Below are 56,042 nucleotides of genomic sequence, written 5' to 3'. Positions count from 1 at the left end.
CGGCCGCGTTCGACGGCGACAACGGCACCCGCTGGTCGAGCGCCGCGTCCGATCCGCAGTGGGTCCAGGTCGACCTCGGCTCGTCGCAGAGCATCTGCAAGGTCGACCTCAACTGGGAGGCCGCGTACGCCAAGGCCTTCAAGATCCAGGCGTCCGCGGACGGCCAGAGCTGGACGACCCTGAAGGACGTCACCAACGGCACCGGCGGCCAGGCCTCGTACGACGTGAGCGGCACCGGCCGCTATCTGCGCGTCCAGGGCACGACCCGCGCCACCGCCTACGGCTACTCCCTGTGGGAGGTGGCGGTGCACACCGGCTCCGGCGGCGGTACCCCGCCCGTGGAGGGCGGCGGCGACCTCGGTCCCAACGTCATCGTCGTGGACCCGGGCACGCAGGGTCTGCAGGCCAAGTTCGACCAGGTCTTCGCCCAGCAGGAGTCGAACCAGTTCGGCTCGCAGCGCTACCAGTTCCTGCTCAAGCCGGGCACGTACAACAACATCAACGCCCAGCTCGGCTTCTACACCTCGGTCTCCGGTCTCGGTCTCAACCCCGACGACACGAAGATCAACGGTGATGTCACGGTCGACGCGGGCTGGTTCAACGGCAACGCCACGCAGAACTTCTGGCGCTCCGCCGAGAACCTCTCCCTCAACCCGGTGAACGGCACCGACCGCTGGGCCGTCGCCCAGGCCGCGCCGTTCCGCCGTATGCACGTCACCGGCGGCCTCAACCTGGCGCCGAACGGCTACGGGTGGGCCTCGGGCGGTTACATAGCCGACTCCAAGATCGACGGCACGGTCGGCCCGTACTCGCAGCAGCAGTGGTACACCCGTGACAGCTCGGTGGGCGGCTGGACCAACGGCGTGTGGAACATGACGTTCTCCGGTGTGCAGGGCGCCCCGGCGACCGACTTCGACACCGGCCCGTACACCACCCTCGATACGACGCCCGTCTCACGCGAGAAGCCGTTCCTCTACCTGGACGGCAACGAGTACAAGGTGTTCGTCCCCGCCAAGCGCACCAACGCGCGCGGCGTGTCCTGGCCCGCCAACGCGGGGACCTCGCTCCCGCTGAGCCAGTTCTACGTCGTCAAGCCCGGCGCGACCGCGGCCACCATCAACCAGGCGCTCTCGCAGGGCCTGAACCTCCTGTTCACGCCCGGCGTGTACCACCTCGACCGGACCATCGACGTCAACCGCGCCAACACGGTCGTCCTCGGTCTGGGGCTCGCCACGATCGTCCCCGACAACGGCGTCGACGCCATGCACGTCGCCGATGTCGACGGCGTGAAGCTGGCCGGCTTCCTGATCGACGCCGGTACCAAGAAGTCCGACACGCTGCTTCAGATCGGCGGGACCGGCGCGAGCGCCGACCACGCCGTGAACCCGACCTCCATGCAGGACGTGTTCGTCCGGATCGGCGGCGCGGGCCCCGGCCTCGCCACCAACTCCGTGGTCGTCAACAGCGATGACGTGATCGTCGACCACACCTGGATCTGGCGCGCCGACCACGGTGAAGGCGTCGGCTGGGAGACCAACCGCGCCGACTACGGACTCGTCGTCAACGGCGACGACGTCCTGACCACCGGTCTGTTCGTGGAGCACTTCAACAAGTACGACGTGCTCTGGAACGGCGAGCGCGGCCGCACGATCTTCTTCCAGAACGAGAAGGCGTACGACGTGCCCAACGCCGCCGCCGTCACCCACGACGGCATCGTCGGCTACGCGGCCTACAAGGTCGCCGACAGCGTCAACACGCATGAGGCGTGGGGCCTGGGCAGCTACTGCAACTTCACGTCCGACCCGAGCATCGTGCAGCAGCACGGTTTCCAGGTCCCGGTGAAGTCGGGCATCAAGTTGCACAGCATCCAGGTCATCTCGCTCGGCGGCAAGGGTCAGTACGCCCACGTCGTCAACAACACCGGCGCCCCGACCTCGGGCACCAGTACCGTCCCGTCCAAGATCACGTCCTTCCCGTGATCCCGACTGTGACTCCTGTGCGCTGACACGCGCGTCGCGTGCGGGGCGGTCCTTCTACGGGCTGCCCCGCACGTTCATTCGCGTCTGGGGAAGAGGCGCGCCAGTTCGGCCTCCAGAGCGAGCAACTGTCCCCGGTCGGGCTGCCCGGTGACGGCGGAGAGTTGGAGCAGCGACACCGAGTTCCGTACGGTCAGCAGCTCGGCGTCGGTGAGACCGGGGACGAAACGGCGCACCGCCTCCACGGCCACTGGGTCGGACAACAGCACGGCCAGCGGCGTACGCAGGCCGAGCCGCCCCTCGGGGTACTCGTCCGCCCGCGGGGCCGGGCCGAGCGCCGCCTCCTGCTCCGGCCGCGCGCGATGGGCGGCGACCTGAAGGTGGGCGCTCGTCACCTCCTCCGGTGCCCGGGGCAGGCCGAGGCGCTCGTACTGGTCCGGTGGCGCGTCGGTGTCCCGGAGCCGGCGCACCAGCAGGCGGATCATGCGCAGCTCCACCTCGTCGTCGACGACCGGCCGCTCCTGCCGGGGGTCGTCGGCCAGGTCGTACAGCAGCGAGCCGAAGCGGTAGGGGTCGAAGCCCGGGGCGGTTCTGGCCGGGGCGCGCAGGGTCCGGAGGCCCTTGGTGAAGTCGAAGGGGTCTGCGAGTTCGGCGTCGACGAGTTCGTGCGGGGCGAAGCGGCCTCGTCCGTGGACGGGCATCAGTGTGTGCTCGTAGAGCGGCTGGTTGGTCGCGTCGTGGCAGGAGCGCAGGTAGGTCCAGCGGCCGTCGGTGATGTTGACGTGGCCGCCGAACATGCCGTAGAGCGCGGATTCGCGCAGCGGCACCTCCCCCAGGGTGTCGTCGAACGCCTCGCTCAGGGGGCGGCCCTGCATGTCGGGGGTGCGGTCGACGCCGAAGAACTCCGGGAGCGTCGGTGCGAGGTCGATCGTCTGCACCAGGCCCGCATGGCGGCGGCCCGCTCCCTGCGGGTGACGCGGGTCGGAGACGAACAGCGGGGTGTGCGCCAGCTCGTTGAACCAGGGCTGGACGAGCTACGAGGCGACCGGTCTCCCCGTCCTCCTCGACAAGGACGTCACCGCCGCCGCGACGGCGGAACTCCGCTGCTCCCAGGAGGCATCGAACACGTTCGTCTTCCTCTACCTGGGCTCCGGCGTGGGAGCCTCCGTCGTCCTGGACAACCAGGTCGTCCGCGGCGCCAGGAACAACATGGGTGAGGTCGGTGACCTGCTCGTCGACCCGGACGCCGAGCAGTTGGAGTGGGGCGGGCGCCGCGGTGGTCTGGCCGCCGCCTGCGTCCCCGAGGCCCTCGTGCTCCAGGCCGCCCGCGTGGGCCTGATGCTGCTCCCGAACCTGAACGACCACGTGGCCGTCGACGACGCCTGCTCCGCGCTGTGCGACCTCGCGGCCACGGGGGACGCCGTCGCCGCCCGCCTCCTGCATCGCGCCGCACGCAGGGTCGCCGTAGGTCTCGGCGTGCTGGTCAACCTGCTCGACACGCCACGGGTGGTGCTCGGTGGACCGCTCTGGGACCGGCTCAGCCCGGCGTTCCTCCCCGTCCTCCAGGACCTCGTCGCCGCCGAACTCGTGGCGGCGCGCGAGGAGGTCCGGGTCGAGGGATCCGCCGTGGGCGACCGCGTGGCCGCGCAGGGGGCCGCCGTTCTCGTGATGGACCACTTCCTCGCACCCCGGGCGTCGGCGCTGATGGTGGGGTGACGCCGCGTAGTCCGCTTCACCCGTTCGCCGCCCGCCCGCGGGCTGTGCCCGGCGCTCCCCCGTTGCATGAGGGTATGCAGGCACAGCTGTGGCGCTCGAGCGGGAGGTAGGACTGTGGAGCCGACCGGCACACCTGACGACGACAGCGCCGCGTACCGCCCGGACGGTCAGGCGGTGGACTTCCTGGCCCGGCTGACGCGCCTCTTGCTGTCCTGCTCCGGTGAGGGAACGCACCTGATCGAGCAGACCGTGGGCCGGGCCGGTGACGCCTTCGGCCACCCGACGACGCTCCTGATGGTGCCGGAGGGCGCGGTGCTCAGCGTTCGCCCGCCCGCACCCGCGCCGACGACCGTCACGGTGACGGTGCGCGCGGTGCCGGAGGTGTTCCGGCTCGACCGGGTCGTGGCCCTCAAGGACCTGGTGCGCGCCATCGACGACGGCCGCTGTCCGCTGCCGCGGGCGCGGGCCGAACTGGCGCGGATCGAGGAGCTCCCGGCCCCCTACGGACCGTGGTGGAAACTGGCGGGCATCACCCTGTTCGCCCTGGGGTTCGCGCCGTTGATGCAGCCGACCTGGTGGGAGATCGGCGCCACGGCGGTCCTCGGACTGTGGTCGGCCGCGCTGGCCGTGGCCGCCGACCGCCTGCCGCGCCTGGCGCTGCTGCTGCCGCTGCTCGCCGCGTTCACGGTGGCGGTGCTCACGCTGGAGATCTTCGCCCGCACCCCGGTCCATGGCGGTCCGGTGCTCATCATGCTGCCCGCGCTGTTCTTCTTCGTGCCCGGCGACTATCTCAGCGCGGCCGCCGCCGAACTGAGCGCGGGACTGATGACGACCGGTGCGATCCGCCTGGTGTACGCGGTGTTCCTGCTGGTCCAGTTGTACGTCGGCGTGCTCCTCGGGGTCGCGGTCACCGGCTCCTCCACGCGGCGCCTGTTCGACGTGGCGGCCGCGGCCGACCTTCCGCGCTGGGCGCTGTTCTGCGGCTGGATCATCTTCACCGTCGGCACCGTGCTGGCGTTCGCGATCCCCTACCGGTTGGCCCCGCTCCTGCTGTTGCTGGTGTACGTGACCGTAGGGGTGCAGTCCCTGGTGACGAAGGCGGCGGGTGAGGTGGCGGGCACGTTCGCCGCCGCGGTCGTCCTCGCAGCGCTGGCCAACCTGTTGAGCCGGCGCCCGTCGATGCCGCCCCGCCCGGTGCTGCTGCTCCCGGGCTTCTTCACGCTCACGGTCGGCTCGCTGGGCATGCGCGGGCTGACCACCCTGGCGGGCGGCCATGTCATCGCCGGATTCACCGATCTGCTCAAGCTCGTCTCGATCGTCACCGCCATCGCCCTGGGCCTCGTGGCCGGCGCCGTCCTCAGCACTCCTCGGCGGCAACTGGCCCGGCACTGACGGCTGCTGCGCACCCCAGCCGCGTCCGCACGGGTCGACCGGCATCACCCGTTCGGCCCTCACCACGCGCCGCTCCCCCGCCTTGACCGGAGGCTGTCACCGTGAGGGCGTCGTTGGTCCGAAGGGCGCGCCCGGTCCGTAACGGGAGGGTGCTCGTGAGCTCCATGGACATGCCGGCTCAGGCCCCCGGGCCTCGTGCCACCAGCACGGGTCGGCCGACGGCGGCGAAACCGGCCGCGCCGCTGATGACCTGGATGACGCTGGCGCTGATGACGACGTCGTCGGTGGCCAGCCTGCGCGCCGCGCCGACCATGGCCGTCTACGGCCTGGCCTGTGTGTTCCTGTACCTGATCCCGGCGATCGTCTTCCTGCTGCCGACCGCGCTCGTCTCCGCCGAACTCGCCTCGGGCTGGCCCGGCGGCGTGTACCGGTGGGTGAGCGAGGGGCTGACCAAACCGCTCGGCTTCCTCGCGGTGTGGTGCCAGTTCGCGATGACGATCTTCTACTATCCGAGCCTGCTCGCGTTCGTGGCGAGCACGATCTCCTACGTCATCGACCCGGCCCTGGCCTCCAACGGCCTCTACACCGCCATCGTGATCATGGTGCTGTACTGGACCGGCGTCTGGGTGTCCTCGCGCGGCACCAAGGCCCTTGCGGGGCTGTCCAGTTGGGGACTGATCATCGGCACGCTGGTCCCCGGTACGATCCTCGTCGTGCTCGGCCTGGTCTTCCTCGGGCAGGGCAACCCGTCGGCGGCGCCGATGACCGCGAGCCACCTGCTGCCCCAATGGGCGGGCCTGGCGAGCCTCGTACTGATCGTGAACAACTTCCTGTCCTACTCGGGCATGGAGATGAACGCCGTCCATGTCTCCTCCCTGAAGGACCCCGCCCGCGAGTACCCGCGCTCGATGTTCCTCGCGATGGGCCTGGTCCTGCTGATCTTCATCCTGCCCGCCCTGGCCATCAGCTGGGTCGTCCCGGGCAACCAGCTGAGCCTGACGGCAGGCGTGATGCAGGCCTTCGACGCGTTCTTCAGCCACTTCCACGTCGGCTGGCTCACGCCCATCGCCGCCGTGATGCTGGTCGCCGCCGCCCTCGGCGGCATGCTGACCTGGCTGGCCGGCCCCTCCAAGGGACTGCTGGAGATCTCCCGCAGCGAGGGCTACCTGCCGCCCTACCTGCAGAAGCTGAACAAGCGCGGGATCCAGCAGAATATCCTGGTCACCCAAGGCGTCGTCACCACCGTCATCGCCCTGCTGTACGCCCTGATCCCCAACGTGTCCAACGTGTACTGGATCTTCTCCACGATCACCACGCAGGTGTATCTCATCGTCTACCTGCTGATGTTCGTGGCGGCGCTGCGCCTGCGCAGGACCCAGCCCGACCACCCCCGCGGCTACCGGGCACCGGCCCTCGGCGTGCTGTGCACCGTCGGATTCGCCGCCTCGGTCGCCGCGCTCGTCATCGGCTTCGTACCGCCCTCCCAGTTCGGCGGCGGCAACGTGCTCTCGTACATCGGCATCATCGGTGGCGGCCTGGTCATTCTCGGACTGCTCATCCCCCTCGCTTTCCTGAAGCTGCGCAGACCGTCCTGGCGCCGACCCGAGCCCGCCACCGGCGCGGCCGCCGAGGAAGGGGGCGCGGCATGAGTCCCACCCGGTTCGCCTCGGAACACAGGTGGCTCTACCTTGGAGCCATCCTCCTCCTGGTCGTCCTCGCCGTCGTCGGCGTCATCCAGTACCAGAGTGTCAAGGCCACCGACGAGGCCGCCGAGAAGGCCGGCCGGCTCGCGGACGCCGCCGAAGCGGCCGGCTACCGCCGCCCCGACACCGGCACCATCAGCCGCTCGCTCGGCACCGACGGCGGCGCCGTGTGCGAGGACCCGGCCGGCGCCCTGAAGTCGGCGCTGTGGAAGGTCAACCTGTCCAACGGGGCCGGGTTCGTGGGCCAGCGGCCCGTCATCGCCGACAGCCAGGCGGTACGGGCCGAGGCCAAGGTCCTGGAGATCTACTGCCCGGACAGGCTCCACAAGATCCAGGACAGGATCGACGACCTCAAGACCGACGACACGGTGAGGCGGTGACCATGACCGAGCACACCGGCCGCGGCGATTTCGGAGCCCGTATCGCGGCTCTCATGCCCCGCGCCCACAGTGACCTGGCCGAACTCGTCGCCATCCCCTCGGTCGCCGACGAACGCCAGTACCTGAAGGAGGAGTGCCTCAAGGCCGCGCGGTGGGTCGCCGACGCCTTCACCGAGGTGGGCCTGCAGGACGTGCACCTCGCCGAGACCCCCGACGGATCGCACGCCGTACTCGGCCACCGACCCGCCCCGGCCGGGGCGCCTACCGTGCTGCTCTACTGCCACTACGACGTCCAGCCGCCGCTGGACGACGCCGCCTGGACGAGCGAGCCCTTCGCCCTCACCGAACGCGACGGCCGCTGGTACGGGCGCGGCGCCGCCGACTGCAAGGGCAACATCGTCATGCATCTCACCGCCCTGCGCGCGCTCGGCGACGAGGTGCCCGTGGGCATCAAGTTCGTGGCGGAGGGCTCCGAGGAGCAGGGCACCGGCGGGCTCGAACAGTACGTCGCCCGGCACAAGGACGAGTTCCTCGCCGACGCGCTGCTCGTGTGCGACACCGGCAACGCCAAGGTCGGCACCGGCACCGCCACCACCACGCTGCGCGGCCTGGCCGACGTGCACGTCACCCTGCGGACCCTGCGGGGGGAGATCCACTCCGGCATGTTCGGCGGCCCCGCTCCCGACGCACTCGCGGCCCTGATCCAGACGCTGTCCACGCTGCGCGACCCCGCCACGGGCGCCACCCGCATCGACGGCCTCGACTGCGACGGCACCTGGGACGGCATCGGCTACGACGAACAGCAGTTCCGCGAGGACGCCGGTGTCCTCGACGGCGTCCGGCTCACCGGCACGGGCAGTGTCGCCGACCGGCTGTGGGCCCGGCCCGCCGTCGCCGTCCTCGGCATCGACTGCCCACCCGTCGTCGGGTCCGCCGCCGCCGTGCCTCCCGCCGCGCGGGCCCGCGTGAGCCTGCGCATCCCGCCCGGCACCGACCCGGACACCGCGCTGCGCGCCCTCACCGACCACCTCACCGCTGCCGCCCCCTGGGGCGCTCAGCTCACCGTCGAGACCGAAGGCACCGGCGCCCCGTTCCGGGCCTCGACCACCGGCCCCGCCTACGCCGCTCTCGACGACGCCATGCGCGAGGTCTACGGAAAGCCACTGGCCTACCTCGGCCAGGGCGGCTCCATCCCGCTCTGCAACGTCCTGGCCGACACCTACCCCCGGGCCGAGATCATCCTGATGGGGGTCGAGGAACCCCGCTGCCTCATCCACGCCCCCAACGAGAGTGTCGACCCGACCGAGATCCAGCACATGGCCCACGTCGAGGCCGCGTTCCTCACCGCCTACGCCACCGGCCACGCCCGCCCCAGCTGAACCGGACACGCAGTACCGGCACCCTCCGCTCCTCGTGACAACACCGGGCAACTGCCGTAAGCCTGAACGAGGAACGCGGGGCCCGGCCGATCCGCCGCGCCCCGCGCGACTCGGACGCTCTGCGCACCACTTAAAACGCTATGCGTGCATTCAGGTGAATCGTGGAGAGAGGGTGCTTTTCCTGTGCATAAGCTCCGCTCCGTGACAGAAAGTCAACACAGGCCCGCCGCCGCCGAGTCGGCCGACGTGGTCGTTCTCGGCGCCGGACCGGCCGGGCTCGTCCTCGCCAATCTGCTCCAGGCGCACGGCATCGACTGCCTCGTGGTGGAGCGGGCCACCCGCGACCACATCCGGACCCGGGCACGGGCCGGATTCCTGGCCGCCAACACCGTACGGATCCTGGACCGGCACGGCCTTTCGGACGGGCTGCACCGGCACGGCCAGACCCACAGCACCTGCGAGTTCCGTACGGACGACGGCCGGTTCCGGCTCGACTACAGCACGCTCGGACTCGGCGAGCGGCACACCGTCTATCCCCAACAAGCCCTCGTCACCGACCTGTTGCACCACTTCCTGGAGTCCGGGGGCGCCATCCGCTACGAGACCGAGGCGATCGCCGTGCACGACGCCGACAGCGGCGCACCGACGGTGAGCGTCCGCACGGCGGACGGGCAGCGGTCCCGGCTGCGGGCACGCTACGTCGCCGGGTGCGACGGCCGGCACGGCGCGGCGCGGCGCTCCCTGCCCGAGGGAGCGGTCCGCCGCTACCGGCGCGACCACCGGGTGACCTGGCTGGGGCTGCTCGCCGAGGCGCCGCCCAGCATGGACGCCGTCGGCTACGCCGTGCACGAGCGCGGGTTCGCCGGACACATGGCCCGCACCGCCGACATCACCCGCTACTACCTGCAGTGCGAGCCCGGCACCCCGCCGGGCGCCTGGTCCGAGGACCGGATCTGGGACGAGCTGGACCTGCGGATGCGCGCCAAGGAGTACGGGCCGCTGCGCCGCGGCCGCATCGTGCAGCGCGACACCGTCGACTTCGAGTCGGACGTACTCGAACCGCTGCGCCACGGCGCCCTGTTCCTGGCGGGCGACGCCGCCGGCCTGATCAGCCCGTCCGCCGCCAAGGGCGCCAACCTCGCCGTCCTGGAGGCCGAACTCCTCGCCCTGGCCCTGATCGACGACCTCACCCGCGGGGATGCCACCGGGCTCGAGACCTACTCGGCCCGCTGCCTCTCCCATATCTGGCCCGCGCAGGAGTTCTCGTACTGGCTGATCGGGCTGCTGCACGGCGCGTCCGGCGCGGACCACGAGTCACCGTTCCACGACCGGCTGCGGCGCGCCCGCATGACCGCCCTGCGCACCTCGCGCAGCCAGCAGGACTGGTTCGCCGAACGCTACGTCGGCGTATGACCCCGCCCTCCGCGCTCCCTTCACCCCATCACCGGAATGAGGACTCCCCCGTAATGATCACGGCGTTGTCGGACGACACGTCGCGCCTGCGCGCGACGGTCGACTTCGTCTCCCAGCAGGACAGCGAGACCCTGCTGCCACTCCTGCTGCCCGGGCTCGACGGTCCGGAACTGCGCGCGCTGGTGGAGCGATGCCGCTTCGCGCACGCCGCGCTGCTCCTCTTCCCCCCGCATCCGCGGGCGCTGGACGCCGCGTTGACCGAGTGCGGTCTGCTCCCCGGCGCGGCGCCGCAGCCGAGCGTGGTCGTACGTGACCGCCTCGCGCAGCGCCACCATCGCGCCGCGGCCGACCTCGACGTGGGCATCCTGCGCCCGGCCGTGCACGGCCGCGACGGCCGGCCCCGCATGGTCGAGGTGTTCACCCTGACCGTGCCGCCGGGCTCCGGACTCGAGGCCATCGCCGAGCGGGAACGCGCCCACCACGACGAGGCGCACGTCGCCTTCGAGGTCGCGGCGCCTGACCCGCTCGTCCTACGCGGCCTGCGCGCCTCGTTCGCCCGCTACGGAGCGGCGCCCGACGGCGGCGGCTACAACCCGCACGAGAACGGCACGGTGTTCTACTTCGCCGCGCCCGCAACGTCCAAGGCCGACTACCGGCGCATCGAGCTGTACGCACCCGGCGACCACCGCGACCAACTCGCCGCCCACTTGGCGGAGTTCCGCGCCGGCCAGCCCGCAGAAACCATGCTGCGCCTGCTCACGGGCGCCTGGACCACACAGGCCCTGACCACGTTCGCGCACCTGCGTGTCCCCGACGCGATGGACACCGACCGGGCCGTCGACATCGGGACGCTGGCATCCGCCGTGGACGCCGACGCGGACAGCCTGAGCGTGCTGCTGCGCCACCTCGCCGGCTTCGGCGTCGTCACCGAAGAGGCACCCGGAAGCTTCCGCCTCACCCCCGCCGGCGCACTGCTGCGCGCGGGCGATCCGGGCTCCATGCGAGCGCTGGCCCTGATGTACGGCGGCCCGTTCTACCAGTCCTTCGCCGCGCTCACCCACACCGTGCGCACCGGCCAGGTCGCCTTCGAGCACGTCTTCGGCACGAACCACTTCGACCACTTCGCGCGCGACCCCCGGCTCGCCGAACTCTTCGACCGGTCGATGGCCGCGAGCCGGCGCATGTTCGAGCCGCTTCCCGCCCACCCCGTACTCGCCGCCGCGGCCCGCAAGCCGCGAGGCGCCACGGTCGTCGACATCGCCGGCGGCAACGGCGAACTCCTCACCCACATCCTCGCCACCCACCCGGGCCTCGACTCCGTCCTCCTGGAACGCCCCCACGTCATCGAAGCCGCGCGCCCCCGGCTCGACGCCCGCCGCTGCACCTTCCTGGCCGGCGACTTCGCGGACGTACCGCCCGGCGCGGACGTCTATCTGCTCTCCCGGATCCTGCACGACTGGGACGACGCACGCTGCCTCGACATCCTGCGCCACATCGCCGGCGCCATGCCCGCCGACGCCGACCTCCTCATCGTCGAACGCCTGCTGCCCACCGACGGCTCCCCTTCCCTGGCCGCCGCCTGGGACCTGCACATGCGCTGCAACGTCGGCGGCCGTGAACGCACCGCCCAGCACTACGCCCGGCTCCTCACCGACGCGGGCCTCACCCTCGTCGGCCACACACCGCTCCCCCTGGAGGGCCGCGTCCTGCACGCCCGCAGGACCTCGCCGGCGGTCACCCCTTGACCGGTTCGCTGCCTCTCTCCTTGACGATGCGGTCGCCGACCGCGACCGACTTCCAGAGCCGGCGGTCGACACGCACCTTCGTCGACTCGCCGTCAGCGGTGCGGACCTTGACGAAGTGGTACATGTTCGCGCCGTCGAGCATGCCCCGCGACTTGTCCTCGACGATGCCCTCCCAGGCGTCGTCCCCTGCTGGTTTGTGCGTCTTGAACATGCTGCGAGCCTACAAAGGACGACGGTCGCCGGGGCAGAGTCACGTGTCCTGTCCCAGAGGGGACAGGTGTCGGCCGAAGGGCCGTACAAATGTCCCGGGCAGGCCGTCTTCCAGGTCTCACTTCTTGCGCCGTGTGAAGTAGAAGGCGCAGATGATGACGAGCGCCACCAGAAAGGTTCCTGTGATCAATTCTGTGGGCGCGGCCACAGAAGGAACGATGATCCCGGCTACTGTCCGCATGAGTCACCTCCACGTCGGTGCCGCGACCAGGGCCGGGTGGCAGCGGCGGCGGTGAGTCGGCGCGAGGGCCGGGGCGCCGGCCGTATCGCGGCCCGCTCCTCGGCCGTGAACCCTTCGTGCGTGCCCGCGGCGCTGCCCACGGTCACTCCCCCTGGTGCGTCGTCTCGGGTCGGGTGGTGCGGTGGTCACAGTTTTCCGGGCCGTGGGACGAGCCGCTTCGGTACGTCGACCGTTTCGGAGTCTTCGCGGCGCAGCCGCTCCTGGCCCCACACGCCGAGCGGGCCGAGCGCGCGGTTGAGCGTACGTCCGTGCTCGGTCAGGGAGTACTCGACCTTCGGCGGCACCTCGGCGTAGACCTCGCGGTGCACGAGACCGTCCTCCTCCATCTCGCGCAGGTGCTGTGTCAGCATCTTCTCGCTCACTCCCGGCAGACCCCGGCGCAACTCGGCGAAGCGGCGTACGCGATGGGCCTCGAGTTCCCAGAGGATCAGGCCCTTCCACTTGCCGCTCACCACGTCGAGCGCGGCGTCGATGCCGCAGATGTAAGGCCCGCGTCTCGGCGACCTGACCATCGTCGACCCCCCTTACGAAAAGGTAAGTACCGCAGAAATTAGTGCGTACTTCCGAGAGTAGTGGCGCTCTCCGACGATGAAGGGGTGAACGATCAACAGAACCACCGCAACCGGCAGAACAGCGCTGTCACCGTGATCGGGCTCGGCCCGATGGGACGTGCGATGACCCGCGCCCTCCTGGCCGCCGACCACCCGGTCACCGTCTGGAACCGCACCGCAGGCCGGGCCGACGGCGTCGTCGCCGACGGAGCGACGCTCGCGGCGTCACCGCGCGAGGCGGTCGAAGCCAGCGACCTCGCGATCCTCAGCCTCACCGACTATCCGGCGATGTACGACGTCCTCGACAGCGCCACCCCCTCACTCGCGGGCCGGACCCTGGTCAACCTCAGCTCCGACACCCCCGACCGCACACGCGAGGCCGCGGCATGGGCGGCGGGCCACGGCGCCGCCTTCCTCACCGGAGGTGTCATGGTCCCGGCGCCGATGGTCGGCACGCAGGCCGCGCACGTCTACTACAGCGGCCCCCGGCAGGTGATGGACAGCCACCTGGCAGCCTTGGCGTCGCTCGGAACACCGAAGTACCTCGGCGGGGATCCAGGGCTCGCCCAGATGATGTACCAGGCCCAACTCGCGGTGTTCCTCACCACTTTGTCCGCGCTGATGCACGCCACCGCGATGCTGGGCAGCGCGGGGATGAAGGCCGGGGAGGCGCTGCCCGAGCTGCTCTCCTCCGCCGACTCGATCGGCGCCATTCTGCGGGCCGGCGAGGAGAACCCCGGTACCGCGCTCGACGCGGGAGAGCATCCCGGTGACCTCAGTACCGTCACGATGATGGGCGCGACGTCCGACCACATCGTCGAGACCAGTACGTCGATCGGTCTCGACCTGGCTCTCCCGCTGGCCGTGCAGGCCCACTACCGGCGCGCGATCGAGGACGGGCACGGCGGTGACAACTGGACGCGCATCATCGACGGCATCCGGGAACCCCGCTGACGGGGCGGCTACTCGGTCGCCATCAGTCCGTCGCGGAGCTTGTTCACGACGCGGCTGATCAGGCGGGAGACGTGCATCTGCGAGCAGCCGATCTCCTCGCCGATCTCGGACTGGGTGCGCTCCTCGACGAAGCGCAGGTGGATCAGGCGCCGGTCACGCTCGTCCAGGTCGGCGATGAGCGGGGCCAGGGAGTGGAAGTTCTCCACGAGTTCGAAGCGGTCTTCGTCGATACCGATGAAGTCGGCCAGCAGCGTGTCGGACTCGTCCTCGGAGCCGCTGACGGCCGCGTCGAGGGAGACGCTGTTGTAGCCGTTGGACGCCTTCTGTGCCTCGGCGACCTCCGCCACGTCCAGCTGCATCAGCTCGGCGAGCTCGGCCGTCGACGGGGAGCGACCGAGACGGGTACGCAACTCCTCGGTGGCCTTGGACAGTTCGATACGGGCTTCCTGGAGCCGGCGCGGCACGTGCACGGCCCACGACGTGTCGCGGAAGAACCGCTTGATCTCGCCCGTGATGTACGGCACGGCGAAGGAGGTGAACTCGACCTCACGGGACAGTTCGAACCGGTCGATCGCCTTGATCAGGCCGATCGTGCCGACCTGGACGATGTCCTCCATCTCCTGCGGGCCACGGTGCTTGAAGCGGGAAGCGGCGTACTGCACCAGGGAGAGGTTCATCTCGATCAGCACGTTGCGCACGTAGCTGTACTCGTGCGTGCCCTCTTCCAGCTGGGTCAACCGGTCGAAGAAGTGCCGGCCGACCTCGCGGGCGTCCTTGGGCGCGATCGCGGAGGGGTCCTCGTACGCGCGCTCGATCAGCCGTTGCGCGGGCTGCGCGGTGAGGTCCCGAGCCTGCTGCTGCGTAGCCACCGTGATCATGCTCTGTCCCTTCACGCTCTGCTCGTATATGAGCCTCTGCCGGGCCCACTACCCCGACATCGGTCCCACATACCTATCACTTTGCACGGCGTCACAGAGAACCCCCCGTGCGATGTTTGCGGGGCGATCGAGGGGCCAGGCGGAGGGTGAGCACATGTTGTCGATGCCAAGGAGCGTGAGCGGACATGAGCGCCGGCGAGAAGGCCAAGGCCAAGTTCGAACAGGCCACCGGGGCTGCCGCAGCAGCAGCCGGACGCGCCACGGGCAATGAGAGCCTGACCGCGAAGGGCCATGCCCAGCAGGCGAAGGGCGATGCCCGGCAGGCCAAGGAGAAGACCAAGGACATCGGCAAGCACTGAGTTCGTTCGGATGCGATGCGCGCAGGGCGGCCCCCGGTCGGAGGCCGCCCTGCGCGTGTGCCGGACCCCGACTGCTCCGCGCTCCGCACGAACGCACCGGTCAGCTACGCAAAGGGAGCCGCGACCACATGCACATCCGCAGCCGTACGGCCCTGCTGGCCGCGTCAGGTGTCAGCTCGGTGCTGCTCGTCATCATGGGCCTCATCGTGGTCCTGGGCCTGACCGCCGTCTTCGTGGGCGGCAAGTCATGGAGCGACGAGAAGCGTTCGCGTCAGCCGGCCCGCCGGGTCTCCACGACGGCGTGAACCGACGGCTCGGCCCCGGCGGCGGTCAGCCCTTCTCCAGGATCGTCTTCAGGTGCGACATCATCATGGTCCAGCCGCCGCCGACGCCCTCGAGCATCTTGGAGTCGGCCGAGGCGAAGCCGTCGTGGGTGATGGTCAGCTTCAGGCCCAGCTCCGGCTCCTCGGCGGCCTCGATGTCGAAGGCGACCTTCGAGCGCTCCTTAACCGCCTCGGCGAACTCCGCGTCGCTCATGCCGAACATCTCCTGATGCATCGGCTGCAGCGTGTGCCAGGTGTAGGCGAGCCGCTTGCCGGGCTCCGACTCGGTGACGACCTGGCCGAGGTCCTGCGGCTCGCCGCCGTCCTCGACCGGCCACAGCACCTTGGAACCGACCTTCCAGTCGGAGGAGGGCGCCCAGCCGCCGTGGTACTGCTTCAGGAACTCGGGGCTGGTCAGCCCGGCCCAGAGCTTCTCGGGCGTGGTGCGGATGTAGATCGTGTAGACGTACTCGGGCTTGCTCATCGCCGTTCCTTCCAGAGCGTGCTGCAGAGTGCTGAGCGCGGCCAGCCGGCCCCGCTCGTACTGGCCGATCCAACGGTCAGCGATCTCGTGGACGGGCACCGGATTGAGGTAGTGCAGCCGCTCCCGGCCGTGCCGGACCACGGTGACCAGGCCCGCGCCCTCCAGCACCGCCAAGTGCTTGGACACCGCCTGCCTGGTCATCTCCAGGCCCGCGCACAGCTCGCGCAGGCTCTGCCCGTTCCGCTCGTTCAGCCGGTCGAGCAGCAGCCTCCGGCTCGCGTCCGCGAGCGCCTTGAACACCTCGTCCATGCCATCCGACCCCCTCCCCAGCAGATTGGCAACCATTTGGTTGCATGTCAAACGCCGGGGGCGTCCTGGGTGTAGCGCTGGTTGGCGTGGTCGATCTCCACCATGTGCTCCTCGGCCCATTCCCGCAGCGCGGCGAGCGGCTCGTCCAGCGAGAGCCCGAGCGGCGTCAGCCGGTAGAACACCCGCGGAGGCACGACCGGTTCGACGCGCCTGCCGACCAGACCGTCCTTGACCATCCCCTGCAACGTCACCGACAGCATCTTCTGCGAGACCCCCGGCATCCGGCGCCGCAGCTCCGAGAAGCGCAGCTCCCCCGCCTCCTCGGCCAGCACCTTGACCGCCATGGACATCCATTTCGTGCCGATGCGGTCGAGGAGCTTGCGGGTCGGACACTCCGGGGAGAAAAGATCACCCCGCACCCCGGCCGAGCTTTGCGCCGATGGACCGGTCCCCCGCGTCGCCGAGTCGGTCACCCGTACCTCACCACCTGTCGTCGAAGTGCCGTCTTCCCGAGCCCGACGCAGTTACTTAACGTTGGGTGGTCACCAAAGGTAACCGCTAGCCAGGAGCACCACCATGGCCGACCGCACTTCCGACGTACGCGCGACCCCGCTCTCCCCCTCCCCCTCTCCCCCTCCCCGTGTCGAACTGCGGCGCGTCCGAGCCAACGGAGTGGAACTGAACGTCGCTCTCTGCGGACAGGGCCCCGCTCTCCTCCTGCTCCACGGGTTTCCGCACACTTGGCAGGTCTGGAGCGAGGTGCTCGGCCCGCTGGCCGCCCGCCATCGGGTGATCGCGCCCGACCTGCGCGGGTTCGGCGCGAGCGAGCGGGCCGCCGAGGGCTACGACGCCCACACGCTCGCCGATGACGTACGCGCCCTGCTGGGCTCGCTCGGAGTCTCGTCCGCCGCGGTGGTGGCCATCGACGCGGGCGTGACTCCGGCGCTCTCCCTCGCCCTGCGCCACCCCGGCCTCGTACGCCGGCTGGTTGTCATGGAGTCGCTGGCGGGCACCTTGCCGGGCGCGGAGGAGTTCCTGGCCGGCGGTCCCCCGTGGTGGTTCGGTTTCCATGCGGTTCCCGGCCTCGCCGAGTCGGTGCTGCAAGGCAACGAGGGAGCGTATGTGGACTTCTTCCTCGACAGCGGCACGCTCGGAGACGGCGTACCGCCCGCGATACGGGATGCCTTCGTCGCCGCCTACACCGGCCGCTCCGCGCTGCGCTGCGCCTTCTCGTACTACCGCGCCCTGCCGGAGAGCGGCCGCCAGCTCCGGCAGGCCGTCGCGCAGGCCCGGCTCACGATGCCCGTGATGACGATCGGAGCCCACCCCGTGGGCCGGGCACTGGAGCGACAACTACGCCCGATAGCAGACGACTTGACTGCGCACACCATCGACGACTGCGGCCACATCGTGCCCCTGCACCGGCCCGCCGCACTCCTGCACCTGCTGGAACCCTTCCTCGGGCAATAGACGCGGAGGGCAATGGACGCAGAGGCGGTGGACCCGGCGTCATCGAGTGAGGCGCGTTCGCAATATGGCGGAAACACGCTCATCGGAGGCGCCATGCCCGGTGACAGCTCAGCGTGGGACCGGAACATCGCGCGAGCACGGCTGCGGTTCCTCGACAGCGCGGAGCCGCCTGCGACGATCGTGCCCGAGGGCATCCGCAACTCCTGGCAGCGTTCGAAGTATCTGAGGATCGGCACGGACGAGGTGGTCGTCCCCTACCAGCCGGACTACGACCGGCAGAGCCGTCTGGTACGCGCCGCGACGCCGGTCCTGGACCGGCTGGAACAGGCACTGGCCGGTTCGGACGCCTGTGTGATCGTGACGGACCGGAAGGGCGCGGGCCGTCACGGCAGGTGCAGGACGGCCCGAACCGCGATGTGTACGTGGGGAGACACGGGGCACCCGGTTGTCACGCGGGCCCGAGCCACGCCCCCCGTCCCCGGGCCTGCGAGTGGCCCGGGCGGGCGGTACCCGGTCGGTGGTCCAGTGGCCGCCCGCCCCGCCACACCTTCACGTAGACATCTCCCGCTGCGGAGGCGCCGCCCCGCACCTTGCTCGGCTCAGCTGCGTTCCCGCTCCACCGGAAGCCACAGCTCCGCGTCGGCCTCGGTCCCGTCCGGGGACAGCCGGGTGCGCAGAATCTCCGGGCCGGGGCGGCTGCGGTACGGATTCGACGGGAACCACTCCGTGAACACGTCCCGCCACAGCTCCTGGATGGCCTGCGGGACCGGCCCGGAGGTGGTGAAGACCGCCCAGGTGCCGGCCGCGACAGGAAGAACCGCGGTGCCGTCGGGTGCGGCGGCCGACGTGAGCACCCCGTGGTAGTAGTCGAGTTCGGTGCCTTCGGCGCGGCTCGGGTCCAGGTCGTCGCAGACCGCGACGATGCCCTGCGGCTCCTGGTCCGACAGCTTCTCCAGCCGCTCCAGGACCTGCGGATCGACCCCGCGGACGAGATCGATGATCGCCTGGTTCGGTCCGCTGTGCACCAACGGCACCCTGGCCTTGATGCCGACCACGCTGAAATCCGGCCTGTCCATCACGCGATAACGCATGCTGCTGCTCCCTTCGACGGTGAGGCGGAAGGCCAACCGGGGCTGTGACACGAGAGCGACGCCGCCGCGCCGGGCCTCGCCCGGACCGACGCCGTGCATGGCACGGAACGCCCGGGCGAACGCCTCGCCCGAGCCGTAGCCGTAGCGCACCGCGATCTCCAGCAGCGACTCATGGCCCGCAAGCACTTCGGCGCCCGCCACGGTGAGCCGCCGGCGCCGGACGTACTCCGACAGCGGCATGCCCGCCAGCGCGGAGAACATCCGGCGCAGGTGGTACTCCGAGGTCGCCGCGATGCGTGCCAGCTCGGCCACGTCGACCTGTCCGTCCAGGCGGCGCTCGATGTACTCAAGGGCCTGGTTGAGACGCTCCAGCACTCCGGCTTGCTCCTTCACTCCCGGTCTCCTTCATCTTCGACGACCACCACGCTAGGCAGCGCGCACCCTGCCGGACCCGACATCCTGTGCCCGATCAGGTCGGGTACACGGAGCCGCCCACACCGGGGCGTTGACATGTCCATCACCCTTCGGGAGTCTGTGGGAGGCGTTATTCCAACGATGTAATCGGGGCACTTCCCCTCCCGCGCAGTGGTTCACAAAGGAAAGAGCGAGCATATGAGGATCTTCAGACGCTCCTTCGGTCTCGGCGCCGTCGCTCTGGCGGGCGCACTCGCCGTTCCGCTGTCTCTGTCCCTGCCCGACACCGCGCGGGGAGCCGCTCCCGCCCAGGCGGAGGCGGCGCAGGGCGCGATCGGGCTCAAGGGCGCCGATCCCAGCGTGCTGCGGGTCGGCAGCACCTACATCGCCGTCAAGTCGGCCGACGGAGGCATCGTCGTACGGCAGGCGTCGTCGCTGGACGGGCTCGCCTCCGCGCCCGCGAAGAAGGTCTGGTCGGACACCGGAGACCTGGGCGAGGTCTGGGCCCCGGAGATCGTCCGGGACGGCGGCCGGTACTACATCTACTTCTCGGCCGGCCGCAGCGCCGCCCACCGGATGTACGTCATCAGCTCCGCCGCCTCCGACAGCGGTTACACAGCGGCGAAGAAGCTGGCGTTGCCGGACGACAAGTGGGCCATCGACGGCATGCTGTTCACTTTTCAGGGGCAGCGCTGGTTCGTCTGGTCGGGCTGGGCCGGGGACACGAACGTCGAGCAGAACCTCTACGTCGCCCGCATGAGCGATCCGCTCACCCCCACCGGCAAGCGGTCCGTCATCTCGCAGCCGCGCGAGAGCTGGGAGCGCGTGGTCGGCAATCCCTACATCAACGAGGCTCCGGAAGCCATCAAGGATCCCAACGGGCAGCTGCACATCGTCTACTCCGCCAACGGCAGTTGGAGCAGCCAGTACTGCCTGGCCGATCTGCGGCTGCGGGCCGGCGGGGACCCCACGTACGTGTGGGACTGGTACAAGTCCAACGGCTGCCTCTTCGGTTCCCACCGCGAGACGATGATGAGCGGCTGGGACCCGACGCTGTACGTCGACGGTCCGGGCCATCACAGCTTCGTCCTGCTCGACGGCGACATCAACACGAGCCCGCCCGCCGGGAACAAGTTCCCCTCCATGTTCCACGCGGTCGCGAAGGGAACCCCGTACTCCTGGGAGAACCGCCAGTGGTACAGCGGTTCGTTCGTCTGGTGGGGCAACACCACCTACAAGCGGGCCAACGTCCCCGGGGCCGAGACGAACACCGGATGGAGCCTCAAGTTCTTCGAGTGATGCCCGGCAGCGGGCGGCGGACCCTGCTCATATGACTCGCGCAGGTATGCGTGATGGTCGGTCGCAGAGGTGAATTCATGCCGAGGTTTTCGAGGTTCGGCGGTCAGTCCCGGCGGCCGCCGGGGCTGGATCACCAACGAGGAAGCCGACACCGTTTCCGTCATCGACCCGACGGTCCCGAAGGTGCGGACGACTTTGCGTACCGGACACGAACCCGAGGGCATCGCCATCAGCCCCCGGTGAGAGCGGCCCCGTCCGTTCAGCGGGATCTACGTATCCTCAGTTGGCGCCCGCTGCCACTTCTGCCGCCTCGGCCAAGTAGGCGGCCACCAGGGGCCGATCGTCGTCCCGGCGGGCGGCCACCGCCAGGCGGGACGGGGAGATGCCCCGGACCGGCACGGCGATCACCTCGTCCCGGACGACCAGCGAGGCGTTCCCGGCGGCCAGCAGGGCCACGCCCTGGCCGTTGGCGACCCCCTCGTGCGTCTCCTCGGCGCTGCCCACCACCCCGCCGATGCGCGGCGCGCGACCGCCCCGGGCGTCGAGGGCCAGCCAGTAGTCCCGCGTCGGACCCTCCTCGGCAGGCAGGGCGAGGAACGGCTCGTCGAGAAGATCGGCGAAGTCCACCGCCCCCTCGCTGTCCGCGGCGGCCCGCGCCTCCAGGGGGTGCCCGTGCGGCAGCGCCACGAGGCGTGGCTCCTCGGCCACCACCACGGACCGGTAGCGGTCGCCGTCCGGCAAAGGCAGCCAGACGAAGGCGACATCGCTGGAGCCGTCCGCCAACCCGGCGGTCGAATCGGCCCAGTTGACCTGCCGCAGAACGGGCCGCGCGTGCGGGTACCGGGAGACCAGCCGGGCGCGCAGGGCGGGCAGCAGTCCGCGGCCCGGGCTGGTGGACATCCCGACCACCAGGGAGTTCAGCTCGGCGGCCTTCGCCTCCTCCACCGCCGTCCCGGCGGCCTCCCACGCGGCCAGCAGTCCCAGGGCGTGCGGCAGCAGGGCCTGCCCCACCGCGGTCAACCGCACCGCCCGTCGGTCCCGGTGGAACAGTCGCGCACCGACCTGCGTCTCCAGCATCCGTATCTGCTTGCTGAGCGCCGGCTGGGAGACGAACAGCCGCTCGGCGGCCCGGGTGAAGTTCAACTCCTCGGCGACAGCGGCGAAGTAGCGCAGATCGCGTCCATGGACATCCATAACTCTTGGCTATCACGGAAGGTCTTGGACATACCCGCGATCACGACGAAGGCTGGCGCATGTCAACGGGCTGGCCCCGGCGGGTAGTTGAGATTGAGCAGGGAGACGAAGAGATGGCCGAGAACGGAAAGGTCTGGTTGATCACCGGCGCGAGCAGCGGTTTCGGGCGGGCCCTCGCCGAGGCGGCGGTGGCGGCCGGTGACACGGTGATCGGCACGGCACGGCGGCCCGAGGCACTGGCCGACCTGGTCGCCGCGCACCCCGACCGGGTGGAGGCGATCGGCCTGGACGTCACCGACGGCGGGCGCATCGACGAGGTGGCCGCCGACCTCGTGGCGCGGTACGGCCGGGTGGACGTGCTGGTGAACAACGCCGGACGCACGCAGGTCGGGGCGTTCGAGGAGACCACCGACCAGGAGCTGCGCGACCTGTTCGAGGTGCACGTCTTCGGACCGGCGCGACTGACCCGCGCGCTGCTGCCGCAGATGCGAAAGCGGGGCAGCGGATCGATCGTGAACATGAGCAGCGTCGGCGGGCAGTTGTCCTTCGCCGGGTTCTCCGCGTACAGCGCGACGAAGGCCGCACTGGAGCAGCTGTCGGAGGGGCTGGCCGACGAGGTGGCCCAGTTCGGGGTCAAGGTGCTGATCGTGGAGCCCGGCGCGTTCCGCACCAACCTGTTCGCGAAGGACGCGGCCCATCTCTCGCAGGAGCACCCCGCGTACGCGGAGAAGGTGGGCGCCACCCGGAACATGGTGCAAGGCGGCGACGGCACTCAGCCCGGCGACCCGGCGAAGGCCGCGGCGGCGATCCGGCTGGCCCTCGACGCGGAGAGGACGCCGCTGCGGCTCCCCCTCGGCGGTGACGCGGTGGACGCCCTCATCGGGCACCTGGACTCGGTGCGCGGCGAGCTCGCCGCGTGGGAGAAGGTCTCGCGCGGCACGGACTTCGACAGCCGGTGACGCGCCGGGGCGACGTGCCCCCGCCCCGAACCTCAGGCCCGGCGCGTCGTCTCAGATGACGCGTCGTCCTCGGCGTCCCAGCCGGCCAGGAGCGCCTGATGGCTGCGGCGGACGTGTTCGCGCATCATGCGTTCGGCCCCGTTGCCGTCCTTGGCCAGGATGAGGTCGAGGACTTGGTGGTGCTCCCGGTCCGATTCGCTCAGGCGGCCGGGCTGGGCGAGCGCGGTGCGGACGAGACGGGCGTAGGCGAGCTGGTTCATCAGGGTCCGGTAGTGGGCTTCCAGCTTGCCGTTGTCCGCGCCGACCACTATGAGTTCGTGGAACTCGTGCACCAGTTGCCCGTACCGCTCCGTGTCGCCCGCCTGGGTCGCCTTGTCGGCCTCGGCCATGACGCTCCGCAGCCGCTCCGTCTCGGGCACCCGGCCGCGCAGGGCCAGCAGGCGGGCCGCGGCCCCTTCCAGGAGTTCCTTCATCTGGAAGAGTTCGGCGACGTCGCGATGGGACGGAACGGCGACGAACGTTCCCACCCGCGGGCGGATCTCGACCAGCCCCTCGGTCTGGAGCTGCTTGAGCGCTTCGCGGATGGGGGTGCGGCTCACTCCGAAGGTCTCCGAGAGCGCCATCTCGGAGAGGCTGGAGCGGGGCTGCAGCTCACCGCTGATGATCATCTGGCGCAGTTCGTCGGCGACCTGCGCCTGCATGCTGGCCTTGGGCAGCCGCTTACTTGATCTCCCCGTGGGTTCTTGCATGGCACAAGACCGTAGTGAACGGGCTTCCAACCGTCAACATGCCACCCGAATTGCCCTCTCGGGGAGTCCTCTGACATGCAAGAGACCTCGACAGCGACGCCGGGGGCCTTACTCGAAGGCGGGCACGACTTCCTTGATGAACAGTTCCAGCGAGGCCTTCTTCTCCTCGTGCGGGAGGCTGTTGTCGATCCAGAAGCTGTACTCGTCCACGCCCAGCTCCTCGTACCCGCGCAGCCGCTCGATGACCTCGGCCGGAGTGCCGATCATGGCGGTGCGGTGCAGGGACTCCGGCGTGAACTCGGGGCGCTCCGCGAACTTCTCCTGCGGGCTCGGCTCCAGGAAACCGCCTGCGGGCTCCGTCTTGTTGCCGAACCACGCGTCGAAGGTGCGGTAGAAGCGGTTGATGGCCTCGGCCGCGGGGCGCCAGCCCTCCGGGTCGGCGGCGGAGTGGACGTGCGTGTGGCGCAGCACCATCAGGTCGGGGCGCGGCACCTCGGGGTGGTCGGCGACGGCGGTGTCGAACTTGTCCTTCAGCGCGGCCACCTCCTCGTCCCCCTTCATGAGCGGCGTGACCATGACGTTGCACCCCTGCGAGACGGCGAAGTCGTGGGAGGCGGGGTCGCGGGCGGCGATCCACATCGGCGGGGTCGGCTGCTGCACGGGCTTCGGCACACTGGTTGACGTCGGGAACTGCCAGATCTCCCCGTCGTGGGCGTAGTCGCCCTGCCACAACGCCCGTACGGCGGGCACCAGTTCACGCAGGTGCTTGCCGCCGTCGGTGGCCTTGAGTCCGTCGGTGAGCCGGTCGAACTCGATCTGGTAGGCGCCGCGGGCGAGGCCCACCTCCATGCGGCCGTTGCTGATGACGTCGAGCAGCGCGGTCTCGCCGGCGGCCCGGATGGGGTGCCAGAACGGGGCGATGATCGTCCCCGCGCCGAGCCGGATGGTCGTCGTCCTCGCGGCCAGATGCGCCAGGATCGGCATGGGGCTGGGGGCGATCGTGTACTCCATGGCGTGGTGCTCGCCGACCCAGACCGTGCTGAACCCGCCGGCCTCGGCCATCAGCGCCAGCTCGGAGAGGTTCTCGAAGAGCTGCCGGTGGCTGGTGTCCTCGTCCCAGCGCTCCATGTGCACGAACAGCGAAAACCTCATGACGGCTCCTCTTCTACGGGGGTGGGGGCGGTGGTCCGCATCTCGGCGATCGTGATGTCGCCGGTGGCCCAGTGCGTGCGGGGGACTTCGTGGACGACGACGCGGATGTGCTCGGGACGGGTGTCCACCGAGCGCAGTACGGCGTCGTGGACCTCGTGCAGCAGGGTGCGGAGCTGCTGCGGTGTGCGTCCCTCGGCGATCGTGACGGTGACTTGTGGCATGTCAGCCGCGCATCGTGAACGGGTCGTCCAGCGGCTCTTCGCTGGTGTTGATCCAGACGCTCTTGAGGCGCGTGTACTCCTTGATCGTCTCGGTTCCGTGCTCCACGCCGACGCCGCTGCTCTTGAAGCCCTGGCGCGGCGACATCGGTGACATCGCCCGGTACGTGTTCACCCAGACCGTGCCGGCGTCGAGGCGCCCGGCCACGCGGTGGGCGCGGGAGAGGTTGTTGGTCCACACGCCCGCGGCCAGGCCGTACTCGGTGTCGTTGGCCAGCCGCACGGCCTCCTCCTCCGTGTCGAAGGGCATGATCGCCACGACGGGGCCGAAGATCTCCTCGCGGACGACGCGCATGCTGTTGTCGACGTCGACCAGGACCGTGGGTTCGTAGAAGAAGCCGCCGAGGCCGCCGTCGGTGGGGGCGCCGCCGGTGAGGACGCGGGCGCCCTCGCTGCGGCCGAGTTCGACGTAGGCGGCCACCTTGTCGCGCTGGCTCTCGAAGGCCAGCGGGCCGAGTTCGGTGGCCTCGTCCAGCGGGTCTCCGATCCGGATGCTCTTGGCGCGTGCGCCGACCCGCTCGAGCAGTTCGTCGTAGACCGAGCGGTGGGCGAAGACGCGGCTGCCCGCGATACAGGTCTGGCCCGCGGCGGCGAAGACACCGGCGATGACGCCCATGGCGGCGTTGGCCACGTCCGCGTCCTCGAAGACGAGCTGGGGCGACTTGCCGCCGAGTTCGAGGGTCGAGCCGATGAAGCGGCTCGCCGTGGCCGCCGCGATACGTGAGCCGGTGGCGGTGGACCCGGTGAACGAGATCTTCGCCAGGCCGGGATGGTCGACCAGCGCCTGTCCGGCCTCCGCGCCGAACCCGGTGACCACGTTGACCACGCCCGGCGGGAACCCCGCCTCCAGCGCCAGTTCGGCGAGGCGCAGCCCGGTGGCCGAGGTGTACTCGGACGGCTTGAGCACCACCGTGTTGCCGGCGCAGAGCGCGGGCGCCAGCTTGCTGGTGGTCAGTGTCAGCGGCGAGTTCCACGGGGTGATGGCGCCGACGACGCCGAGCGGTTCGCGCGCCGTGTAGTTGAGCACCCGCCGGTCGGAGGTGGGGATGGTGGAACCGTGGATCTTGTCCGCGAGACCGGCGTAGTAGTGGAAGTACTCGGGCAGGGTGGCGAGTTGACCGCGCATCTCCCGCAGCAGTTTGCCGTTGTCCCGCGCCTCCATCGACGCGAGTTCGTCCGCGTTCTCGGCGATCAGGTCGCCGAGGCGGCGCAGCAGGTGGCCGCGGCGGGTCTGGCTCAGGTCGCGCCAGCCCGGGTCCTCGAAGGCGGCGCGTGCGGCGGTCACGGCCCGGTCGACGTCCGCCGCCGTGCCCCGCGCCGCCCGGTAGAGGGTGCGGCGGGTGGCCGGGTCCGTACTCTCGAAGTACTCCCCCGCCGCGGGCTCGACCCAGCTCCCGCCGATGAAGTGCTGCCAGGTGGGGAGGGTGGTGGGGTCAGGCATACGTGCTCTCTCCGATGAACGTGGTGAGGGCCTCGGCGAGCTCCTTCGGGCGCTCGACGGGCAGCATGTGACGCGCTCCCGGAACGATCACCGCTCGGCAGGAAGGCAGCGCCTCCGCGAGTCTGTGGGTCATGTCCGGGGTCGATCCGGGGTCGTTCTCGCCCGTCACCGCCAGGGAGGGGACTGTGATCGCGGCGAGGTGCGGGGCCAGTTCGGCGTCGCCGGCGGCGAACACCCGGTAGCAGGCGAGGAAGGACCCGACGTCGTTGGCGCGCAGGACGGCCTCGGTCCGCCGGACCACCTCGGGCGGGACGGTGGTGCCCGCGTACCAGCGCTCCAGGGAGGCCGCGGTGCTCGCCGCGAAGTCGGCCTCCGCGGTACGCAACCGGGCCTGGACGGCGGTGCGTTCCTCGGGGGTGCGACGGCAGACCGAGCTGATGGAGGTCAGTGTCGCGGTCAGCTCCGGCCGGTGCAGGGCCAGATGCTGGGCCACCAGCGCGCCGAGCGAGAATCCGGCGACATGGGAACCGGCCGGGATGCCGTCGGCCACCGCGTCGGCAAGCTCTGCCAGAGACACCCCGTCGGCCACCGGCGGACGGGTGCCGTGCCCGGGCAGATCGGGGGCCAGGACGGTGAACCGGTCGGCGAGCAGGGCGGTGACGGGCTCCCACATGGTGCGGTCGAGCCCGACGCCGTGCAGCAGGACCAGGGTCGGCTTGCCCATGGCTGCCTACTGCTCGCTGGCCAGCGGGGCGAGGCGCGCCTGGGGGCGGCCCTGCGACGCCGCGGCCAGACCGATGACGATCTCGTCGGCCCGGGGCCCGTCGGGCACCCGTACCTCGATGCTCTGGTGGTGCGAGCGGATGGTCGCGTCGGTGATGTGCTTGAGCGGGATGTCGAAGGCTCCGCCGGCGACGGCACGCTTCTCGACCGCGGGGAGCAGGGTGGTGGCGTTCGCGGCCTTGCGGAAGTGGTCGCCGAACTTCAGCGTGTGGATCAGCGCGCTGCCGTGCTCGATCTCCCCGTCGAGGCCCACGATGGCGGCCTTGCCGTACGCCTCGACCGGCGCGCCGAGCGCTTCCACGACGCGCGGAGCGAGCAACTCGCCCAGCTGGGGGGCGATTTCGTCGATGCCGGGCAGCAGGTCGGTGACGTAGCCCTGGCCTGCCCAGGGGTTCTCGATCACGGCGAGCACGACGGCCGTGCGGGCGATCGGGTCGACGGGGCGACCGCCTTCGGTGTGGATGTCCTCGGTGAGGGTGATGATCTTGCGGAGCTTCATCGGGCGTTCTCCAGGTCTGCGAGGCGGACTACGGGGTCGGAGCGGCGGTCTCCGATACGGGCGTTGGGCCGTGGCCCGGACGCGGCGGCGGCGATCACGACGATCTCGTCCGGGCGGGGCGCGTCCGGGATCCGGATCTGGACCGTCTGGTAGTGGGAGCGGGTGGCGGCGGCTGTCTTGTGCCACACGGGGACGGTCAGGGGTTCTCCGGCTGCGAGCCGGTCGTCGCTGAAGACGATGATCGAGGTCCCTTCGGCGAGCTCCCGGAGCACGTTGCCGAAGTACGGGGTGTGGATCAGCGCGCCGCCGTGCTCGATCTCCCCGTCCAGCCCGACCACCGCGGCCTTGCCGAACGACTCGATGCGCTCCACGCCGCCCAGGGTCTCGATCAGGCGGCCGGCGAGCAGCCGGCCGAGGCCCGGAGCGAGGTCCTCGACGTCGGGCTGCAGATCGGCGACGAAGCCGCGGCCGGCCCAGGGGTTGCGGATCACCGCTGCAGCGGCGACGCGGCGCACCGGGGCGGCGACCGGGCGCCCGAGCTCCAGCACGACCTCGTCGACGACCGTCACCACCTTGCGCAGGTTGCTGATCGGCTGTCCGCCAGCCATGCGATGTTGCTGTGCCATGGCAGCGAGGCTAGGAGTCACTCAGAAGGACGTCAAGAGGGATCTGCGAGTGAACGGCTCTGACCTCTACCTTTTCCAGCGCTCTCGGCGTCTTGCAGGGAATTCGACGCGAGGCATTGACAGCACACTGACTCCATTCCTACGGTCCTGTGCCATACAAGAGCCCCGATGGAGAGGTCACGTCATGAGCCGCACTCTTGACCGGACGAACCGGACCGAACGCCTGAGCACCGCCTGGGACGCGGCGTGGAACCAGGGCGAGGTCCAGGCCTTGGACGCCCTGTTGAGCCCGGACTACGTGCGCCGCCGCGGACCGGCGGGCGTCGCTCAGGGCCGTGACGAGTTCAAGGCGAGCATCGACGCCGTGCGTGCGGCCTTCCCCGATCTGCACACCGAGATCGAGGACCTGGTCGAGGAGGGCGGCCGGCTCGCCGTCCGCTGGCGCAGCACCGGACGCCACACCGGCACCTTCATGGGCGTGCCGCCCACGGGGAGGCCGGTCGAGGTGTCCGGGGCGACCTTCGCCCGTTTCGACGGGGACACGGTCGCCGAGGAGTGGGTGACCTTCGACTCCCGGCAGCTCCTGGAAGCCCTCGGCATCATCACCACCGGTCACGCGGCCGCGATCGATCCCGATCTGGTGCGTGGGGTGCACCGTAAGTTCATCACCGGTGTCACCGTGGTGACCACCGACGACGCGGGCACACCCCGGGGCCTGGCGGTCAACGCCTTCTCCAGCATCTCGCTCGACCCGCCCATGGTGCTGGTCTGTGTGCAGCGCAGCTCCTCCACCCACCCCGCGCTGCACCGCGCCACCCACCTCGGCGTCAACATCCTCGCCGCCGACCAGCTCGACGTCGCCAAGACGTTCGCGAGCAAGGGCGAGGACAAGTTCGCGGACATCCGGTGGGCCCCCGGTGAGCACGGCGTCCCGCTGATCGAGGATTCCAGCGCCCAGGTGGAGGTGGAGATCGCCGAGCGCCTCGAGGTCGGCAGCCACACCGTCTTCACCGGCCGCGTGGTCTCGGCCCGGCACGGCGACCGCGCCCCGCTCGTCTACAGCGGCGGCGGCTTCTTCGACATCTCCCAGACGGCCCCGCTGCCGTGGTGACCCGCCCCCGCACCGACACTCCGGAGCACTCCATGACACCTGCCTCCCAGGGCCCCGTGTACGGCAGCGCGGTCACCAAGGTCGAGCCGTTCGGCATCGATCACATCCCGGACAGCGAGCGGCACGGCAAACCGAGTTCACAGTTTTTCGTCTGGTTCGCCGCCGGCCTCAACTTCCCTGTCATCCTGCTCGGCTTCAGCGCGACCTTCTTCGGCCTCAGCTTCTCCGCGGCTGCCGTCGCGATCGTCGTCGGAGCCGCCGTCGGCTCGCTGCTGATGTCCGTCATGTCGCGCATGGGGGTGCGTCTCGGCGTGCCCCAGCAGATCCAGGCCAGGGGCCCATTGGGCTTCTTCGGCAACTTCCTGCCCGTGGCCTACATCAACGTCTTCTCCGGCGTCGGCTGGGCCGCGGTCACCGTCATCCTCGGCGGAAAGGCGTTCGCGGCCCTCACCCACCTGCCGTACTGGCTGTGCGCGGGCGTGCTCACCGCGGTCGAGGTGGTCGTGGCCGTCTACGGCTACAACATGATCAATTTCCTTCAGCGGATCCTCACCTACGTCCTCACCCCGCTGTTCGTCCTCATCACCGTCGTCGCGGTGGTGCGCGGCGGAACCCTCTTCGAGGCCAACCCGCAGGCGGCGGGGTACGTCGGCTCGACCGGCGGCTCCATCACCCTGGGCGGATGGTTCCTCGCCTTCCTCGTGGCCTGGGCCCCCTTCGCGTCGGACTACTCGCGCTATCTGCCCGACACTCCCCGCGTCATCCGCCGCACGGCCTGGTACACCGGCCTGGGCAACTTCGCCACCATCTGCTGGCTCGGCATCCTGGGCGTGGTGGTCGGCGGCTCCGCGTCCAGCACGGACACCATCGCCGCACTGCACGAACTGGCCGGCCCGTTCGCCGTCCCCGCCCTGATCGCCGTGGGCCTGTCCGCTCTGGCACAGAACTTCCTCAACGTCTACGGCGGCGCGATCTCCGTCCAGACACTGAAGGTCCCGGTGACCCGCTCCCAGGCGGTGGTCGTGATCTGTCTGCTGGCCTACGCCGTCAGCCTGTGGGGCGCGGCCGGCACGGAGGACAAGTTCAAGGTCTTCCTCAACCTGACCGCGTACTTCATCGCACCCTTCGCCGCCGTGCTCCTCGTCGACTTCTACGTGGGCGGGCGCAGCGACCCCCGCAGGATCGCCGAGCTCTACGACCGTTCACGCGTCGTCAACTGGGGTCTCGTGGCCTGGGCCGGCGGTGTCGCGGCATCCGTCCCGTTCTGGCAGTCGAGCATCTACACCGGACCCTTCGCCGCGGCCCACCCCGGGGCCGGAGACCTCAGCATGTATGTCGCGGCGGTGACGGCAGTCGTCCTGTACCTGCTGACCTACCGGCTGAAGCCGCTCTGGCGACGCGACACGGGGGGTCTCCCGGAGGAGGATGCGGGGCCCTCCGAGCACTCCGACCGGCCCGCGGACCTCTCCGCGCGCACGTGACACTCGTAGACAGCTGACCGAGCCCGGCGCGGCGCCCCCTCTCTCCGGAGGGGGCGCCGCGCCGGGCTCGGTGGAGACACACCATGCCGCACCACCTTCCCCGCTGGGCGGTCCAGCGCGTCGTCGCCGCGCTGGAGTCCCGGGCCCCCGCGGGCCGACACCCGCAGCACCTGGCTGAGTTGGCCCGTTCCACCGGGATGAGCAAGAGCCTCACGCGGCAGTGCCTGAGGCACGTGGAGCGAGCCCGCGACCAGGAGGCCGGCCTGGCCAGATAGGCGCCGCCGGTCCCGGTCGGTGTTCGAAGACAGGCTCTCAGTCCCGGTCGGTGTGCTGCCTGAGCACCTTGCCGCTGGTCGCGTCGATGTCGTAGGTCGTCTTGTTCCAGTCGTTCGTGGTGACCACGTCGACGGACCACTGGGGCCCGCCCTGGTCGGTGTCGTCGAGTTCGACGGAGGTGACGGTGCCCTTGGTCCTGCCCGTCGCGGTCTTCGCGGCCTGCTGCGGGGTCACCTTGGCCTTGGACAGCCGGCCGGCGAGTTCCTTCTTGTCGTCGCTGTCCTGGTCGGCGTCGGCCTGCTCCTGGCCCGCCTTGCCGGTGACGGCGTCGACGCGGACGGTGTGCTCCGTGCCGTCTTCCTTCGCCACCTTGGCACTCCAACTGGGCTTGTCGGCGGGGCCCTTGAGTTCGATCGAGACGGGCTTCGACCCGGCGACGGCCTTCACCGCGGTGTCCCACGCCTTGTCGTAGCCGACCTTGGCCTTCGGGACCAGGTCCTTCCGCTCGGCCTGGTCCTCGGTGAGGTTGCCCGCCGACGCGGACGGCGTCGTCGAGGCGGAGGCTTTCGTCGACGCAGGGGCGCTGTCGGAGGCCGCGCCGTTCTGGGCGGCGCCGTCGTCGTCGCTGCCGCACCCGGCGATCAGGGCCCCTGCCGCGACCACGGCGCACATCAGAGCGATACGTCGCGGGATGGCCCTGCGCCGGGGCGCCGGAGCGTAGATGTCTAGTTCTGTACCCATATCGCCACGCTACGGCGGTGGCTCGGTGCGGCCTGGCAGCCGCGCCGCACCGCACCCGGCCGGAGGGCTCCCGGCGACGGACGACTTCGGCCCGGCGCTCCGCAGTACTTGCCGGTAGCCCCTGGCGGCCTCATGACAGAAGGATATTCTGCGCGGGTGGGCACATCGTGGGTTCCGGGTCCGGGAGGTGCGCGACCGATGCATGAAGTACTGAGGGCGACCTCCAGCAGCCAGCTGTTCGAGGCGACCACCGCTCCGTACGTGGTGCTCGACACGCACTTCCGTATCCAGGGGGTGAACCCCGCCTACCTCGCCGCCACCGGGCGGACACGTCAGGAACTGCTCGGCGCGTTCATGTTCGACGCGTTCCCCGACGCTCCCCGCGATGCCACCGCCACCGGCGTACGCAACCTCACTGCTTCGCTGGAACAAGTACTGCGGTACAAGTCGGCCCACGACATGGGCATCCAGCGCTATGACATCCCCGACTCCGGCGTCCCGGGCGCCTTTCGCCGCAAAGCGTGGACTCCGGTCAACTCCCCGCTGAGCGATGCGGACGGCCGCGTCGTCGGCGCTCTGCACCACGTCGAGGACGTGACAGCGGTACACGACGTCCTGAGCGGCGCACACAGAGGTGACGCCGGGGACGCGGTACCGCAGGCCCCGCTCGTACAGCGGGTGTTACTGGCCCTGAACCACTACGAACAAGCGATCAAGGCGGCGGCCGACGGATCCATGTCCTCTCGCGACTTCACACCACCGACCGGCGCCCAGGCCGAGCCGCGCGGCTCCGCCCGGCGTGACACGTTGTGGCACGAGATCGTGCACGCCGCCGAGGGAAACAGGGCGGGTGACTGCGCCGCGGCCGTGTGCGCCGTCGCGACCCAGCACCTCCCCCGGATCGACGCCGCCGTCATCAGCCTGCACGGCGGCGCTCTGCTCCCCGTCCAACTGGCCGTCAGCTCATCGTGGGGACGCCGCGCCGAGGAACTGCACTTCCTCACGGGCGAGGGCCCGGCGCTGACCGCCTTCCGCACCGGAAAGCCCGTTCTCGTCTCCGACCTGGGCCAGTTCGGCCCGGCGGGCGCACGGTGGCCGCTGTTCACCGAGGCCGCCGGCGGACTCGGGGTCGGTGCCGCGTTCGCCTACCCGCTGCGGTCCTCCACCACCCCGGTCGGCACCCTCACCCTGTACCGCAAGCGCGGTGCGACCCCTGGCGAGCCGCCGGCCGATGCACAGGCACTCGCCGAGATCGCGGCACACGTGCTGCTCGCCGACCAGGATTACGAGATCATCGACCAGATCAGGTCCACCGCCGACGAGGACGACCTGAACGTCGCGGCCGGTGTCGTCGCCGCGGCCCGCGGCATGAGCGTGGCCGATGCCCTCGCCTGGCTGCACACCACGGCCCGGGCGCAGGGCCGCACCGTCGGCGACCTCGCCCGCTTCCTCCTCATGAACCGTCCGTAGACACCGTCCGGAGGCGGCCTTCAGGCCATCCCTACGTCATGCAGGGCTGGTTGTACGTCCTTCCCCAGGACGGAGCGGGTCGTCGTGCCGGGCAGCGTGGGCAGCTCCGCCCAGTGGGTCACCGTCTGCGCGCCGCCACGGCCGTGGGGACGGCGGACGACCCGGTCGGAGTCGACGAAACAGTCGCGGCGCTCCACCCCGTCGTCGCCGATGTGCCGGGCCGGGCAAGGCGATTCAGGCCCTCCCGTACCTTTCAAGCCAGGTCCGAACCAACGGAAGATGATGTTCCGTCCCGATCCGTTCCACTTGGGGCGTCAACTTGCCCCCAAAGCATCCCGTTCCGGGAATGGCTTCAAGATGCAGACATCACTTCACGCCAGGAGGGCACCCTGATCACACCCCCAAGCGTCACCCTCGGTTCAGCCCGCACCACCTCCCCCCACTCCTGCCCGGCATTACCGCCTCCCGGCCCCTCGTGGCCGGCACCCCGCCAGGAGTCCCGGTGACCACCCACATCGCCACCCCGCTCGGCCGCATACTCTGCGGGCACCTCGCCCTGGCCATGAGCGGCACCGCCACGCTCGTCCTGCTGGAAGCCGAGCGGTACCGCGCGGCCCTCTATCTGCTGTGGGCCGCGCTCCCCGTCACGGCAGCCGCGTGGGCCCTCGCCAGAGCCCACGAAAAGCGCCGGCTGCGCCGCGAACGCGACGCCCACACCGCCCGGCCCGCCGACTGGACCTCAGTCGTCTGAGGCCTGTGTGGCGGGGCCCCCTCAGTTCGGGCACACCCGTTCGGCCCAAGCGCGGCTCCACCGGGGAATAGCGGGCGGCTCGCACCGTTGATCACGTCATGACTTCCACGGCGCATGAGACATTCGGGCAGATCGGCATCTGGAGCAGCGCCCTGAACGCGCAGCGAGCCGACACCCCCGCCGGCAAGGCGGCCATCGCGGAAGCGGTCGCCGAACTCGAAGGGCTGGGGTACGGCACGCTGTGGCTCGGCGGAAGCCCCTCCCCCGACGACGCCGCAGCCGCCCTCGCCGCGTCCCGCACGATCACCGTGGCCACCGGCATCCTGAGCATCTGGGATCACACCGCCCAGGCGGTCGCCGAACGGATCGCGGGCCTCGACGCGGGCGAGCGCGAGCGGTTCGTCCTCGGCCTCGGCGTCAGCCACGGGCCGATGGTGCAGGGGTACGCGAAGCCCTACAGCACGATGGTGGAGTATCTCGACACGCTCGACGCGGCCGTGCCGCCCGTGACGGGCGGGCACCGCGTCCTGGCGGCGCTCGGACCCAGGATGCTCAAGCTGGCCTCCGGCCGGGCCCTGGGAGCCCATCCCTATCTGGTCACCGCGGAGCACACGGCGCAGGCGCGCGAGGCCCTCGGCTCCGACGCCCTGCTCGCCCCCGAGCTGTCCGTGGTGGTGGACACCGATCGCGACCGGGCCCATGCCACCGCACGCGCCATGCTGGGCCTGTACCTGCAACTGCCCAACTACACGGACAACCTGCTGCGGCTGGGCTTCTCCGAGAGCGACTTCGAGGGCGGCGGCAGTGTACGGCTGCTCGACGCCCTGTTCGCCCTGGGCGACGCCGAGCAGATCAGGACGCGGGCCCAGGAATACCTCGACGCCGGCGCCGACCACGTCGCGCTGCAGGTGCTCACGTCCGCCGAGGACGGCCCCGGCCTGCCGCGTGCCCAGTGGCGCGTACTGGCGGACGCGTTCGCCGACGCTCTGTAGTCCTCACACGACGCGGCCCCGGTCGGCAAGCGACCGGGGCCGTACGTATGGCGCACGCACTAGAACGGGACTCTCTAGGCGACCGGCTCCGGCGTGCCGCGGTCCGGTGCGGCCGGGGCGTCGGAGGCATCGGCGGAGGTGTCCGAAGAAGCATCGGCCGGGAACTGCGAGAGCGGTCCGCGGACGTACTGCGCGGCCACCAGGTCGCCAGCCTCCTCCGGGGTGGAGACGGCGGGCGGGGAGCCCTCCAGCGGCAGCCGCGCGGTCTCCTTTATGAACAGGACCGCGACCGCGCCGATCACCGCCGCGAGCATGATGTAGAACGCCGGCATCAGGTTGTTGCCGGTGGCGCTGGTCAGGCCCTCCATGACGAGCGGCGTCGTACCGCCGAAGAGCGAGCCGGCGACGTTGAAGGAGATCGCGAGCGCCGAGTAGCGCACCTCCGTCGGGAAGAGCGCCGGCAGAACGGCGGACATCGTCGCGAGGAACGTCAGCAGGCACAGGCCGAGCAGCAGCAGACCGGCGTAGATCGCCACGTGGCCGCCCGTGCGCAGCAACAGGAACGCCGGCAGGGTCAGCACGACGAAGCCGGCCATGCCGGCGAGCAGCACGGGCTTGCGGCCGATCCGGTCGGAGAGGCTGCCGAGCGGGTGCACGAGGCACATCAGCACGACCATGACGACGACGAGAGCGACGAGACCGGCGGTGGAGCCGTACTTCAGCTCGTCGGTGAGGTACGTCGGCATGTACGACAGCAGGCCGTAGTCGGCGATGTCGTAGGCGGCGACGAGGATCATGCACAGCAGCAGCGCGCGCCAGTGGTCGCGGAAGAACGGGCCGAAGCGGAACTTCGGGCGCTCGGTGCCGTGCTGTTCCAGTTCCCGGTAGGCCGGGGTGTCCTCCAGCTTGAGCCGCATGTACAGGCCGATCAGGCCCAGCGGACCGGCGACGAGGAACGGCACGCGCCAGCCCCAGGCGGTCATGGCACCGTCGTCCAGGACGGTCGTCAGGATGGTGACGAGACCGGCCGCGCCGACGTATCCGGCGAGCGTGCCGAACTCGAGGTAGCTGCCGAAGTAGCCGCGCCTCTTGTCGGGCGCGTACTCGGCGATGAAGGTGGCGGCGCCGCCGTACTCACCGCCGGTCGAGAAGCCCTGGATGACGCGGAAGAGAAGCAGCAGGGCCGGCGCCCAGATGCCGATGGCCGCGTACGAGGGCACCAGGCCGATGCCGAACGTACCCAGAGCCATCATGATCATGGTGAGGGACAGGACCTTCTTGCGGCCGATGCGGTCGCCGAGCGGTCCGAAGACGAATCCGCCGATCGGCCGTAGCAGGAAGGCCGCGGCGAAGGCGCCGAAGGAGGCGAGGGTCTGCGCCGTCGGGTTGCCGGACGGGAAGAAGACCTTGCCCAGGGTGACGGCCATGTAGGAGTAGATGCCGAAGTCGAACCACTCCATGGCGTTGCCGAGCATCGCCGCCTTCACGGCGCGCCGCACCGCCGGCTCCTCGGTCACCGTGATGTCGCTGCGGCGCAGCTTGGGGTTGCGCCGCCGCTCGATCACCCGGAAGAGGCCACGGTGGCGGCGGACCGCCTCGGGGTTCCACTTCGGATCGCTGTCGCTTGCCGCCTGCGTCGTCTCCGCGCTCACGGACGGTCTTCCTTCCTCTGGCTTTCCGCCGGATCCCGGCGCACTCGGTCTCCCGCTGCGCCGTCGACCTTCACGATCGACAATGCGCCTCCTTGTGCGGAGGCGCATCATCGCTCGGACGAAAAGGTGAACACCTTCAGTCAGCCCCGCTTGCCCGCTGATCTTCAGTTCACGCAGGTCAGGCGCCTGAGCGAGGTGTGACTCAGGTCACGTGTGAGGGAAAGTGTGCCATTCGGGCCTATCGCGGGTGTGCGGTGAGCCGCTTCTCGAACCAGTGGTGGGCGTAGGGCTCGTCGTTGAAGGCGGGCACTTCGCGGTAGCCGCTGGTGCGGTACAGGCGCGTGGCGGCTTCCAGGGCCTTGTTGGTGTCGAGGCGTACCCGGTCGCTGCCGTGCCGGGCGGCGCGTTCCTCGAGTTCCGCCAGCAGGCGCCGGGCCAGTCCGAGTCCCCGGGCGGCGGGGCTGACCCACAGCCGCTTGATCTCCGCGGGCGCGCCGGACGGCAGCTTGAGTCCGGCGCAGCCGACGGGTTCGCCGTGCAGCCGGGCGACGAGGAACAGCCCCCGGGGCGGGCGCAGCTCACCGGGATCGGGCAGCAGGCTGTTCGCGGGGTCGAAGCCGCCTTCGAACAGGTCCTTGAGCTCGGCGGCGTAGGACCGCAGACAGTGCACGGCGTCGCCGTGGCCGGGGTCGAGCGACTCGACGGAGACCACCGAGGCGGTCAGGAGCCGCTCCACCTCCGCCATGGCCGAGGTCAGTCGGGACCGCTGCCGGTCGCCGAGCGGCTCGAGGAGCGACACCGCGAGCGCGTCGCTCCGGTCGTCGAGACCGGCGCGCTCCTTGCGCCCGGCCTCGGTCAGCCGCGCCGTGCGGACCCGCCGGTCACGGGGGTGGGGTTCGACGGCTACGAGGCCGTCCCGCTCCAGGGCGCGCAGCAGCCGGCTCACGTATCCGGAGTCGAGTCCCAGGCGGTCCCGCACGCTGCGCACGTCGTGGGCACCGTCGCCGCCGAGCTCCCAGAGCAGCCGGGCCTGCCCGTAGGTGCGCGTACCGCCCAGGTACTTGTCGTGCAGCACTCCTACGCGCTCCGCGACCACCCGGTTGAAGCGGCGTACCTGATCCACCTGCTCGTTCTCCATTCTCTGACTCTAGTCAGAGAATGGAGAACGGCAAGAAAGCGGGTGCCGTCCGCCGTCAGATGCCGCAGGAGGACGCCGACCAGTAGCGCGAGCTCTGGCTGCCGAGGTGGGCGTGCGTGCTGTGGCCGGGGTAGCCGGGGCCGAGGATCTCGTTGAAGCCGTGGTTGCGGGCCTGCTTGACGATCTCGCAGTAGGACGGGGATCCGACGAGGTCGATGCCGCGCCCGTAGAGATGGTTGCTGTTCGAGGCGCCGCCGACCGCGTTGTTGCAGGCGTGCGAGCGGAAGCCGCTGCTGGTGGTCAGCGCGCGGTCGCCCAGGGCATGCCGCAGGGCCTCCAGCTTCCACATCTGTTGCAGCGCGTTCGCCTTGGCGGCGGCCGCCGACACGGCGCCTCCGGACCAGTCGGAGTTGCAGCGGTTCATCTCGGCGTAGGTGAAGTGGGCCGGGGTGCAGTCGCTGTCCTGGAGGGCGTAGAGCTTGGTGAAGGTCTGCGTGCCCGCGATGCCGTCCGCCGGCAGGCCGTACGCCTGCTGGAAGCGGGTGACCGCGGACTTGGTGGCCGGGCCGAACTCCCCGTCCACGGCGATGACCCCGCCGTATCCGGGATATCCGGCGACCCTGATCTGCAGCTGCCGCACGTCCTCGCCACTGGCGCCCTGACTGAGGGTCCGGCTCCAGGTGTAACAGTCGTCGGCGTGGGCGGTGCCCGCGGTGACCGCGGTACCGAGCACCGTCAATGAGGCGAGCATGACAAGAGTGAGCAGGGCGCGAAACGGACGTCTGAGCACAGTGCCTCCCGGAGGGACGGAAGATGCGGAGCCCCTGACACTGCCCGGACCGGCTACGCGCGTCAATAGGGCCCGCGCCAGGGCGACTTGAGGAGCGCACGGGGGTCAGCTCGGGGCCCTGCCTCACCACAAAGGGCTTCTACGATCCTTGCGGCCTGCGCCCCGGCACGGCGCACGCCGCTGTCCCGCCCGGCATCCGATGCCGGTTGTCGGCGATCAGCCGGTACACCCCGTGGGCCGCCCACCGCACGGGCGGCAGCATCAGCAGGGCGCCCAGCACGGACCAGCCCCGGCCCGCGCTCAGCAGGGCCTTCGCGACAGCCTGGGCGCCTCCGTACACCGTTCCGGCCGGAGTCACCCAGAGCGCCTCGTACTCGGCTCGCTCCTGCGTCACGCCGAGCGCCTCCAGGTCCGTGAACTGCCAGGGGACGATCTCGCAGCGAGGCCGTACACGTCGCTCGGCGAACTTCACCGAGGTGGTGCAGAAACCGCAGTCTCCGTCGAAGACGAGCAAGGGCTGGGTCAACATGCCTCCATCATGACGCCCCTGCACGGCCCGGGCCGATCCGCCCCGGGCACCGACAGGCTCTCGGGCCGGCTCAGGGCAGGAGCTCGACGTACCCGTCGGTTCCGTGCACGCGGATCCGCTGCCCGTCCCGGATCCGCCGCGTGGCCCGCTCCACGCCCACCACGGCCGGCAAGCCGTACTCCCGGGCGATCACCGCGCCGTGGGTCATCAGGCCGCCCACCTCCGTCACCAGGCCGGCGATGCCGACGAACAGGGGCGACCAGCTGGGGTCCGTGAAGGCCGTGACCAGGATGGAGCCCGCCTCCAGTTCGGCCTCCGCCATGTCGAGGATGACGCGCGCCCGCCCCTCGACCGTCCCGGCGGAGACCGGCAGGCCGAGCAGAGCGCCGGCCGGAGCGTCGTCGCGCCGGTACGCCCCCGTGAGGGCCTCGCCGTCCGACGTGAGCACCCGGGGCGGCGTGAGCGCGTGGTACGACCGGAACGCCTCCTCGCGCCGCCGGACGAGCCCGGCGTCCACCCGCTTCGAGCGCACGACGTCCTGGAGCTCCTGGAACGTGAGGTGGAAGGCGTCCTCCTTCTCGGCGAGCACGCCCGTACCCGCGAGGCGCTCGGCCTCCGCCAGCAACGCCTGCTTGTAGACGAAGTAGCGGCTGATGACGTTGTACTTCGGATACTCCCGGTAGCCGATGAAAGTGCGGACCCGGTCGATCATCCGCTTCGTCTCGTCGGCTTTCCGCTCCCCGTCCGGCAGGGCCCGCAGCCGGGACAGCACGTCCTCTTCCTTCTGTCGCGCCTTCTGCCGGCCCTCCTCGAAACGTCGTTCGGCGGCGCCCGGCCCGAAGTTCCTGACGTTGTCGAGGATGACGGGCACGAGCGTGGCGGGGCGCTCACGCCAGCGCGGCCTCGTGATGTCGATCTCGCCGACGCAGCGCATGCCGTACCGGGCGAGGTAGGACTCGATGGCGTCGCGCGCCTCGCTCCCGCCCGCGAGCTTCGCCAGCTCGTCGAGGAAGTTCTCGTCCTCGACGCCTCGGAGGAACGCCACCACCTCGGGGTGCGGGCGGATCACGTCCGCGACGTCGAGCAGCGCCAGCCCCATCTCCGAGGTGACGTTGCCGGGGGCGGACAGGGTGAGGGTGTCAGCGGCGTTCTTCTCGCCGAGCCACTCCCGCAACGTGTCGTTGAGCCACCAGGTGGCCTCCATCCCCGCCATCACCGCCTGCATGCTCAGCGGATCGCCGAGGATCCGCTTGTGCTCCTCGAAGGCTTTCAGCAGGAAGTCGAACAGCGCCGGTCCGGTCTTCGTCCGGATGTCGCGCTCCAGAGCGGCGAGGGCGGTCCGGCTGCGCTCGATCAGCTCGGTGACGACGGCCGGGTCCGTCGCGACCGGGGAGGACGCGCCCCTGGCCTGTCTCCCGCCGGGAGCCGCGTCCGCGAGGGCCGGCAGGACGAAGTCGTCACGGTCGAGGACGCTCTCCAGCGCGTCCCTGGTCAGCGGATCCGACCTCCCCGCCAGGTCCAGGAGGCCGGCGCGGCTCGCGGGCGCGGACAAGGTCCGGGTGGCGTCGACGAACAGCCGCCCGCCCGCCTCGTACATGGGCGCCATGGCCGTCAGCTGCCACACGGAGACGCCCAGGGTCCGCAGGGGGTCGGTCATCATCTGCTGATGACCGACGGAGACATAGACGTGGTTGTCCCGGTCACTGCTTTCACGGACGGGGACGGGGAACAGCGTCGTGACCGGCCGGCTCTGCACGATCTGGAACTCACCGTCGGCCAGGCACCATTCGATGTCCTGCGGACTGCCGAAGTGCGCCTCGATCCGCCGTCCGAGCCGCACGAGCCGTACGGCCTGCTCATCCGTCAGCGCGGGCTGCTCCTGCCGCCCCGGGTCGATCGCCGCTTCCTGCGTTCCGCCGCCGGGCAGAGCCTCGATCTGCCGCTCTTTGGCGGCGATCACCCTGGCGACGACCTCACCGTCCCGCACTTTGAGGACATCCGGGTTCACGATGCCGGAGACCAGCGCCTCGCCGAGTCCGAAGCCAGCGTCCACGGTGGCGACCCTCCGGTTGCCCGTGACGGGGTCTGCCGTGAACAGGACACCGGCCGCGTCCGGCAGCACCATCCGCTGCACGACGACGGCCATGTGGACCGTACGGTGGTCGATGCCGTTCCGCACGCGATACGTCACGGCCCGCTCGGTGAACAGCGAGGCCCAGCAGCGGCTGACGTGCTCAAGGACTGCTGCCGGTCCCACGACATTGAGGTACGTGTCCTGCTGACCGGCGAAGGATGCCGTCGGCAGGTCCTCCGCCGTCGCGCTGGACCGGACGGCACAGGCGGCCTGCTCGCCGAGCCGGTCGAGCGCGCCGGTGATCGCCGCCGTGAGCTCGTCGGGGATAGCGATGTCCTCGGTGGCGCGGCGCAGTTGCGCGCTGAGCGTGCGCATTCCCTCCCGGTCGTCCGGGTGCAGGCGCGACAGCCGGTCGAGCCCGTCGGCGATCGACGGCGCCTGCGCCACGACCCGCTGGAAGGCGGCCGTCGTCACACAGAAGCCGGCCGGTACGCGGATGCCTTCGATCCGCGACAGCGCGCCCAGGTGCGCACCCTTGCCGCCCACGACCGCGACCTGTGTCTCGTCGACCTCTTGCAGCTTTACCACGTACACGTCGTGCCCTCGTTTCCCCAGGTCGTAGCCTCGGCCGACGATTCTGCGCCCTTACCTGGGCCTTGCCGCAAGCCCCCCGGTGCGCTATAGGTTGAGAGTGGCAGGGAGATGTTTCTCCCTGCCTTCGCCGTTCGCGGGCCGGGGCGGGGCGTCCGTCGTGTCGGGCAGGAGCAGGCGGAAGGTGCAGCCTTCGCCGGGGTGGTTGTCCAGTTCGAGGCGGCCTCCGTGGGCGGCGGCGATGGCGGCCGCGATGGCGAGGCCGAGGCCCGAGCCGGGTTCAGGACGCGTCTCCGCCGCGGATTCGGCGGACACGTCGGGCGGTGTCGCCCGGTAGAAGCAGTCGAAGACGCGAGGGGCTTCGTCGGCGTGGATGCCGCGGCCGTTGTCGGCGACCTCGACGACGCAGACCGGCGTGCCGGGCGGCAGTGCCGCCCCGCTGTGGAGGCCCGGCGGAGCGGCGGTGCGCGTGGCGCCGACCCGGACGTGGATACGGGTGTCGGGCGGGGTGTGGGTGCAGGCGTTCGTGAGCAAGTTGCCCGGGACTTGGGCGAGTTGGTGCGGGTCACCGGGCGCCTCGATGATGTCGAGGCCGCGCTCGGGGTCGTCGGGCCGACTCGCGAGGGCCCCCAGGCCGATGGCGCGGCAGGGGTGACGTATCGCGGTGGTGACGATCGCGTCGGCCGCCAGGGCGAGGAGGTCGACGGGTTCGCGGTGCGCTCTGGGTGCACCGCCGTCCTCGTCTGCGCCGCCGTCCGCGTTCGCCTGCGCGTCGCCGAGCTTGGCGAGGAGGAACAGGTCGTCGACGAGGCGGCTCATACGGTCGGCGTTGTGGGCGATCAGGGTGTGTGCCTCGTGACGTCGCCGGTCCGCCATGCCGGGTTCGTCGAGGAGGAGTTCGGCGAAGCCCTGGACGGCGGTGAGCGGGGTGCGCAGTTCGTGGCCGGCGTCCGCGAGGAAGCGGCGCAGTTGTGCTTCGGAGGCCTCTCTGCGGTGCAGGGCGGTACGGAGGCGGTCGAGCATGGTGTTGAGGGCATGGCCGAGCTGGCCGACCTCGGTGTCCGGATGCGCCACGGGGACGCTGAGCTCCAGGGAACCTTCGGTGATGCGCAGGGCGGTGCGCTCGACGCGGGTGAGCGGGCGCAGCCCCAGGCGGACGGCGCCGTTGCCCAGGACGACCACCCCGACGGCGACCGCGGCGCCGAGGCCCAGACTGACCCAGAGCATCTTCGCGGTGGCGCCGTCCACGGTCTCCAGGGGCAGGGCGACGACGGCGCGCATGCGGTCGGGTCCGGAGGCGGAGAGCACACGCCAGCCGGACCCGCCGTCGTTCCCTTCTGCCGGGAGGGTTCGCGGACGTCCGGCGGTCAGCTCCAGGTCCGCCGCCCGTTGGGGCAGGTGAGGTCCTGGCGCGGTGTCGCTGCCCAGGGAGGTGCGCAGCAGGCGCCCGTCACGGTCGTAGAAGAAGACGCGGTAGTCCGAGGGCAGTGCGTTGTCCGGACTCGGCGGTCGCAGTGTGCCGTCCTCGGCGAGGTCCTGGTAGGCGCGGTCCGGCGGGCGGAAATGGGAGAGCCGCTCGTCGACCTGGTCGGTGAGCCAGCCCCGCAGCACGATCAATCCCGCCAACTGGCACAGGAGGACGGCGCTGGTGGCCAGCAGCCCGGCGATCAGGACCAGACGGGCCCGCAGGGAACGGGGGCGCGGGACGCGAAGGCCCGGAAAGTGGGGCCGCCTCATCGCGGGGCCCCGTGCGACTCGTCGCGGGGCAGCCGCAGGCAGTACCCGGCCCCGCGCACGGTGTGGATCAGCGGCGGCGCGTCACGGTCGAGCTTGCGGCGCAGGTTCTTGACGTAGGTGTCGACGATGCGGGTGTCGCCGGAGAAGTCGTAGCGCCAGACCTGCTGGAGGATCTCCGCCTTCTCCAGCACCCGCTCGGGCCGGGCCAGCAGGCAGGCGAGCAGCCGGAATTCGGTCGGCGACAGTCTCAGCGCGCGGCCCGCACGGCGCACTTCGTGCGTGCTCTCGTCCAGCGAGACGTCGGCGTAGCGCAAGGGTGGCCGGGCGCCCGCGGCCGTGCTCGCGGGCGCGCCGCTGCGGCGCAGGATGGCCCGGATGCGCAGCAGCACCTCCTGGACATGGAAGGGCTTGGTGACATAGTCGTCGCCGCCGGAGCTCAGGCCGATGATGCGGTCCTCGACACCTGTCCGCGCCGTGAGGAAGAGCACCGGGGTGTAGACGCCCTGGGCGCGCAGGTCGCGGGTGACCTGGAAGCCGTCGGTGTCGGGCAGCATCACGTCCAGGACGATCAGGTCGGGCCGACGGCGGCCCGCCTCGAACATGGCCTCCTGCCCGCTGGACGCGCTCGCCACGGCGTAGCCGGCCGCGCCGAGCGCGGAGGTCAGCAGCGTACGGATGCTGGCGTCGTCCTCGACGACCAGGACGGTGTGCCCGGCGAGGGGCGTACGCGCGGGGCTGTGCGGGTCGATCACGTTCTGGCACCTCGGGGTACGGGCCGGTGGGAACCGCGGTGAGCGGGTTCCGGTCGTGCGGCGCGATGGTAGACAGAGACCCTGTACGCGAAAGGGGTGAATGCGCACCAAGCATGAGTGTTCCGGCATCCCGGGCGCCGCTGCCGTGGCGGCGGCCACGGCGACCCGGGAAGCCGGAGCGGGCGCTCAGCCAGTCACCTTCTTCTCCTTGGCCAGGGCCGCGGTGCGGTCGGTGACCGTCTTTTCGAGCTTGGTCACGGCCGTGTCCAGTGCCTTGGAGTCGGCGCCCGCGGAACGCGCCTGTTCCGCGATGTCCTTGAGGTCCTTCGCGGCCGTGCCCGAGCCGTAGAACTGCTGGTAGAGCTCGCGGTACGCCTTCTGGTAGACGCCGGCGTAGGCGTCGGCGTCGAGGAACTTGGTCTTCAGGACGTGCTGCATGCCGCCGCCCATACGCCCCTTCGCAGCGTCACCGTCCTCGCCGCCTTCGCCGCCGGCACCGCCGTTCTGGCCGCCAGGCGCTCCCCCGGGCATCCCGGAAGGCAGCTCGGAGGGCATCTGGGAAGGCATCCCTGCGCCCATGCCGCCGCCCATGCCGCCCATGCCGATCGAGTCGTCGGGTCCGGCCGTGGCGTCGCCGCTGAAGGTCAGGTTGTAGTCCCAGCCCAGGACGGAGAACTTCTTGGTGTCCAGGTCGTACCAGAGCAGGTAGTTCTTGCCGGGGCCCGCCATGTCGTCGAAGTTCAGCAGCAGGTTCTGCGAGGCGACGTACTCGGCCAGGGTGTCGACATCGACGTACTGGTCGAGATCCTTCGCGAACTCCTCGTCCGAGGCGCTGTTGACCCACTTGATGAACTTCATCACCGGCTCGAGGTCCTGGCTGCCCTTCTTGTTGCGCTGCTTGAAGGAACTCTCGTAGTCGCTGGGGTCGTCACCGCGGTAGTCGAAACTGCCGTTGGCCCTCGCCTTGTACAGCACGCCGTTGCCGTCGGCGATGTCGTCGGCGTAGTCGGTGTCGGGCGCCTCGACCATCAGACGGGTGGCGGCGGGGCGGTTGTTCACCTTGACCTCGGTGAACGCGTACCGCTCGGCCTTCTGCCCGCTCTCCTTCGTCAGGGACAGCGCCAGCGCCTCGTTGAGCGGGGCCTGTCCGCTGCTGCCGGGGCGCAGCGAGATCTCCCGCTCGCCCTGGTAGGCGCGGCCCTCGACGTACTCGTCGATCTTGACGAGCAGGGGCAGTTCCTCGGGCTTCTCGGCGGAGAGGTCGTACTGCACCATGCCGCCGCCCATGCCTGCGCCGCCGGCGGCTCCGTCCTTGCCCGCGTCTTCGCCCCCGGCGCCGCCGGGGGCGCCGCCCGCCTTCTGGGCCTGGCCGCGGTCCCGGCCTCCGGCCCCGCCGGGGGCGCCGGCCGGAGCGCCCTGCGCACCTTCAGGGGCGGCCCGGCCGCCACCGGGCATGCCCTTGTTGCCGCGCAGGGACGACAGGGTGGAGTTTCCTTTGAGGCGGATCCCCACGTCGTTGAGGTAGACGCCGTCGATGGTGAGGTCGGCCTCGATGTAGTCCTTGGTGCCGTCCTCCTTGAACTCCTTCATCATCTTGTCGAAGTCGGTCTGCTGGTAGGTGAGTTGGACCGAGTGGCGCGCCGAGGTGTCGTACAGGCCGACCGTCCCCCGGACGTCGTCGGTGATGGCGTCCGCCTCGACGCGCGAGGACGACGTCACGTACGGGGAGATGCGCGCGTCGCCCAGGAACCAGACCATGGCGGCGAGCCCGACGCCCAGCGTCGCGGCGGGCTTCCAGTGGTGGCGCAGCCGGACAGGCAGCCGGTCGCGCAGTCGCCGCCTGCGCCGCGCGATGGTCTCGCCGCTCATCACAGGTCCGTCGTGTCGTAGCCGGTCAGTACGGTCACCCGCTGTCCGGACGTACGCTCCTGCAGTGCGCTGACCAGGTCGCCGGGCTCGGCGCCCTTCTTCAGGCGGACCGTGTAGAAGACCTCGTTGAGGGCGCCGCCGCGGATCGTCTCCGTGCTCACCAGCTCGAACTCGGTGGTGTACTTGATCAGTACGTCACGGATCTGCGGCGTGTGGTCGTCGCCCGCCGGGACCTGGACCTTGACGACCTGACGCTGCACGTTGAGCGCGAACCAGTTGAACTTGAACATCAGCAGGACGACGGCGCAGATCACCACGGCGCCGACGGCGGCCAGCGTGTAGAAGCGGGCGCCGCAGGCCATGCCGATCGCCATGGCGAGGAAGATGAAGCCGACGTCCCGGGTCTCCTTGACCGCGTTGCGGAAGCGAACCACGGACAAGGCTCCGACGAGCGAGAAGGCGCGGGCCAGGTTCGAGCCGACGACGAGCATGATCAGGGCGACGATCATGCCGACGATGACCAGGGTCTGCACATAGGACTGACTGTAGGAGACGTTGCGGTGCGTGTACCGGTACGTGTAGCCGATCACTGTGGACAGGATGAACGAGAGCGCCATCGCCGCCACGACATCGGCCACGCTGAAGGTGCCGCTGAGTTCCTGCAGATCGAAGTTCACTTTGCTCCTGCTTTCAACGGCGCGTCCTGCGCCGGCCGCTGGGCGAGCGGCTGTTCTTTGGTGGGGGTGGGCGGCGGGTAGTCCGCCTCGTCGACGTGGAACACCGAGCGGGGCGCCAGCCCGAACGTCTCGATGGACTGCACGTATTTCGAGATCCGTACGAGGTTGAGGTTGCGCCGCGCCGCCAGATCGGTGATCCAGTGCGGGGTGCGCTCGTTGACCTTGATCTCCATGACGGACAGGTGCGGCGGGATCGTGAAGCGGTTCTCCGGTGTGGGGATGTCGAAGCGGAAGTCCCGGTCGCGGCCTCGGATCCGGCGGTCGAAGGTGACGCGCAGGCCGGTGTCCGCGGCCCGCCCGACGAGGGCCTCGCGCTGGTATCCGGTGATCGCGGCGGGCTGGAGGTTCAGCCGCACGATCAGGTCGAGGACCTCGTGCACGAAGGGGCGCTCCGCCGGGGCGTGCTCGACCATCTCCCGCCCGTCGCACAACTGCCGTGCCACGCCGTACGGGAGGGTGATGCGCCGCTTCTGCGTGACCCGGTTGACGCGCTGCTTGATCTCGACGCAGACCGGGGTGGAGTCGGTGGTCCCGTCGAGGTCGCCGTAGTGGCGGATGCGGAGCTTGCGGCGGAACTTCAGACCCTCGATCTTCTCCCAGTAGAACCGGAGTTGAGGAGTGTCGTAGTACAGGCTCCACACGCCGTAGCCGCCGACGGGACTGTTCAGGTCGCGGTCCATCCGCTCCGCCAGCTCGTCCCGGATGTCGGCCGCCTGGTCGACCGGGACGAGGTATTTGAGTTCGAACCGGTTGAACGCGTGCAGCCGGCTGGCCACGTGCAAGGGTTCCGCACTGCCCGGACCGGCGCTGTCGTCTGTCCGGGCCTCATCTGTCCGGGCGTCGTCGGCCCGGTCCTCACGCGCCGTGGCTGTCTTGGACAGGAACACCCTGCGCCTCCTTGCTCCTGGGTTGCGGACCGTCCGGCGGTGCACACGCAATCAACGGCGCATGAGGAGCAGATGAGAATCACGGGTAGATTCCAGGAGTCTTCCGGGAGACCGCCAAGTGAACGGGAGACCAACCGCTCCGGTCGTGGCGAGTGGGAACGATCGCCGCCATACAGCGCCGCACACGCACACTTACCAACCCCTGGGCGAGTGTGCTTACATGCCGATCATGACGGACCCGGGCCCGTATCGGCAGGACGGTGAGACGACCCACGGCACGACTGAACTGCCGCGCTGTGGGCGCGAGTTGCGCATCGACTAGAGGGTGCGAGAGGCCCTGCCCGCGGCACCGCGCCACTTCTAAAGGAGCGCCCATGTTTCGAGCTACGTCGACATCACTGCTTGCCGCAGCGCTGACCTGTACGGCGACTGTTGCGGCGAGCGGCACCGTCGCGGCGAGCAGCACCTTCGCGGCAAGCAGCACCTTCGCGGCAAGCAGCTCTGTCGCGGCGAGCGGCACCGTCGAGGCTGCCGGGGCACAGGAAGCCCTCGCCCGGAAGCACCCGGCCACCACCTCGTGGCACACCTCGTGGGCCAACGCCCAGCACAGCCTCGCCCCCGCTCCCCTGCGCGACCAGTCCGTCCGCATGATCAGTCACCTCAGCCAGGGCGGCGACGCGCTGCGGATCCGGGTGCAGAACACCTTCTCGAAGAGTCCGCTCTCCATAGGCGCCGCCACCGTCGCGGGCAGCAGCGGCAAGAACGCGGACCTCGAAGGCGCGGCCCGGGAGGTCACCTTCGACGGGCGGAGAAGTGTCGTGGTGCCGGCCGGTGAGGAGGTGTGGAGCGACCCGGTCCCCATGAGAACCGAAGCGCGGGACGACGTGGCCGTGTCGCTGTCCGTGTCGGGTCAGGCGAGCGCGGGCCGCCACGACGCCGCGTTCCGCACCAACTACCTCTCCACCCCGGGCTCCGGCGACCGGACCGGCGACAGGAGCGGGAGCGCCTACACCGAGAAGGTCGAGTCGACCTACCTGGTCAGCGCGGTGGACGTACACAACAAGGATCTCAAGGGCACGCTCGTCGCCTACGGCAGCTCCGTGGTGGACGGCACGGGAAGCACGAACTGCGGCCCCGGCTGCACCGAGTTGGGCAACAACCGGCGCTGGACCGACGACCTCGCGCGAAGGATCGGCACGGAGCTTCCTGAGAGGCGCCGGTTCGCTGTCGCCAACGCGGGCGTGATCGGCACCACCAGTTTCGCCGACTGCCCCGGCACCGACCCCTACTTCCGCGGTCTGGACTCCCTGGCCCGCCTGGAGCGGGACGTCCTGTCGCTGCACGGGGTCAAGGGCCTGCTCTTCTACTACGGCACGAACGACCTCGCCGCCCGGTGCAATGCCGACCAGATCATCGGCAGCTACCGCGCGACCTTCGCACGACTGCACGCGGCCGGGATCAAGGTGTACGTCACGCCGATCACACCGCGCCCCGGCTACAGCGACACCAACAACCGGGACCGGCAGGCGGTGGGCGGCTTCGTGAAGAAGGGGGGCAACTGCTCGGGCACCTGCGACGGCGTCCTCGACTTCGACCAGGTACTGAAGGACCCGGTGAAGCCGAACAGCATCAACCCCGCCTACGACACCGGCGACGGGGTCCACGTCAACGTCGCGGGCCAGCAGGCGCTCGCCGACTTCATCTCGCTCCCGATGGTGACGGCAACGGACCGTCGCTAGGAGCTCAAGGGCCGCCCGCCGCGTCGAGTGCGCTGACCGCGGCCCGCACCCGTAGCGCGTCCGGTCCCGCCGTGACGTCGAGGCCCGTGATCTCGGCGGCGCGGCGCAGCCGGTAGTCGACCGTGTTGGGGTGCACGCACAGTTCCTGCGCGGTGCGGCGGCGGCTGAGCCCGCAGCGCAGGTACGCGCGCACGGTGTCCAGCAGTTCGGGGCGGGCCGTCAACGGCCTGACGAGGCCCGCCAGTTCGTCCCGGGCCGGGCCCGGCCGCATCAACTGGTATTCGAGGAGCACGTCCGAGAGCCGGTAGAGCCCCGGCGGCCGCTCCGACGCGGCCGCCACCCGGCGCACCTCCTGCGCCAGGGCCACGGCGGCGGGGACGTCCTCGGCGACGGCGGACGCAGCGCCCGCCGTGATGTCGACCCCGGCGACCTTCCGCATGTGTGCGACCGCGCCGGCGAGGCGCGTCCAGTCCTGGCCGGTGACGTGATCCGGGTCCGTCCGGCACGGGATCAGCGCCAGACCGCCGTCGCCGGAGAGCGCGGACAGGACGGTGCCGTCGACGTGCCGGTCGAGTTCGACCCGGAGCCGGCGCAGTTTGCGCTTGGCCGCGATGACCGGACTCACCCCGTCCAGCGCCTCGTCGGGGTGGGCGCCGATCGCGAGGTCGAGGACCAAGTAGCAGGGGGGCAGGTCAAGGCCCCAGCGCGCCGCGGTGCCCGCCACGTCCGCGCCCTCGACGAGCGCGGTCAGCAGGGCCTGACGTGCGGACTGTTCCTCGCCCAGGACCGCCTGCCGCTCGGCGAAGAAGCCCGCGACCACGGTGACCGTCATGCGTTCCAGGAACTGCAGCACCAGTACGGTGGCGGCCTGCACGTGCTCCAGGTCGTCCTCTGTGGCGTGGACGAGCATCTGTTGCAGGCACTCCTGCGCACCGACGTGATAGGCCCGCACCACGGCCTCGACGGGCACCCCCTCCTCGGCGCGCTTGGCCGCCGACTGCCGCAGCGCCAAAAGCTGGCTCTCGTCGGGTGGCCGGCCCGTGCGCAGCATGGCGGCGAAGGAGCCGATGCCCTGCTCGACGACTCGCTGGATCTCGCCGCGGAGTTGTTCGCCGGGCATCGTGTCGTAGACCGGTACGTGGTCGACGAGGCGGTCCAGGACGCGGCCGGCCAGCACGGGAAGCGCGTCGCTGAGGCGCTGGTGGAGGACGACACCGTCGAACGCGGGCGGCGTCGGTGTCCCGGCGTCGTGACTCATCGCGCCCTCCTCCTGTGTCCCGTGATCATCAGGCTGTAGCGGTAGCAAAAGTTGCTGGCGGCGAGCGGGGGCGTCAAGTGCGCGGGCGCTGATGTGAGCGAGGTCTCCGGTTCCGCCATTTGTGACCGCTCACAAAGAGGGCCCGGCATGTCTGGACGCCGGACGGGGTCCGCGGGGCGGTTGGTGGCCCAGTCTTTGGCGAGCAGCCACGAAGCGTCCACCCCTGGAGACACGTATGCCAGTGACCGAGCCGTCCTCACGCAAGCTCCGCCCGGTTCTGTCGGCCGCGGCCGTCTGTGCCGCGACCGCCCTCACCTTCTCGGCGGCGGCCCCGGCCCAGGCCGACGAGACACCCAAGCTCCGCGAAGGAGGTGTGCCGGAGGCCCTGTGGAACTACGTGAGCTCGCCGGGAGCCGTGCCCGGTGCCAACGACTGGTCGTGCAGGCCGAGCGCCGAGCACCCCGAGCCGGTCGTCATGCTGCCGGGAACCTTCTTCAACCTCGGCGCGAACTTCGTGAAGACGGCGCCCCGGCTGAAGAACGCGGGTTACTGCGTCTACGCCCTGAACTACGGCCACACCCCGCTCTCCCTGGGGCGCGTCGGCGGGCTCGGCCCCAACCGTGAGTCGGCGGCCCAGCTCGACGCGTTCGTGGACAAGGTCCTCGCGTCGACGGGCTCGGCGAAGGTGAACATCATCGGGCACTCGCTCGGCGGCAGCGTCCCCATGTGGTGGATGAAGAAGATGGGCGGCGCCCGGAAGGTCGACAAGTACGTGGGCTGGGCGCCGAGCTCGCACGGCACGAACCTGAACGGCATCGCGGACCTCGGCACCGAGCTGAACCTCATGGGGTTCCTGACACACCTGTCGAACGTGGCACGTTTCCCGGGCGTCATCGAGCAGACGAACACCTCGGACTACACCCGCGAGATGTGGGCCGACGGTGACACCGTCCCCGACGGTCCGCGCTACACCGTCGTGATGACGAAGTACGACACCGTCGTCACGCCGTACGCCACCCAGGCGCTCAAGGGTACGGACGTCGACAACGTGGTCCTCCAGGACCTCTGCCCGACCGACCGTGCGGGGCACATGGGTCTCTTCAACGACGATCCGACCCTGCAGATCACCATGAACGCGCTGGCGGACGGCCCGTCGGACTTCAGGCCCGTGTGCCGGGACTTCGGTCTGCAGCTCCTGTGACCCCGGCGGTGTCGGCGATGACCGCGGTCACGAACTTGAGGATGGATCCGGCCTCGGGCGGGGTGCCCTTGCGGTCGGCGAAGAGCATGTGTCCGGTGCCGATCAGCATGGGCGCGAGGGTGTCGACGTCCGCGTCCGCGGCGATCCGGCCCAGTTCGCGCTCGGCGGCGAGGTAGGCGGCGATCATCGCCGTGGCCTCCGTCAGCACCGGGATGCCGGTCGGCGTGGTCCGGCGGAGCCGGGCGCGCAGCTCGTCCCGGGAGGTGACGAGGCCGACGATCGCCACGGCGACCGAGGCGAACAGCTCGGTCATCGCGTCGGTGACGTTGCCCGCGACGGTGGCCGTCCCCGCGGAGTCCCGCAGGGCGGCGGCCTGGTCGTCGATCCGGGCGACGCGGTCCCGTACGAGTTCGGCGAGGAAGTCGTCGAAGTCGGCGAAGTGCCGGTGCAGGACGCCCTTGGCGCAGCCTGCCTCGTCGGTGACCGCCCGGCTGGTCAGCGCGCTCGGCCCACTGCGCAGCAGGACGCGCTCGGCGGCGTGGAACAACTGCTCGCGCACGTCACGGATGGCTGTCCCTGTCGGCACCGACCATTCTCCTTCTTCTCTCGCTGGCCTCTCGGCGGCCTCTCGGCGGCCTCTCGGCGGCCGGGGTCATCGAACTGTCGCCCCGACTCCGAACGGTTGACGAGTGGGCGAGCGCCCACTCATAGTGGGCACATGCCCACCATACCCCCGGAGAGCGTGCCGTCCCCCGACCCCAGACCACATCAACACCGAGAGACAGCCGAGTCGTTCGGCTCGGACGCCGTACGGTACGACCGCGCCCGGCCCCGTTACCCCCGGGCCCTGGTGGACCGGATCGTCGCCGCCCCGGGACCCGACGTCCTGGACGTCGGCTGTGGCACCGGCATCGCCGCCAGACAGTTCCAGGCGGCCGGCTGCAACGTGCTCGGCGTGGAACCGGACGTACGGATGGCCGAGCTGGCCCGGCAGCTCGGGACTCCTGTCGACGTAGCGACATTCGAGGACTGGGACCCGGCCGGCCGGACGTTCGACACGGTCGTCGCCGGCCAGGCGTGGCACTGGGTCGACCCGGCCGCGGGAACGGCCAAGGCGGCGCGGGTGCTGCGCCCCGGAGGCCGACTGGCGGTGTTCTGGAACGCCTTCCACTTTCCGCCCGAGGTGGCGGACGGCATCGTCGCGGTCTGCCGACGGGCGGTGCCCGACGCCCCGTTCGACTTCCGGGCGATGACCCAGGAGTCCCCGGACGGATATCGGGCACTGCTCGCCGAGCCCACCGCCGAGCTCCGCCGGGTGGACGCGTTCGGCGAACCGGAGCAGTGGCGGTTCGACTGGGAGTGGACCTACACCCGGGAGGCATGGCTGGACCAGATGCCCACCCAGGGTGCCTTCACGCGGCTCCCGGCCGACAGGCTCGCCGAGGTGCTGCAAGGCACCGGGGCCGTCATCGACGCCGCGGGCGGCAGCTTCGCGATGCGGTACGCCACCGTGGCCGTCACGGCGACGCGGACCGGCACCCCATGACGTGACCGGCACCGGCCGGGCGGCGTGAGCGGCCGCGGTCACCCCGCAGAAGCAGACCCGGTAGGCCCGTCCTCAGACTCCACGGGCTCACCGCCGCGCACCGCTGCCTGCCATGCGCCTGGGCGCATTCCTGTCGCCGTCCGAAAGAACACCGAGTCGGGGCCGCTGGCCGGGCCACCCCCAGCACGGCCAGATACCCGTCGATGTCGATCATGATCCCCCCACTGACTCGAACGGGCGGTCAGCATAATCGCCCGGCCGCGCCACCCGGTTCCGGGTCAGGCATCCACCTTCGCGGGAGTGCGGGACCGGGTGTCCGCGGCCGGCGCCAGGAAGATCGCGGCGGCCACGAAGACCAGCACCACGACCATCGCCGAGCGCAGCCCGTAGTGGTCGCCGAGGAAGCCGAGGGCCGGCGGCCCGACCAGGAAGGCGACGTAGCCGATGATGGCGACCAGGGAGACGCGCGCGGTCTGGTCGGGGCCCGAGTCGCCCGCGGCCGACAGGGCCACGGGGAAGCCGAGCGAGGCCCCGAGTCCCCAGAACAGCACGGCGGTCGCCGCCACGACAGCGTTGTCGGAGAAGATCACCAGGAGCAGTCCTATCGCGCCGGACACGGCGCTCGCGCGGACGACCGCGGCCCGCCCGAACCGGTCGAGGAAGAACGTGCCACTGAAGCGCCCGAGTGTCATCGCCGCGGCGAACCCGACGTAGACGAGCGAGCCGACGGCCGCGTCGAGGCCGTGGCCGTCGACCATGAGCAGCGGCAGCCAGTCGTTGGCGGCGCCCTCCGCCAGTGCCATGGCGAGCACGATGGCTCCGATCAGGAGCAGCTTGCGGTCCTTCCAGACCTGCGGCTTCGCATGCGGCGTCGGGCCCGTCGTCGGTGCCCCGGTGCTGATCCCGACGCCCGCCGGTACGGCGCGCAGGGCGTGGACGAGGAGCCCCGTGGCGATGACCGCGATCACGGCGAGGTGCCAGTGGGCGGGGAACTCGGCGGCCGTGGCGGCCATCCCGGCCAGGCCGCCGATGACGGTGCCCAGGCTGAAGCAGCCGTGCAGCGTGGGGAGCACCACGCTGCCGGTGAGGCGCTCCACGTCGGCGCCGTCCACGTTGACCGCCACCTCGCCCGCGCCCATGCCCGCGCCGAACAGGCACAGTCCGGCGGTGACCACGGGCGCCGACTCCATGGCACTGCCCACGCCGATGACGATCGTGCCCGCGATGATCAGGAGCGTGCCGAGGGCGATCACGGGCCGCGTGCCGAAGCGCGACACACAGCGGCCGGAACACAGGATGCCGGTCATGGATCCGACAGAGAGGCCGAACAGGATCAGCCCCATCTGCCCGGTGGAGACGCCCAGTTGATCCCGCACGTCAGGGGTGCGTGTGACCCAGGAGGACATGGCGATGCCCGGCAGGAAGAAGAAGAGATACAGGGCCTGACGGCGTCGGCGTACGGCAAGGTCTGTCAAGAGGAGACTCCGCTGGAGTTCGGAAGAATGGGCAGGCCGGCAACGGTCTCGTGCGCGCCGAGCGAGTGTGTACAAATGTACATACTCAAGGGGCACGAAGAGAAGAGAAGGCGGATCACAGCTATGACCGGCACCACCCGCGGCCCCAACGACCCCCGGCGGCGCGAGCGCATCCTCGACGCGGCGCTCGACGTCATCGCCGAGCACGGCGCCATCAAAGTGACCTTCCGCAAGATCGCCGCGGCGGCAGACGTGCCGCTCGGCTCGCTCACCTACTACTTCGACGACATGCAGCACCTGCTCACCGAGGCGTTCACCCGCCTGGCCGAGTCCGTCTCCACCCGCTACGGCGCCCTGCTGGCCGCGGCGCACACCCCCGAGGAGGCGCGGGAGGCCGTCGTCGAGATCATCTGCGGCAAGGTGTGGGGCACCGACCGCAATCTGCTCCTCAGCTACGAGCTCTACGCCTTCGCCGCCCGCCACCCTGAACTCCGTACGGTGATGCACTCCTGGATGCAGGCCAGCCGGACGTCATTGGCGGCCCACTTCGACCCGCTGACCGCCCGCGCCCTCGACGCGCTGGTCGAAGGGTTCTCCATCCACAACTCCGTCGACCCCCGGCCCACGGACCGCGCGGACGTGGCGGCCATCGTCGGCGCCGTCATCGACCGCCCAAAAAGTAAGGATTGATCCTCTTCGGGCCCGGGTACCCGGCACCCTTCTCAACCTGCTGGTGCGCACAGATAGGGCAGCTATGAGCGTGATCGAGGGCTCCGTCGACATCGACGTGCCGGTCAGGGCCGCGTACAACCAGTGGACGCAGTTCGAGAGCTTCCCCCGGTTCATGGACGCGGTGGAGCGGGTCGACAAGCCGCAGGCCACCCTGTCGCACTGGGTCACCCGGTTCAGCGGTGTCACGCGCGAGTTCGACGCGAAGGTGGTCGAACAGCGCCCCGACGAGCGGGTGGTCTGGCGCAGCATGCACGAACCGCACCACACGGGTTCCGTGGTGTTCGAGCCCTTGGGCGACGCCCGCTGCCGGCTGACGTACCGCCTGGAGTTCGTGCCCCAGGGGGTGATCGAGCGGGCCGGTGACTCCCTCGGCCTCGTCCGCCGGCACGTCCACGACGGTATGCGCGGCTTCAAGGAGTACATCGAGGGCCAGGGCGAGGAGACCGGCGGGTGGCGCGGCACCATCGTCGACGGCCGCGTGGCGC

At 70.5% G+C, this 56,042-nt stretch carries 57 protein-coding genes (2 of these 57 only partly in view); 26 read left to right on the top strand and 31 right to left on the bottom strand.

The genetic code is table 11. The features are described from left to right. Positions 1 to 1,979 carry the 3' portion of a discoidin domain-containing protein gene (locus ABD366_RS19275; protein ID WP_324777065.1) on the top strand. Its footprint begins 577 nt before the window's first position, so only the last 1,979 of its 2,556 coding nucleotides appear in the window; the start codon falls outside the window, past its left edge; its stop codon occupies positions 1,977 to 1,979. 74 nt (positions 1,980 to 2,053) lie between these two features. Here ABD366_RS19275 and ABD366_RS19270 read toward each other — a convergent pair whose 3' ends face one another. Beyond that, on the bottom strand, positions 2,054 to 2,914 hold the full coding sequence (locus tag ABD366_RS19270) for a hypothetical protein (protein ID WP_324777067.1): 861 nt from the start codon (positions 2,912 to 2,914) through the stop codon (positions 2,054 to 2,056). Between the two features lie 61 nt (positions 2,915 to 2,975). Here ABD366_RS19270 and ABD366_RS19265 point away from each other — a divergent pair, with 61 nt between their 5' ends. From ABD366_RS19265 to ABD366_RS19235, 7 genes are all read left to right on the top strand, one after another. After that, on the top strand, positions 2,976 to 3,692 hold the full coding sequence (locus ABD366_RS19265; protein WP_324777069.1) for an ROK family protein: 717 nt from the start codon (positions 2,976 to 2,978) through the stop codon (positions 3,690 to 3,692). 114 nt (positions 3,693 to 3,806) lie between these two features. Next, positions 3,807 to 5,084 (top strand): threonine/serine exporter family protein, encoded by a 1,278-nt coding sequence (locus ABD366_RS19260; protein WP_324777071.1) that lies wholly within the window; start codon positions 3,807 to 3,809, stop codon positions 5,082 to 5,084. 155 nt (positions 5,085 to 5,239) lie between these two features. After that, the gene (gene gadC, locus ABD366_RS19255; protein ID WP_324777073.1) at positions 5,240 to 6,733 is read left to right on the top strand and encodes a glutamate/gamma-aminobutyrate antiporter GadC; all 1,494 of its coding nucleotides are present in this window, start codon (positions 5,240 to 5,242) and stop codon (positions 6,731 to 6,733) included. Beyond that, positions 6,730 to 7,167 (top strand): hypothetical protein, encoded by a 438-nt coding sequence (locus tag ABD366_RS19250; protein WP_324777075.1) that lies wholly within the window; start codon positions 6,730 to 6,732, stop codon positions 7,165 to 7,167. Before gadC ends, ABD366_RS19250 begins: the two co-directional genes overlap by 4 nt. Positions 7,168 to 7,169: 2 nt before the next feature. Beyond that, a complete protein-coding gene (locus tag ABD366_RS19245; RefSeq protein ID WP_324777077.1) occupies positions 7,170 to 8,546 on the top strand; it encodes a dipeptidase in 1,377 nt (458 codons plus the stop codon). A 201-nt stretch (positions 8,547 to 8,747) separates the two neighbouring features. Continuing rightward, a complete protein-coding gene (locus ABD366_RS19240; protein ID WP_411293912.1) occupies positions 8,748 to 9,959 on the top strand; it encodes a 4-hydroxybenzoate 3-monooxygenase in 1,212 nt (403 codons plus the stop codon). Positions 9,960 to 10,012: 53 nt separating this feature from the next. Next, a complete protein-coding gene (locus tag ABD366_RS19235; RefSeq protein ID WP_324777079.1) occupies positions 10,013 to 11,704 on the top strand; it encodes a methyltransferase in 1,692 nt (563 codons plus the stop codon). Here the strand turns inward: ABD366_RS19235 and ABD366_RS19230 are convergent. The 3 genes from ABD366_RS19230 to ABD366_RS19220 form a co-directional block, all read right to left on the bottom strand. Further along, a complete protein-coding gene (locus ABD366_RS19230) occupies positions 11,694 to 11,915 on the bottom strand; it encodes a DUF7489 domain-containing protein (RefSeq protein ID WP_324777080.1) in 222 nt (73 codons plus the stop codon). The genes ABD366_RS19235 and ABD366_RS19230 overlap by 11 nt on opposite strands. 117 nt (positions 11,916 to 12,032) lie before the next feature. Further along, positions 12,033 to 12,155, bottom strand: coding sequence for a hypothetical protein (locus ABD366_RS19225; RefSeq protein WP_324777082.1), 123 nt, complete (start codon positions 12,153 to 12,155; stop codon positions 12,033 to 12,035). A gap of 185 nt (positions 12,156 to 12,340) precedes the next feature. Continuing rightward, positions 12,341 to 12,727: a winged helix-turn-helix transcriptional regulator gene (locus ABD366_RS19220; RefSeq protein WP_324777083.1), complete on the bottom strand. Its 387-nt coding sequence runs from the start codon at positions 12,725 to 12,727 to the stop codon at positions 12,341 to 12,343. Positions 12,728 to 12,811: 84 nt separating this feature from the next. Between ABD366_RS19220 and ABD366_RS19215 the strand changes: the two genes are divergently transcribed. Further along, complete coding sequence (locus tag ABD366_RS19215; protein WP_324777084.1) at positions 12,812 to 13,720, top strand: NAD(P)-dependent oxidoreductase; 909 nt, start codon at positions 12,812 to 12,814, stop codon at positions 13,718 to 13,720. Positions 13,721 to 13,728: 8 nt separating this feature from the next. Here ABD366_RS19215 and ABD366_RS19210 read toward each other — a convergent pair whose 3' ends face one another. Continuing rightward, positions 13,729 to 14,598 carry a SigB/SigF/SigG family RNA polymerase sigma factor gene (locus ABD366_RS19210; RefSeq protein ID WP_324777085.1) on the bottom strand — a complete coding sequence of 290 codons (870 nt, stop codon included), beginning with the start codon at positions 14,596 to 14,598 and terminating at the stop codon, positions 13,729 to 13,731. 185 nt (positions 14,599 to 14,783) lie between these two features. Here ABD366_RS19210 and ABD366_RS19205 point away from each other — a divergent pair, with 185 nt between their 5' ends. After that, a complete protein-coding gene (locus ABD366_RS19205; RefSeq protein WP_324777087.1) occupies positions 14,784 to 14,957 on the top strand; it encodes a CsbD family protein in 174 nt (57 codons plus the stop codon). Positions 14,958 to 15,085: 128 nt separating this feature from the next. After that, positions 15,086 to 15,262: a hypothetical protein gene (locus ABD366_RS19200; protein ID WP_324777089.1), complete on the top strand. Its 177-nt coding sequence runs from the start codon at positions 15,086 to 15,088 to the stop codon at positions 15,260 to 15,262. A gap of 25 nt (positions 15,263 to 15,287) precedes the next feature. Here the strand turns inward: ABD366_RS19200 and ABD366_RS19195 are convergent, their stop codons facing one another. Continuing rightward, complete coding sequence (locus ABD366_RS19195) at positions 15,288 to 16,073, bottom strand: ArsR/SmtB family transcription factor (protein ID WP_324777091.1); 786 nt, start codon at positions 16,071 to 16,073, stop codon at positions 15,288 to 15,290. A gap of 47 nt (positions 16,074 to 16,120) precedes the next feature. Continuing rightward, complete coding sequence (locus ABD366_RS19190) at positions 16,121 to 16,492, bottom strand: winged helix-turn-helix transcriptional regulator (RefSeq protein WP_324777093.1); 372 nt, start codon at positions 16,490 to 16,492, stop codon at positions 16,121 to 16,123. A 157-nt stretch (positions 16,493 to 16,649) separates the two neighbouring features. Here ABD366_RS19190 and ABD366_RS19185 point away from each other — a divergent pair, with 157 nt between their 5' ends. Next, the gene (locus ABD366_RS19185; protein ID WP_324777095.1) at positions 16,650 to 17,543 is read left to right on the top strand and encodes an alpha/beta fold hydrolase; all 894 of its coding nucleotides are present in this window, start codon (positions 16,650 to 16,652) and stop codon (positions 17,541 to 17,543) included. A 599-nt stretch (positions 17,544 to 18,142) separates the two neighbouring features. On the opposite strand, the gene ABD366_RS19180 is transcribed toward ABD366_RS19185, so the two are convergent. After that, positions 18,143 to 19,009, bottom strand: a complete 867-nt coding sequence (locus tag ABD366_RS19180) for an AraC family transcriptional regulator (RefSeq protein ID WP_324777125.1) — start codon at positions 19,007 to 19,009, stop codon at positions 18,143 to 18,145. Between the two features lie 237 nt (positions 19,010 to 19,246). Between ABD366_RS19180 and ABD366_RS19175 the strand changes: the two genes are divergently transcribed. Beyond that, a complete protein-coding gene (locus ABD366_RS19175) occupies positions 19,247 to 20,347 on the top strand; it encodes a glycoside hydrolase family 43 protein (protein ID WP_324777097.1) in 1,101 nt (366 codons plus the stop codon). Positions 20,348 to 20,416: 69 nt separating this feature from the next. Beyond that, a complete protein-coding gene (locus ABD366_RS19170; protein WP_324777099.1) occupies positions 20,417 to 20,590 on the top strand; it encodes a YncE family protein in 174 nt (57 codons plus the stop codon). A 36-nt stretch (positions 20,591 to 20,626) separates the two neighbouring features. Here the strand turns inward: ABD366_RS19170 and ABD366_RS19165 are convergent, their stop codons facing one another. Then, entirely contained in the window at positions 20,627 to 21,541 is a 915-nt protein-coding gene (locus tag ABD366_RS19165) for a LysR family transcriptional regulator (protein WP_324777101.1), read from the bottom strand. Positions 21,542 to 21,654: 113 nt separating this feature from the next. Here ABD366_RS19165 and ABD366_RS19160 point away from each other — a divergent pair, with 113 nt between their 5' ends. Further along, a complete protein-coding gene (locus ABD366_RS19160; protein ID WP_324777103.1) occupies positions 21,655 to 22,500 on the top strand; it encodes an oxidoreductase in 846 nt (281 codons plus the stop codon). Between the two features lie 32 nt (positions 22,501 to 22,532). Here ABD366_RS19160 and ABD366_RS19155 read toward each other — a convergent pair whose 3' ends face one another. From ABD366_RS19155 to ABD366_RS19125, 7 genes are all read right to left on the bottom strand, one after another. Next, on the bottom strand, positions 22,533 to 23,249 hold the full coding sequence (locus ABD366_RS19155) for a GntR family transcriptional regulator (protein ID WP_324777105.1): 717 nt from the start codon (positions 23,247 to 23,249) through the stop codon (positions 22,533 to 22,535). A gap of 108 nt (positions 23,250 to 23,357) precedes the next feature. Continuing rightward, a complete protein-coding gene (locus ABD366_RS19150) occupies positions 23,358 to 24,401 on the bottom strand; it encodes an LLM class flavin-dependent oxidoreductase (protein WP_324777107.1) in 1,044 nt (347 codons plus the stop codon). Further along, positions 24,398 to 24,622 carry a tautomerase family protein gene (locus tag ABD366_RS19145; protein ID WP_324777109.1) on the bottom strand — a complete coding sequence of 75 codons (225 nt, stop codon included), beginning with the start codon at positions 24,620 to 24,622 and terminating at the stop codon, positions 24,398 to 24,400. Before ABD366_RS19145 ends, ABD366_RS19150 begins: the two co-directional genes overlap by 4 nt. Before the next feature lies 1 nt (position 24,623). After that, positions 24,624 to 26,120, bottom strand: coding sequence for an aldehyde dehydrogenase (locus ABD366_RS19140; protein WP_324777110.1), 1,497 nt, complete (start codon positions 26,118 to 26,120; stop codon positions 24,624 to 24,626). Continuing rightward, the gene (locus ABD366_RS19135; RefSeq protein WP_324777112.1) at positions 26,113 to 26,844 is read right to left on the bottom strand and encodes an alpha/beta fold hydrolase; all 732 of its coding nucleotides are present in this window, start codon (positions 26,842 to 26,844) and stop codon (positions 26,113 to 26,115) included. The genes ABD366_RS19140 and ABD366_RS19135 overlap by 8 nt, the downstream gene beginning before the upstream one ends. A gap of 6 nt (positions 26,845 to 26,850) precedes the next feature. Continuing rightward, positions 26,851 to 27,402, bottom strand: a complete 552-nt coding sequence (locus tag ABD366_RS19130) for an amino acid synthesis family protein (protein ID WP_324777114.1) — start codon at positions 27,400 to 27,402, stop codon at positions 26,851 to 26,853. Next, positions 27,399 to 28,028, bottom strand: a complete 630-nt coding sequence (locus tag ABD366_RS19125; RefSeq protein WP_324777116.1) for an amino acid synthesis family protein — start codon at positions 28,026 to 28,028, stop codon at positions 27,399 to 27,401. Before ABD366_RS19125 ends, ABD366_RS19130 begins: the two co-directional genes overlap by 4 nt. Positions 28,029 to 28,212: 184 nt before the next feature. Between ABD366_RS19125 and ABD366_RS19120 the strand changes: the two genes are divergently transcribed. The 3 genes from ABD366_RS19120 to ABD366_RS19110 all read left to right on the top strand — a co-directional run bounded on the left by ABD366_RS19120 (position 28,213) and on the right by ABD366_RS19110 (position 30,895). Then, positions 28,213 to 29,139: a flavin reductase gene (locus ABD366_RS19120; RefSeq protein WP_324777118.1), complete on the top strand. Its 927-nt coding sequence runs from the start codon at positions 28,213 to 28,215 to the stop codon at positions 29,137 to 29,139. A 32-nt stretch (positions 29,140 to 29,171) separates the two neighbouring features. Further along, the gene (locus tag ABD366_RS19115; protein ID WP_324777120.1) at positions 29,172 to 30,620 is read left to right on the top strand and encodes a purine-cytosine permease family protein; all 1,449 of its coding nucleotides are present in this window, start codon (positions 29,172 to 29,174) and stop codon (positions 30,618 to 30,620) included. An 83-nt stretch (positions 30,621 to 30,703) separates the two neighbouring features. Beyond that, positions 30,704 to 30,895 (top strand): hypothetical protein, encoded by a 192-nt coding sequence (locus ABD366_RS19110; protein WP_324767698.1) that lies wholly within the window; start codon positions 30,704 to 30,706, stop codon positions 30,893 to 30,895. A 37-nt stretch (positions 30,896 to 30,932) separates the two neighbouring features. On the opposite strand, the gene ABD366_RS19105 is transcribed toward ABD366_RS19110, so the two are convergent. Then, positions 30,933 to 31,637 carry a PepSY domain-containing protein gene (locus tag ABD366_RS19105; RefSeq protein WP_324767699.1) on the bottom strand — a complete coding sequence of 235 codons (705 nt, stop codon included), beginning with the start codon at positions 31,635 to 31,637 and terminating at the stop codon, positions 30,933 to 30,935. Positions 31,638 to 31,835: 198 nt separating this feature from the next. On the opposite strand from ABD366_RS19105, the gene ABD366_RS19100 reads away from it, so the two are divergent. Further along, positions 31,836 to 33,107, top strand: coding sequence for a PAS domain-containing protein (locus tag ABD366_RS19100; RefSeq protein ID WP_324767701.1), 1,272 nt, complete (start codon positions 31,836 to 31,838; stop codon positions 33,105 to 33,107). A gap of 20 nt (positions 33,108 to 33,127) precedes the next feature. Here ABD366_RS19100 and ABD366_RS19095 read toward each other — a convergent pair whose 3' ends face one another. Further along, on the bottom strand, positions 33,128 to 33,364 hold the full coding sequence (locus ABD366_RS19095) for an AQJ64_40280 family protein (protein ID WP_324767702.1): 237 nt from the start codon (positions 33,362 to 33,364) through the stop codon (positions 33,128 to 33,130). A 245-nt stretch (positions 33,365 to 33,609) separates the two neighbouring features. Between ABD366_RS19095 and ABD366_RS19090 the strand changes: the two genes are divergently transcribed. Both ABD366_RS19090 and ABD366_RS19085 read left to right on the top strand, forming a co-directional pair. Further along, positions 33,610 to 33,858, top strand: coding sequence for a hypothetical protein (locus ABD366_RS19090; RefSeq protein WP_324767703.1), 249 nt, complete (start codon positions 33,610 to 33,612; stop codon positions 33,856 to 33,858). A gap of 98 nt (positions 33,859 to 33,956) precedes the next feature. Then, the gene (locus ABD366_RS19085; protein WP_324767704.1) at positions 33,957 to 34,850 is read left to right on the top strand and encodes an LLM class F420-dependent oxidoreductase; all 894 of its coding nucleotides are present in this window, start codon (positions 33,957 to 33,959) and stop codon (positions 34,848 to 34,850) included. A gap of 74 nt (positions 34,851 to 34,924) precedes the next feature. On the opposite strand, the gene ABD366_RS19080 is transcribed toward ABD366_RS19085, so the two are convergent. From ABD366_RS19080 to ABD366_RS19035, 10 genes are all read right to left on the bottom strand, one after another. Further along, positions 34,925 to 36,502: an MFS transporter gene (locus ABD366_RS19080; RefSeq protein ID WP_324767705.1), complete on the bottom strand. Its 1,578-nt coding sequence runs from the start codon at positions 36,500 to 36,502 to the stop codon at positions 34,925 to 34,927. Between the two features lie 238 nt (positions 36,503 to 36,740). Further along, complete coding sequence (locus tag ABD366_RS19075; protein ID WP_324767706.1) at positions 36,741 to 37,640, bottom strand: bifunctional helix-turn-helix transcriptional regulator/GNAT family N-acetyltransferase; 900 nt, start codon at positions 37,638 to 37,640, stop codon at positions 36,741 to 36,743. Between the two features lie 55 nt (positions 37,641 to 37,695). Then, complete coding sequence (locus ABD366_RS19070) at positions 37,696 to 38,430, bottom strand: D-Ala-D-Ala carboxypeptidase family metallohydrolase (RefSeq protein ID WP_324767708.1); 735 nt, start codon at positions 38,428 to 38,430, stop codon at positions 37,696 to 37,698. 139 nt (positions 38,431 to 38,569) lie between these two features. After that, positions 38,570 to 38,959, bottom strand: a complete 390-nt coding sequence (locus ABD366_RS19065; RefSeq protein WP_324767709.1) for a thiol-disulfide oxidoreductase DCC family protein — start codon at positions 38,957 to 38,959, stop codon at positions 38,570 to 38,572. A 70-nt stretch (positions 38,960 to 39,029) separates the two neighbouring features. Beyond that, entirely contained in the window at positions 39,030 to 41,627 is a 2,598-nt protein-coding gene (rph, locus tag ABD366_RS19060; protein WP_324767710.1) for a rifamycin-inactivating phosphotransferase, read from the bottom strand. Positions 41,628 to 41,711: 84 nt separating this feature from the next. Continuing rightward, complete coding sequence (locus tag ABD366_RS19055) at positions 41,712 to 43,361, bottom strand: sensor histidine kinase (protein ID WP_324767711.1); 1,650 nt, start codon at positions 43,359 to 43,361, stop codon at positions 41,712 to 41,714. Next, complete coding sequence (locus ABD366_RS19050) at positions 43,358 to 44,113, bottom strand: response regulator transcription factor (protein ID WP_324767712.1); 756 nt, start codon at positions 44,111 to 44,113, stop codon at positions 43,358 to 43,360. Before ABD366_RS19050 ends, ABD366_RS19055 begins: the two co-directional genes overlap by 4 nt. 186 nt (positions 44,114 to 44,299) lie before the next feature. Next, positions 44,300 to 45,982 (bottom strand): CotH kinase family protein, encoded by a 1,683-nt coding sequence (locus tag ABD366_RS19045; protein WP_324767714.1) that lies wholly within the window; start codon positions 45,980 to 45,982, stop codon positions 44,300 to 44,302. Next, entirely contained in the window at positions 45,982 to 46,659 is a 678-nt protein-coding gene (locus ABD366_RS19040; protein ID WP_324767715.1) for a DUF4956 domain-containing protein, read from the bottom strand. The genes ABD366_RS19045 and ABD366_RS19040 overlap by 1 nt, the downstream gene beginning before the upstream one ends. Beyond that, a complete protein-coding gene (locus tag ABD366_RS19035; RefSeq protein WP_411293663.1) occupies positions 46,656 to 47,495 on the bottom strand; it encodes a polyphosphate polymerase domain-containing protein in 840 nt (279 codons plus the stop codon). The genes ABD366_RS19040 and ABD366_RS19035 overlap by 4 nt, the downstream gene beginning before the upstream one ends. 485 nt (positions 47,496 to 47,980) lie before the next feature. Between ABD366_RS19035 and ABD366_RS19030 the strand changes: the two genes are divergently transcribed. Next, entirely contained in the window at positions 47,981 to 49,345 is a 1,365-nt protein-coding gene (locus ABD366_RS19030) for a GDSL-type esterase/lipase family protein (RefSeq protein ID WP_324767716.1), read from the top strand. A 4-nt stretch (positions 49,346 to 49,349) separates the two neighbouring features. Here the strand turns inward: ABD366_RS19030 and ABD366_RS19025 are convergent, their stop codons facing one another. Next, a complete protein-coding gene (locus tag ABD366_RS19025; protein ID WP_324767717.1) occupies positions 49,350 to 50,603 on the bottom strand; it encodes a PucR family transcriptional regulator in 1,254 nt (417 codons plus the stop codon). Between the two features lie 235 nt (positions 50,604 to 50,838). Here ABD366_RS19025 and ABD366_RS19020 point away from each other — a divergent pair, with 235 nt between their 5' ends. Further along, positions 50,839 to 51,804, top strand: coding sequence for an alpha/beta hydrolase (locus tag ABD366_RS19020; protein WP_324767718.1), 966 nt, complete (start codon positions 50,839 to 50,841; stop codon positions 51,802 to 51,804). Here ABD366_RS19020 and ABD366_RS19015 read toward each other — a convergent pair. Then, on the bottom strand, positions 51,764 to 52,390 hold the full coding sequence (locus ABD366_RS19015; RefSeq protein WP_324767720.1) for a TetR/AcrR family transcriptional regulator: 627 nt from the start codon (positions 52,388 to 52,390) through the stop codon (positions 51,764 to 51,766). The genes ABD366_RS19020 and ABD366_RS19015 overlap by 41 nt on opposite strands. 132 nt (positions 52,391 to 52,522) lie before the next feature. Between ABD366_RS19015 and ABD366_RS19010 the strand changes: the two genes are divergently transcribed. Then, positions 52,523 to 53,350, top strand: coding sequence for a class I SAM-dependent methyltransferase (locus ABD366_RS19010; protein WP_324767721.1), 828 nt, complete (start codon positions 52,523 to 52,525; stop codon positions 53,348 to 53,350). 278 nt (positions 53,351 to 53,628) lie between these two features. Here ABD366_RS19010 and ABD366_RS19005 read toward each other — a convergent pair whose 3' ends face one another. Continuing rightward, a complete protein-coding gene (locus ABD366_RS19005) occupies positions 53,629 to 54,825 on the bottom strand; it encodes an MFS transporter (protein ID WP_324767722.1) in 1,197 nt (398 codons plus the stop codon). Between the two features lie 123 nt (positions 54,826 to 54,948). Here ABD366_RS19005 and ABD366_RS19000 point away from each other — a divergent pair, with 123 nt between their 5' ends. Next, positions 54,949 to 55,515 (top strand): TetR/AcrR family transcriptional regulator, encoded by a 567-nt coding sequence (locus ABD366_RS19000; RefSeq protein ID WP_324767723.1) that lies wholly within the window; start codon positions 54,949 to 54,951, stop codon positions 55,513 to 55,515. A 64-nt stretch (positions 55,516 to 55,579) separates the two neighbouring features. Beyond that, a protein-coding gene (locus tag ABD366_RS18995) for an SRPBCC family protein (RefSeq protein ID WP_324767725.1) crosses the window boundary here: on the top strand, positions 55,580 to 56,042 show its 5' portion. The gene runs 50 nt beyond the window's last position; only the first 463 of its 513 coding nucleotides appear in the window; the start codon lies at positions 55,580 to 55,582; the stop codon falls past the right edge of the window.

The sequence above is a fragment of the Streptomyces kunmingensis genome (assembly GCF_039533535.1).
Lineage (GTDB): Bacteria > Actinomycetota > Actinomycetes > Streptomycetales > Streptomycetaceae > Streptomyces > Streptomyces kunmingensis.
Note: the sequence above shows the minus strand (reverse complement) of the source record. Positions and strands in the feature narration are given on the sequence as shown.

Coding starts and splice junctions, on each gene's coding strand:
- ABD366_RS19245 (WP_324777077.1), top strand. CDS start 7,170: ATGACCGAGCACACCGGCCGCGGCGATTTCGGAGCCCGTATCGCGGCT.
- ABD366_RS19185 (WP_324777095.1), top strand. CDS start 16,650: ATGGCCGACCGCACTTCCGACGTACGCGCGACCCCGCTCTCCCCCTCC.
- ABD366_RS19220 (WP_324777083.1), bottom strand. CDS start 12,727: ATGGTCAGGTCGCCGAGACGCGGGCCTTACATCTGCGGCATCGACGCC.
- ABD366_RS19075 (WP_324767706.1), bottom strand. CDS start 37,640: ATGGAGAACGAGCAGGTGGATCAGGTACGCCGCTTCAACCGGGTGGTC.
- ABD366_RS19175 (WP_324777097.1), top strand. CDS start 19,247: ATGAGGATCTTCAGACGCTCCTTCGGTCTCGGCGCCGTCGCTCTGGCG.
- ABD366_RS19135 (WP_324777112.1), bottom strand. CDS start 26,844: ATGGGCAAGCCGACCCTGGTCCTGCTGCACGGCGTCGGGCTCGACCGC.
- ABD366_RS19120 (WP_324777118.1), top strand. CDS start 28,213: ATGAGCCGCACTCTTGACCGGACGAACCGGACCGAACGCCTGAGCACC.
- ABD366_RS19065 (WP_324767709.1), bottom strand. CDS start 38,959: ATGTTGACCCAGCCCTTGCTCGTCTTCGACGGAGACTGCGGTTTCTGC.
- ABD366_RS19210 (WP_324777085.1), bottom strand. CDS start 14,598: ATGATCACGGTGGCTACGCAGCAGCAGGCTCGGGACCTCACCGCGCAG.
- ABD366_RS19145 (WP_324777109.1), bottom strand. CDS start 24,622: ATGCCACAAGTCACCGTCACGATCGCCGAGGGACGCACACCGCAGCAG.
- ABD366_RS19110 (WP_324767698.1), top strand. CDS start 30,704: ATGCCGCACCACCTTCCCCGCTGGGCGGTCCAGCGCGTCGTCGCCGCG.
- ABD366_RS19140 (WP_324777110.1), bottom strand. CDS start 26,120: ATGCCTGACCCCACCACCCTCCCCACCTGGCAGCACTTCATCGGCGGG.
- ABD366_RS19155 (WP_324777105.1), bottom strand. CDS start 23,249: ATGCAAGAACCCACGGGGAGATCAAGTAAGCGGCTGCCCAAGGCCAGC.
- ABD366_RS19115 (WP_324777120.1), top strand. CDS start 29,172: ATGACACCTGCCTCCCAGGGCCCCGTGTACGGCAGCGCGGTCACCAAG.
- ABD366_RS19045 (WP_324767714.1), bottom strand. CDS start 45,982: ATGAGCGGCGAGACCATCGCGCGGCGCAGGCGGCGACTGCGCGACCGG.
- ABD366_RS19085 (WP_324767704.1), top strand. CDS start 33,957: ATGACTTCCACGGCGCATGAGACATTCGGGCAGATCGGCATCTGGAGC.
- ABD366_RS19235 (WP_324777079.1), top strand. CDS start 10,013: ATGATCACGGCGTTGTCGGACGACACGTCGCGCCTGCGCGCGACGGTC.
- ABD366_RS19250 (WP_324777075.1), top strand. CDS start 6,730: ATGAGTCCCACCCGGTTCGCCTCGGAACACAGGTGGCTCTACCTTGGA.
- ABD366_RS19125 (WP_324777116.1), bottom strand. CDS start 28,028: ATGGCACAGCAACATCGCATGGCTGGCGGACAGCCGATCAGCAACCTG.
- ABD366_RS19030 (WP_324767716.1), top strand. CDS start 47,981: ATGTTTCGAGCTACGTCGACATCACTGCTTGCCGCAGCGCTGACCTGT.
- ABD366_RS19100 (WP_324767701.1), top strand. CDS start 31,836: ATGCATGAAGTACTGAGGGCGACCTCCAGCAGCCAGCTGTTCGAGGCG.
- ABD366_RS19020 (WP_324767718.1), top strand. CDS start 50,839: ATGCCAGTGACCGAGCCGTCCTCACGCAAGCTCCGCCCGGTTCTGTCG.
- ABD366_RS19010 (WP_324767721.1), top strand. CDS start 52,523: ATGCCCACCATACCCCCGGAGAGCGTGCCGTCCCCCGACCCCAGACCA.
- ABD366_RS19150 (WP_324777107.1), bottom strand. CDS start 24,401: ATGAGGTTTTCGCTGTTCGTGCACATGGAGCGCTGGGACGAGGACACC.
- ABD366_RS19160 (WP_324777103.1), top strand. CDS start 21,655: ATGGCCGAGAACGGAAAGGTCTGGTTGATCACCGGCGCGAGCAGCGGT.
- ABD366_RS19055 (WP_324767711.1), bottom strand. CDS start 43,361: ATGAGGCGGCCCCACTTTCCGGGCCTTCGCGTCCCGCGCCCCCGTTCC.
- ABD366_RS19200 (WP_324777089.1), top strand. CDS start 15,086: ATGCACATCCGCAGCCGTACGGCCCTGCTGGCCGCGTCAGGTGTCAGC.
- ABD366_RS19025 (WP_324767717.1), bottom strand. CDS start 50,603: ATGAGTCACGACGCCGGGACACCGACGCCGCCCGCGTTCGACGGTGTC.
- ABD366_RS19205 (WP_324777087.1), top strand. CDS start 14,784: ATGAGCGCCGGCGAGAAGGCCAAGGCCAAGTTCGAACAGGCCACCGGG.
- ABD366_RS19165 (WP_324777101.1), bottom strand. CDS start 21,541: ATGGATGTCCATGGACGCGATCTGCGCTACTTCGCCGCTGTCGCCGAG.
- ABD366_RS19105 (WP_324767699.1), bottom strand. CDS start 31,637: ATGGGTACAGAACTAGACATCTACGCTCCGGCGCCCCGGCGCAGGGCC.
- ABD366_RS19130 (WP_324777114.1), bottom strand. CDS start 27,402: ATGAAGCTCCGCAAGATCATCACCCTCACCGAGGACATCCACACCGAA.
- ABD366_RS19195 (WP_324777091.1), bottom strand. CDS start 16,073: ATGGACGAGGTGTTCAAGGCGCTCGCGGACGCGAGCCGGAGGCTGCTG.
- ABD366_RS19000 (WP_324767723.1), top strand. CDS start 54,949: ATGACCGGCACCACCCGCGGCCCCAACGACCCCCGGCGGCGCGAGCGC.
- ABD366_RS19230 (WP_324777080.1), bottom strand. CDS start 11,915: ATGTTCAAGACGCACAAACCAGCAGGGGACGACGCCTGGGAGGGCATC.
- ABD366_RS19225 (WP_324777082.1), bottom strand. CDS start 12,155: ATGCGGACAGTAGCCGGGATCATCGTTCCTTCTGTGGCCGCGCCCACA.